We start from the raw sequence: 54,887 nt of genomic DNA on the forward strand, positions 1-54,887 counted from the left end.
GACCACGTGCCGTTGCCGCCGAGGAACTGCTGGGTCAGGCGGTCCAGCTCGCGGAACGGGTCGGTGCGCATCAGCATCGCGAAACACCTCCACTGATCGATGGGTGCCAGTGCGCTTCACCTGAATCCGTTCTAACATGTCATCCATCCGATGACAAACACGGAGGTCGCCAAAGGAGTGACAACCCGGACGCCCCGGGAGGTGGACCGCCATGACAGGATCGCCAGACCGACGCGATCACTACGCCGTGCTGGGAGTGGAGCCCACGGCGTCCGCGCGGCAGGTCACCTCGGCCTATCGCGGCCTGGTCCGGCTGCTGCACCCCGACACCCGCCCCGCCGAGCCCGGATCGGTGGAGCGACTCGGCGCGGTGGTCGCCGCCTACGAGGTCCTGCACGATCCGGAACTGCGGGCCGCCTACGACGCCGAACGCGCAACCGCCCGGCCCCGCCCGGGGATCCACCGCGCCTCGGGCCGCCCCCCGGCCGCGGGCCGCCGGGTGTCCGTGCGCATCGTCCGGGAAACCGGTGCCGCGGGGCCCGCGCGCGCCACGCCGCCGCCCACCGGCGCACCGCACGGGTCCGAACCGCTCGTGCGGGTGGGCCCGGTGCGGATCGGACCGCCGGGTGCGTCGGCGTGGGCCCGGGGTTCGTCGGCGTGGGCCCGGGAGGATCCTCGCGACGTGTGGCAGTGGATGGTGCACCGGCTGTGGGAGGTGGAGCCATGGCTGTGAACGGCAACGACTTCCGCACCGCCGTCTCCCGGTGGGACGGCCGGGTCACCGTCGCCGTCACGGGTGAGATCGACCTGGCCACCGCGGCGGAGTTCGAGAACCGCGTCAAGGAGTGCCTGGCGCGCCGGCCCCGGCGCGTCGACCTCGACTTCGCGCAGGTGAGCTTCTGCGACTGCTCGGGCGCGGACGCCCTGGAACGGCTCCACCGCCAGGCGGAGCGGGAAGGCGTCGTCCTGAAGGTCACGGATGTGCGGGCTCCGATCGTCGCCCGGCTGTTCGACGTTCTCGGCCTCACCGAGCTGGTCGCACCTCGCCCACCCGGTTGACCCCGGTCGGGACGGCACCGGGCCGCGTCCGCGGCCCGGTGCCACGACTCGCGCGCGATCCGCGCGCGGCAGCCGGCCGCGGTTCAGCCTCCCGGGAGCGGCCCGGTGTAGACCAGCTCCGCGGCAGTGTGCTGCGCCTGACGCAGATGAGTACCGGCGCGTTCGATCGCCTCGATCGCACGTCCCAGCTCGAACGCGACCTCAGCCTGCTTCCGCACCGGAGTCGGCGGATCCTCCAGGACCGCGAGATGCGCCGGGTCGATCGCGTTCAGGCCCGCCGCGAGCTCGTGCAGGGTGCGGGGAAGCTGCTCCAACAGGCCCGCCAGCGCACCGATCGTGTGATGGACGTCCGTCGGATACGGATAGGCACCGGTCCGCGCGGTACGCGCGTTGAGGCGGCGGATCTCGTCGGCTGCCGCCACCGCGATCTCACGCGGCGTTCGCTCCGTCAGCATCACGCGACCTCCTCACGCCCGCGCCCTCCCACGGCGCGGTGCTCAGGCGTGGACCGGAACGCCCATCGGTCGGCCTCGGCCGCCGGGCCGGGCCGGCCACGGCTTCTCGGGCTCCGGCACGGCCCCTGGGCTGTCCGCATGGCGTCCCTCCGCCGCGACGGCGGCCCGGCTCGCCGCCGTGCGCAGTCCGGCCACCGTTTGCGGCGCCTCGGTCGAGTGGACCGCGATGCGCGCGAACGGCGAGGGCCGGCGCAGGTCGACGCTGACCACGGCGTCGGTGAACGGGCGCAGGGCCACGAAGTCCCGGCCGCCGGGGTGACGCCACACCCCCAGGCACAGCCAGCCGCGCACCAGTACGCCGCTCTCGCGGGAACCACGGAGAACCCGCCACGGCTCCCGGGTGACCGCGACCCTCTCCACCGCCGTCAGCGGCACCCGCACCGGTCCCGAGCGCGCCGCGAGCCGCTCCCACCAGCGGAGCCGCACCACCAGGTCCGCGCCTTCGATCCCCAGCCTCGCCATCGCCTCACACCCCCTCACCGGCGCCGGCCTGCGACTCCGCCGTCCGTACGGGCGAGGCCGTTTCCATCGCCCTGGCGTCACCCGCACCGGAAGCGGGCGGGCCGAGCTGGTCCGGCTGACGGTGGGACCGCGCTGCGAGCAGCGGCGCGCCGTGCCGCTCCGGCCGGTGACCTGCCGCGTCCATGATCGGCTGGCGGGGCGTGTCGAGCGCGCCCGGCGGCATGGGGATCAGGCGGCGGGCCGCGCAACGCCCCACCCAGTGGCGCCCGCACTCCGGACACGGCGGCGCCCCCGCGGGAGTGTAGGGCGAGTCCACGGCGATGCCGTCGCGGGAGAAGTACTCCCAGTCACGTCCCTCGCCGTCGCGGTAGTGCTGGACGTCGTAGTCGATGCTCCACTGGTGCCAGCAGTGGCCGCAGGTGAACTCCACACGCTCCAGAGCCAGTTCCGTGATCATTGCGACACCTCCTTGACCCACACTTCAGCCCTCGTCAGCTCCCGGCCCGGCGTACAGCGTCCCGTCGGCATCCGGAGACTCCCCCACCAGTCCGTATACCTCCGAACAGCACATCAGGGCAACCCGAGCTCCAAGGTCCCTGGAAACCGAGATGGAGGTTTTCCGCTCGCCCCCGTCGTCCGAGCGCCGCACCGGGCTCCGGCCCGGCGGCCCCACGCGACGGGCCCGCCCCCGCGGTACAGGGGGCGGGCCGTCGTCGCCGATCCGCGTGGTCGGGCGGGGATGCCCGCGGCGAGCGGTGCATGCGGCGTGCATGACGTGGCGTCCAGCGCCAACGGTCCGCTCAGGCCCCTCCCCCGCGGGGGCTCGTGCGTGCCTCCGCGATCGCCACCGCCTGCCCGGTCACCCGCACGCGCGGGTCCGTGCCGGAGGCCTCGACCCGGAGCAGGCTGGGCCGGCCGAGATCCTCGCCCTGGCGGATGGTGAAGGCACCGGAGGGCGGGAGGGCGCCGAGGGTGCGCAGGTAGCCGCCGAAGGCGGCGGCCGCGGCGCCGGTGGCCGGATCCTCGACGACACCGCCGACCGGGAACGGGTCGCGGGCGTGGAAGAGGTCCTCGGCCTCCCGCCAGACCAGCTGGAGCGTGGTCCAGCCCTGGCGGTGCATCACCTCGGCCAGGGCGTCGAAGTCGTAGTCGAGGGCCGCGAGACGCTCACGGGTGGCCACGGCCAGGACCAGGTGCTCGTTGCCGCCGAAGGCGACGTGCGGCGGCAGCGCCGGGTCGAGGTCCTCCGGGGACCAGCGCAGGGCCGTGAGGGAGGCGTGCACCTCCGCTTCGCTCGCCGGCCGGGAGCGGGTGGGGACGCTGGTCAGCGTCGCCGTCACGGAGCCTCCGGGCGCCGCCGAGGTGTCGAGGGCGATCTCGCCCACCGGCGTGTCGAAGTCGAGCGGGCCGGGGCCGATCCGCTCGGCCAGCGCCACCGCGGTGGCGACGGTCGCGTGCCCGCAGAAGGCGACCTCCGCGAGCGGGCTGAAGTAGCGCAGCCGGAACCGGCGCGCCGCCCGGTCCGAGGCGGTGACGAACGCGGTCTCCGAGTAGCCGACTTCGGCGGCGGTCGCGAGCATGGCGGCGTCGTCCAGTGCGGCCGCGTCGAGCACGACGCCGGCCGGGTTGCCGCCGGCGGGGTCGGTGGTGAAGGCGGTGTAGCGAAGGGTCTCGGGGCGTGTCCTCGGGTTCATGCCCCTACCCTGGCACCGCACCCGGTATCCGCACCAACGATGGATTCCGATCCTTGCCATCGTGTTCTGCGATGGCAGAGCGCTATCGTCGGCGGCATGGACACCCGACTCCTGCGCACCTTCGCCACCGTCGCCCGGACCGAGAGCGTCACCGCCGCCGCGGAGCGCCTGCACCTCGTCCAGTCCACGGTGACCGCCCAGGTGCAGACGCTGGAGAAGGAGCTCGGCCTGCGCCTCTTCGACCGGATGCCGCGCGGGGTGGTGCTCACCGGCGCCGGACGCGAGGTGCTGGCGCAGGCCGAGGCGGTGCTGGAGGCCGAGTCCCGGCTGCGGGCGGTCGCCGCCTCGGCCGGTGGCGCGGGCGGCCGGGTGACCGGACGCGTGACGCTCTCGGCCGGCGAGACGCTGGTGTCCGCGCGGCTGCCGGGAGTCATCGCCGCGCTGCGGCGCAGCCACCCCGAGGTCGAGGTGGACCTGCGCACGATGGGGACGGCGGCCGCCGTCGCCGCGCTGCGCACCGGCGAGTTGGACGTGGCCCTGCTGCTGGAGGACGAGGCGGCGTTCCGCGACATCGAGTGCACGCCGCTGGCCCGCGAGCCGCTGGTGCTGGTCTGCGCTCCCGAGCACCCCGCCGCCGCCCGCAGCGCCACCGACTCGCCCACCGACTCGCCCGCCGACTGGGCGGAACTGGCCCGTGAGGACTACTTCCTGCACGAGCAGGGCTGCTCGTACAGCGACCGCTTCGTCGAGCGGCTGCTCACCGCCGCCAAGGGTGCGCCGCCCCGGATCACCCGCTTCGGCAGTCTGGAGGCCGCCCGGTCGTGCGTGGCCGCGGGCCTCGGCCTCAGCCTGCTGGCCCGGGCCAACGTCGCGGACGCGCTCGCGGCGGGCCGCCTGACAGAGGTGCCCGGCCCGCGGTTCCCCGACGTCACCGTCCAACTGGCCCGCCACCGCCGCCGCTGGCTCTCCCCCGCGGCGGCCGCGCTCACCACGGAGCTGCCGCGCCACTTCCCGCACTGAGCGCGGTCGCGCCGACGGACAACGGGCCCAGGCCGCGCGCCCGGTCGATTCGGTGACTCCTGGCTCCCGACCACTGATCACTCCGCGGCGAGACCGGCGGCCCGCGGCCGGGCGAGTGACCGGTCGCGGGCCGGGTAGTCGCTGTCGCGAGGAGCACCGCCGAGACAGGGAGAGCGAGATGCCCGGCAAGGACGCGCTGAGCGGCCTGCTCGGCGAGCTCCCGAACGCCGACGGCCCGCCCGGCACGCCGATGCTTGCCACTCTCAGTGACCGGCGCGACTTCGACGACGGCTGGGTCTTCGAGCGGAAGCTGGACGGCGTCCGGGTGCTGGCCGAGCGCGACCAGCGGCGGGTGCGGCTGCTGTCGCGCGGCGGGAAACCGCTGGACGCCACCTACCCGGAGGTGGTGGACGCCCTCGCCGCGCAGGCGGGCCGCGACTTCGCCGTGGACGGCGAGATGGTCGCCCTGCGCGACGGCCGGACCGATTTCTCCCTCCTCCAGCAGCGCATCGGCCTGACCGAGCCCGCGGCCGTCCGGGCCAGCCCGGTCAAGGTCACCTACTACCTCTTCGACCTGCTGCGCCTGGACGGCCGGGACACCACCCGCCTGCCGCTGCGCACCCGCAAGGCCCTGCTGCGCGACGCCCTGGCGTTCCGCCCGCCGCTGCGCTTCACGCCGCACCGCAACCACGACGGCCACGACCTGCTCGACGCGGCCTGCGCGCGCGGCTGGGAGGGCCTGATCGCCAAACGCGCCGACGCCCGGTACGTGCACCGCCGCTCCACCGACTGGCTCAAGCTCAAGTGCGCCGGCGGCCAGGAGTTCGTGATCGGCGGCTTCACCGAACCGGCCGGCAGCCGGGTCGGCTTCGGCGCGCTGCTGCTCGGCTACCACCGGGACGGCGGCCTGCGGTACGCCGGCAAGGTCGGCACCGGCTGGGACACCGCCACCCTGCGTGCGCTGCGCGGCCGGCTGGACGCGCTCGAACAGCGGACATCGCCGTTCACGGGTGAAGTGCGCGAGCGCAGCGCGCACTGGGTGCGCCCCGAGCTGGTCGCCCAGATCGGCTTCACCGAGTGGACCCGCGACGGCCTGCTCCGCCACCCCCGCTACCTCGGGCTGCGCGACGACAAACCCGCCCGCGAGGTCGTCCGCGAAGAACCCTCCGGGAGGACCCGATGACCTCCACCGAACGCATCACGACCGGCGGCCGGACCGTCGAGATCGGCCGCCCCGAGAAGGTGCTGTTCCCCGACGACGGCGTCACCAAGGGCGACCTGGCCGGCTACTACCGCGCGGTCGCCCGCCGGATGCTGCCCCACCTGCGCGGCCGGCCGCTGATGCTGGAGCGCCACCCGGACGGCATCGACGGGTCCGGATTCATGCAGAAGGACGTGCCCGACCACTTCCCCGACTGGGTGCACCGGGTCGAGCTGCCCAAGCAGGACGGCACCGTCACGTACGCGGTCTGCGACGACACCGCCAGCCTGCTGTACCTCGTCGACCAGGCCTGCACCACCCCGCACCGCTTCCTCTCCCGGGCCGACCGCCCCGACCACCCCGACCGGCTGGTGTTCGACCTCGATCCTCCCCCAGCCTCCGGCCGGGGGGACCCCGATGGCCGCGACTTCACCGTGGTCCGCGAGACCGCCCTGCGGCTGCGCGGACTCCTCGACGAGCTCGAGCTGCCGTCGCTGGTGATGAGCACCGGCTCCCGTGGCCTGCACGTGATCGTGCCGCTGGACCGCCGCGCCGCCTTCGACGACGTCCGCGCCTTCGCCCGGGGCGTCGCCGAGCTGCTCGCCGCCCGCCACCCGGACGAGCTCACCACCGAAGCGCGCAAGCAGGCCCGCCGGGGCCGCCTCTACCTCGACACCCAGCGCAACGCCTACGCCCAGACCGCCGTCGCCCCGTACGCGGTGCGCGCCCTGCCCGGCGCCCCCGTGGCCGCACCCCTGAGCTGGGAGGACGTCGAGGACCCGGACCTGACCGCACAGCCGTGGCACCTGTCGGCCGTCGACCGGCTGCTGAAGGCGGACCCCTGGCGCGGGGCCCCCCGCGGCCGTTCCCTCGCCGCGGCCCGCCGGCGCCTCGCCGAGCTCGCCCAGGACTCCTCGCGGCCCTGACCGGCGCCACGAACGGCTTCGAGCGGACGTTCGTGCCCGCAGATCGTGACGCGCCGCCCCTGGCCCGCACCGCCGACCGTGGGCCGCACCTCCGCCTCGCGGCCTCCGCTCAGCCGGGGTGGTGTGCGCGTCCGCGGGTGTGTTCCGCCCAGTCCACGATCGGGATCGCCGCGCCGGCGGCTTCGCGGCCGCGGCAGCGGGCGTGGTGGCGGCGGGCGATGCCGCCCAGGTCGAGGTGGCGGCCGAAGGCGGGGTGCCCGGCCAGCCGGCGGGCGTACGCCCAGACCCGGGGGTGTTCGGCGATGCGGTGCACGGCGGCGGCGTCGAGGTGCCAGCGGTGCACCGTGTCCAGCTGCACCAGGGTCACCCAGAACTCGACGTCCGCGAGGGTCGGTTCCCCGCCGAGCAGGTAGTCCTCGGTACCCAGTCGGCGTTCGAACGCGGCCAGCCCGTCCAGCAGGCTCCGCAGGGCCGCCTCCCGTGCGGCGGGGGCGGCGTCGGACCGCCCGGCGTGTTGGGCCGGAGCCTCGATGCCCAGCTCGCAGGACTGCCGGACGGCCTCGATCGCCGTGTCGGCGCCGCGCGGGTGGAGGTCGGCCCCGGGGAACCGCCGGACCAGGTCGGTGAGGATCCCGGCGGGATCGGTACTGACGATCCGTCCGCTCCAGTCGTCGCTGAGCACCGGAGCCTGCGCCGGCCCGGGATGCCGGTGCGAGCTGGCCTCGTACAGGGGCCGGAGCGCCGGATAGCCACCGTCGGGCCCGTCCGGCAGCGCCGGCAGCAGGGTCACCGGAAGGACGTCGTCGAGGCCGAGCAGGCTGTGCGTGACGGCGATTCGCAGACAGTGCGGACAGGAGAGCGCGAGGTGGAGCCGGTAGCGGTGCGGCACGGGGTAGTAGCCGCTGCGGGCGTCGCGGCCGATCCGCCCTCGCAGGGTGGGTACGACGGACGGGAACGAGGCGGACATGGGTCTCCCAGACGTCGGGGGTGCGCGGGCGCGCGGACAACGGTCGGGTGCAGTGGAGGGCGGGCTCGGAGGACGGGCCGGCGGTGGGGGCTGCCCGATGCGGGCTCAGCGGAGAACGGCCGCCAGGCCGAGGGCAGCGAGCCGTCCCGCCATGCTGCTGCAGACCCGTTGCAGGTCGATGTGGCGACGGGACGTCAGCACCGGGAGCAGCCGGACAGCGCGAGCCATGCCATCGATGACCGGCTCCGCGCGCCTCACGGCTCTCCTCCGCCCACGTTCGACGATCCCCGTCCCGGAGTCTCGTCCCGCATCCGTGCGACGTCAAGGGTGCCGGCACCGCGTGCGGGCCGGTGTCTCACATGATGGGACGTCACATCCCTCGCCGGTGAAAGCGGTGCGTCTGACGCACCGGCGGCGCGGCCGCGCGGTTCAGACCGCCGGCTGCCAGCCCAGCGCGGGGGCGAGACGGGTGGCGATGTCGGTGAGGATCTGCACGTAGTCCTCGTACGCGAACGTGAACGGCAGCGCGAACGCGACCTCGTCGACCTCCCGGAACGCGGCGTGGGTGTACAGCCGTTCGGCGATCTCGGCGGACGTGCCGATCAGGTCCGGAGCGAACACCGTCCGGGCCGGGCCCTGCGGGGCGGCGGTGCGCTCGGTCCGGCCGCGCACGTACTCCCGGTACTTGGCGCGCTGCTGCGCCGAGGCGCTGTCGGTGGGGATGACGACCAGCCCCTGGGAGACCCGGGCGCGCGGACCCGCGGGGTGGTGGGCGCGGAAGGCGGCGATCTGCGAGCGCTGGATCTCGGCGAAGCCGTCCGACTCCTCCGCCCGCACCACGTTGCTGGTCAGCAGGTTGAGGCCCTGCTCGCCCGCCCACCGGGCCGAGCGCAGGCTCCCGGCGCCGTACCACAGCCGGCTCGCCAGGCCGGGCGCGACGGGCTGGACGCGGTCGGAGTACACCTCGATGCCCTCGACCCCGCTGAAGTCGGTGGCCGGTTCGCCGCGGAGGAAGCCCAGCAGCCGGCGCACCCGCTGGTAACCGAAGTCCTCGGCCTCGGCGGTGTCGGGGTAGAGCGCGGGGGCGACCCGGTCGTAGTGTCCGGGAGGGCCGACGCTGATGCCGGGGTTGAGCCGGCCGCCGGACAGGATGTCGGTGGTCGCCAGGTCCTCGGCCAGCCGCAGCGGGTTCTCCCACCCGAGCGGGATGACGGCGGTGCCCAGGTGGATGCGGTCGGTGCGCTGCGAGGCGGCCGCCAGAACGGCGACGGGCGAGGATATCCCGTGCTGCAGGTGGCGGTGGCGCACCCAGGCGCTGTCGAATCCCAGCCGCTCGCCCAGTTCGATGAGCCGGAGCGTCGACTCGTGCCCCTTTCCGGGGTCCGCCGGGTCGAAGAGGCCGATGGTCAGGAATCCCAGCTTCCGAAGGGGCTGCGAGGGTGACGGCACCGCGTTCTCCGTCCTCCGCGACGGGCTCGGCACCGAGCGACGCGGGTCGATTCTCACCGCCCGGCTACCGATCACCGGGCGTCCGCCCCACCCTCACACACCGCTCGGCGGCCGCTCAAGGGCCGCACGGGAAACGCCATCCGGCGCAACACGCCCGTGACAGGCCCGCAGAACTCGGTTCAGCAGCGGCCCCCGGCCGGCGGGTGTGGAGGCGGGTGGAGAGGCGGGTGTGCAGGCAGATGTGCGGGCCGGTGTGGAGGTGGGTGTGGAGAGCGGCTCCGCCGACCGGCGGCGGGGAGTGCCTGCCGGTCGGCGGAGCCGGGGACGCCCGGGCCGGTCACTCGAACGCGGCGGCGGCCTCCCGCAGGGCCTGGGCGACGGTCTCCGGGTCGTAGGGGGCGGGCTCGCCCGGCAGGTAGGTGACCGAACGGAGGTCACCGGTGTACCGGAAGCCACGGTGGCGTTCGAACAGCGGCCAGGAGACCGGGGACTTGCGGTCGACGCCGACGCTGATGCCCTGGAACGGGGCCATGCCGATCAGCTGGTGCACCGGGCCGAGGCTACCGGTCTCGACGCCGTCGACGAGCACCCGGAACTCCCACTTGAGGTCCGCCACCGCCGTCGCCGCGACGGTGACCGTGCGCGCTCCGGGTGCCAGCTCGCCGCCGTCCGCCTCGTACAGCTCGCCGTACTCGTTGTAGGCGAGGCGCAGCCGCCCGTCCTCGACGTACAGGCTGTAGCCGCCGCCCTGGTCACCGTGCGAGACGAGGACGCCCTGGTCGGCGGCGCGGTGGTCGGCGAGGTCGACGACGATGTCGAAGGAGCGGAAGGAGATCAGCCGGGACGAGCGGTAGCGTTCCAGCTCCGGGGTCCCGGCGAGCAGGGTGAGCGGCTGCCGCAGCCGGGCGTCCTCGGGGTGGCGCAAGGCGAGCGCGCCGGATCCGTCGGCGAGCGGGAAGACGCCGTTGCGCCAGGCGGCGGTCTCCCACGCCTCGGCCAACTCCTTGACGATCTCCGGGTGTTCGGCGGAGACGTCGTCGATCTCGGTCGGGTCGGCGCGCAGGTCGTACAGCGCCCACTCGCCGTCGTCGTAGGGGGTGCCGGGGCGGTGCAGGGTGACGAGCTTCCAGCCGTCGCGGTAGTAGCTGCGGTTGCCGGTCATCTCGCAGTACTGCTCGCGGTGGGTGGAGTCGGCGGCCGGGTCGCGCAGGACGGCGGCGAAGCCGGCGCCGTCGAGGTCCTGGACGGGACGCCCGTCGCGCTCCGGCGGTCGCCGGACTCCGGCCAGGTCGAGCAGGGTGGGGAGGATGTCGGTGACGTACTGGTACTGCTGCCGGACCCCGGTGTCGCCCTCGGCGCGCGGCAGTCCGGCGGGCCAGGAGAGCACGAAGGGGACGCGGACGCCGCCCGCGTAGGTCTGGCCCTTGTAGAACCGGAAGGGGGTGTTGGAGGCCATGCCCCAGCCGCGCGGGTAGTGGACGAGGCTCTGCGGGCCGCCGATGAGGTCGATCTCCCGTGCGACGTCCGGGTTCCAGTCGTCGGGCAGCTGGGGGTGGTGGACGAACCGGCTGAAGTAGCTGCGGGTGCCCTCGGGGCCGCCTTCTCCGGTGCCGCCGTTGTCGGAGGTGAACAGGATGATGGTGTTGTCGAGCTCACCGAGTGCGGCCAGGGTGTCGGTGAGGCGGCCGAGGTTCTGGTCGACGTTGTCGACCATCGCCGCGTAGACCTCCATGTAGCGGGCGTACAACTTCTTCTGCACGTCGGTGAGTTCGTCCCACGGGCCGACGTCGAAGCCGCGCTCGGTGTTGCGTTCGGGCAGCCGGGTGCCGTCCGGGAAGTGACCGGCGGCGAGTTGGCGCGCGAAGCGGGCGGCGCGCAGTTCGTCCCAGCCGCCGTCGTAGCGGCCCTTGTGCCGGGCGAGGTCCTCCGGTTTGGCCTGGAGCGGGCCGTGCACGGCGTTGTGCGCGAGGTAGAGGAGGAACGGCTTCTCGGCGTCGTGGGCGCGCAGCGACTTGACCATGGCGATGGCCTGGTCGGTGATGTCGTCGGTGTAGTAGTAGCCGTCGGGGAACTCGTCGATGTCCAGCGGGCTGTTGTCGCGCACCAGTTGGTGCGGGTGGAAGAGGCTGGTGAGGCCCTCCAGGACGCCGTAGTACTGGTCGAAGCCCTTCTGCAGCGGCCAGTTGGAGCGGTCGTTCGCCGCGTTGGAGGCCGAGTCGCGGGTGAGGTGCCACTTGCCGACGGCGTACGTGGCGTAGCCGGCGTCGTGCAGCAGTTCGGCGAGGGTGGGGATGTCGCGGGCGACCTCCATGCCGTAGCCGGGGAAGCCGGGGTCGGCGTTGGCGACGAAGGAGTAGCCGACCCGGTGCGGGTTGAGTCCGGTGAGCAGAGCGGCGCGGGCCGGGGAGCACAGCGGCATGGTGTGGTAGTTGGCGAGCCGGACGCCGGTCGCGGCGAGGCGGTCGAGGGTCGGGGTGGGGATCTCCGAGCCGAACGGGCCGATGTCGCTGTAGCCCATGTCGTCGATCAGCACGACGACGATGTTGGGCGCGCCCTGGCGCGCCCGGGTGCGGGCGGGCCAGGCGGGGGCGGACTCACCGAAGGTGCGGCCGACGGTGCCGGGGAAGCCGTCGTACGGGTCGCGGCGGGTGCTCATACGGTGCTCCGGGTGGTCAGGTGCGGGACGGCGGCCAGCAGGCCCGCCGTGTAGGGGTGCTCGGGGTCGGTGGCGATCCGGTCGGCGGGTCCGGTCTCGACGATCCGGCCGCGGTGCATGACGGCGATGCGGTGGCTGACCTGCCGGACCACGGCGAGGTCGTGGGCGATGAAGAGGATGGCGAGGCCGAGTTCGCGCTGCAGGCGGGTGAGCAGGTCGAGTACCTGGGCCTGGACGGAGACGTCGAGGGCGGAGACCGGTTCGTCGCAGATCAGGACGGAGGGCCGGGGCGCGAGCGCCCGGGCGATGCCGATGCGCTGGCGTTGGCCGCCGGAGAAGGCGCGCGGGTGGCGGTCCGCGGCGGCCGGGTCCAGGCCGACCTGTTCGAGCAGTTCGGCGACTCGGGCCGCGCGTTCGGCCCGGTCGCCGATGCGGTGGGCGATCAGCGGTTCGGCGAGGATCCGGCCGACGGTCATCCGGGGGTTGAGGGAGGAGTACGGGTCCTGGAAGACCATCTGGATCTCGCGCCGGGCGGCGCGGGAGGCGGCCAACTCCTCGCCCCGGTAGCGGATGTCGCCCGCCGTCGGTGCGTGGGCCCGGACCAGGGCGCGGGCCAGGGTGGACTTCCCGGAGCCGGACTCGCCGACCAGCCCGAGCGTCTCCCCCGGGCGCAGCACGAGGTCCACGCCGTCCAGCGCGGTGACCGGGCGGCGGCGCGGCCCGTACGTCTTGCGCAGACCGCTGACGGTGAGCAGCGGGTCGCCGTCGGGGGTGGAGTGGGCGGCGGCGGAGGAGGGCTCGTCGAGGCGCGGGACGGCGGCCAGCAGCCGTTTCGTGTAGGGGTGCCGGGGTCGGGCGAGGACGTCGTCGGTGGGGCCGTGCTCGACGACGCTGCCCCGGTGCATCACCAGGATCCGGCGGCAGGTCTGCGCGATGACGCCGAGGTCGTGGCTGATCAGGACGAGCGCGGTGCCGCGTTCGCGGTTGACGCGTTCCAGCAGGCGCAGGATCTGCTGTTGGACGGTGGGATCGAGGGCGGTGGTGGGTTCGTCGGCGACCAGGACGTCCGGGTCGCCGGCCAGCGCGAGCGCGATCATGATGCGCTGGCGCTGGCCGCCGGAGAACTGGTGCGGGTGGTCGCGCAGGCGCTTCGCGGCGTCGGGGATGCCGACCAGGTCGAGCAGTTCCACCGCCCGGGCGGTGCGCTTCGCCCGGTTGGCGCCGCCGTGGGCGCGCAGCGCCTCGTCGAGCTGCCGACCGACGGTGAGGACGGGGTTGAGCGAGGACATCGGGTCCTGGAAGATCATCGCGATCCGGCGGCCCCGGACCTCGCGCAGGGCCGGCTCGGGCAGCGTGGCGAGGTCCCGGCCGTCCAGCAGCACCGAACCGTCGGAGATCCGGCCGCCGGCCGGCAGCATCCGCAGCAGCGCGAGCGCGGTGGTGGACTTGCCGGAGCCGGACTCGCCGACGATGCCCAGGGTCTCACCGGCGGCGAGCTCGAAACCGACTCCGGCGACGGCTGTGACGTCCGCGAACTCGACCTTCAGGTCCCGGACTTCGAGTACGGCGTTCATCGGCGGATCCCCTCGTTCAGGGCCTCGGCGATCAGGGTGAGGCCGAGGACCAGGGCGGTGACCGCGATCAGCGGGGCGGCCGCGAAGGCGGGGTGGGTGGCGAGGTAGGCCATCGACTGGCTGAGGATCCCTCCGAGCGAGGGCTCCGGGGGCCGGACGCCGACACCGAGGAAGCTCATCGCGCCCTCGATGAAGACGGCCAGCGAGAGGGCGATGGCGCTCTGCACGATCAGCGGGTCGACGGCGTTGGGCAGCACGTGCCGCAGCAGCACCCGCAGCCGCGAGGCCCCGCCGACCCGGGCGGCGAGGGCGTACTCGCGCTCGCGCTGGACCAGGATCCCGGCGCGCAGCTGGCGGCCGAACCCGGGGATCTCGGCGAGCGCGATCACGATGATCACCGGCCACCGGCCTGGGCCGAGGACCGCGGTGACGGCGAGGGCGAGGATCAGCCCGGGGAAGGCCAGCAGCAGGTCGAACAGCCGCTGCACGACGGTGTCGGCCCATCGGGAGAGCGCGGACACCAGGGCCGACGCGCAGCCCAGCAGGGCGCCGGCCGGTACGGCGGTGAGGCTGATCAGCAGGTCGGTGCGGATCCCGTACAGGACCCGGCTGAACAGGTCGCGCCCGAGGTCGTCGGTACCGAAGGGGTGGTCCGCGCTCGGACCGGCCAGGGCCAGTGAGCTCTGTGCGGTGGGGTCGACGGCGGTGAGCACGGGCGCGAGCAGCCCGGCGAGCACGACCGCGCCGACCAGCGCGGTTCCGGCGGCGCCGCGCACGCTGCGCAGGCCGGCCGGCAGCGGGAGGCGTACGGCGAGGACGGTCATGGCGGCATCACTCCCACCGGATGCGGGGATCGAGCCAGGCGTACGCCAGGTCGGTGAGCAGTTGGACGGCGACGTAGCCGGCGACGAGCAGCAGGAGCAGGTCCTGCACGACCGGGTAGTCGCGGCGCAGCACGCCCTGTTCGGCGAGCTGGCCGAGGCCGGGCCAGGCGAAGATGGCCTCCACCAGGACGGCCCCGCCGAGGAGTTGGCCGATCTGCAGGCCGAGCACGGTGATCGCGGAGGGCAGCGCGTTGGGCAGGGCGTGGAGCCGGACGATCCGGCGGCGGCCGATGCCGAGCGCGGTGGCGGTACGGACGTAGTCCTCGGCGAGGGCGCGTTCCAGGCCGTCCTTGAGGTAGCGGGCCAGCACGGCGGCGCTGGGCAGGGCGAGGCAGAGCGCCGGCAGCAGCAGGTACTGCAGGCCGATGTCGGGCTGGTCGAGGATCGACTCGTGCCCGCCGGGAGGCAGCAGCCTCAGGGTGACGGCGAAGACGAGGACGAGCAGCACGCCGGTGACGAACGGCGGCACCGCCAGCACCGCGGTGGTCAGCGCCCGGACGGCGGCCGCCACCGGGCCGCGCCGCACGGTCGCGCCGAGCACGCCGAGCGGCAGGGCGATGACGATGACCAGCACCAGGGCGCCGAGGGTGAGTTCGACCGTGCTGCCGAGACCGTCGCCGATCAGGTCGGCGACCTGTCCGCCGATGGCGTAGCTCGGTCCGAGGTCCCCGGTGAGCAGGTCGCCGAGCCACGTGAGGTACTGGCCGAGCAGCGGCTGGTCGAGACCGAGCCGGGCGCGGACGGCGGCGACGGTCTCGGGTCCGGCGTCCGGTCCGGCGAGGCTGGTGGCCGGGTCCCCGGGGATGAGGCGCAGGATCAGGAAGATGAGGAAGGAGGCCGCCAGCAGCACCAGCAGCCCGGAGGGCAGGCGTTTGACCAGGAAGGTGCGCATCGTCTCAGGCCGTCAGGTAGGCGTCGTCGAGGTTGAGGTAGTTGAACTTGTTGAGGGTGGCGCCGCGCACCTTGGCGGTGGCGACCTCGATCTCGCCGGCGATCGCGAGGTCGATGACGAACTCCTCGTCCAGCAGGGCGTCGGTGATCTGCTGGTAGAGGGCCTTGGCCTCGGCGCTGTCGCTGTCCGAGCGGTTCCAGGCGCGCTGCACGATGTCGGTGTAGGCCGGCGAGGTGAACTGGGAGCTGTTCTTCGCCTCGTTGAACGGGTAGGCGCTCACCGCCAGGGTGGCCGGGTGGAGCTGGGCGAAGCCGTGGCTGAGCGTCCACAGCGCGGGCATGGTCTGCGAGATCAGCTGCTTCTGCATGGTCGGGGAGTCGGTGGGCTGGAGCACCGTCTCGATGCCCACCTGCTTGAGGTCGTACTGCAGGATCTGGGCGATCGCGGTGCCCTCCGGGGTGGCCGAGTGCGCGAACGGCAGGGTGATGGTGTCCAGACCCGCCTGCTTCAGCAACTCCCGTGCCTTGGCCGGGTCGTGGCCGTAGCGGGTGGCGCCCGCGTCGCTGTACGCGGGCGAGGACTTCGGCCAGGGCGCCGAGGAGGCGAGGCCGTAGCCGCCGAGCGCCTGCCGCACCAGCCGGTCCCGGTCCACGGCCCAGGCGATCGCCTGCCGGACCCGCTTGTCGCCGACGTGCTCGGCGGTGACGTTGACGCCGATGTAGTACGCGCCGGAGCCGGTGTCGTACGGCTTGATCCGGAACTGGGGATTGTCCTTGAGGACGGCGATGTCCTTGCCCTGGACGTTGTACGAGAGGTGGCTCTGCCCGGTCTTCAGCGAGGACAGCAGGGAGTCGGCCTGCGGGATGATCCGGATCTCCACCCCGTCGAGGTAGGGGCGGCCGGGGTTCCAGTACTTCTCGTTGCGGGTGAGGCTGATCGACGCGCCCGGCTTGCGCTCGCCGTACCGGAACGGCCCGGTGCCGATCAGCTGCTTGCCGGCGACGGCGTCCTCGACGGTGGCCGAATCCGCGATGATCATGAATTCGAAGAGGTCGAACAGGTTGCTCACCGGGTGCGCCAGCACCAGGGTCAGCTCGTGGTCGCCGTTCTTGCGGAAGTCGGTGACGGCGGCGGCGGTGGCCCTCAACTGGGCCGAGCGGACCGGGTTCTGGAGGTTCTTGACGGCGAAGACGACGTCGTCGGCGGTGAACTTCCGTCCGCTGTGGAAGAACACGTCCTCGCGGAGCTTGAAGGTGATGCTCCTCCCGTCGTCCGTGAGCTGCCAGGAGGTGGCCAGCTCGGGCTGGGGCTTGAGCTGGTCGTCGTACCGGGTGAGGGTGTTGAAGACCAGCCGCTGCACGAGGGTGTTGGCGCTCTGGGCGAACAGCAGGCTCGGGGTGAAGTCGATGCCGGTCGCCACGGTGAGCGTGCCGCCGCGGCGCGGGCTCGCCGCGGAGGCGGCGTTCGAGCTGCTCTCGGCGGCCGAGCGGCACGCCGCCAGGGTGACGAGGCCGGCCGCGGCGAGGGAGCCGCGCAACAGGGAGCGGCGGGAGAGCGAGTGCATGGCGGAACGTTCCTTCGGGGTGTGGGTTGGTTGTTCTCGCAGCGGAAGAAATTCCGGCCGTGGAGCGTGGAGGGCTCGGCCGGTGTACCGGTCGGCTCAGGCCCCGGGGAGGCCGCGACAGGCGAGCGGGGAGCGGTACAGCTCGCCGAGCACCGCCGCGCCGGCGGCGACCGCGAGCGCGTCGCGGCCACCCCGGGGGGTCACCACCAGCTCCGGATCGCCGCCCAGGAGCGAGCGGCGCGCCACCTCGGCGCGGACCGCCTCCAGGTAGCGGTCGTCCAGCATGGCGAAGGTCTCGGTGAGCACCACCAGGTCCGGGTTGACGACGTCCATCAGCAGGGCCACCGCCCGCCCCACCAGCCGGGCGCGGCGCAGCACCAGCCGGTCGGCGCGGGCGTCGCCGGCCCGCACCGCCGCGATCAGCCGCGCCCGGTCGGGGGCGGTGATGACGCCGGCGGTGACGGCGTCCCGGTAGAGGGCGGTGTCCGAGGCGGCCGCCGCGAAGCAGCCGCGCCGTCCGCAGGTGCAGTCGGCCGTGCCGCCCGGCACCCGCAGGTGCGCCACCTCCCCGGTGGCGGCCTGCGGGCCCAGGTGCACCCGGCCGCCGATGGCGAGCGCCGCGTCCACCACGTGGCCGACGAACAACTGCACCAGGCTGCGCCGGGCCGCCGGACGTCCGAAGAGGATCTCGGCCTGAGCCAGCGCCCGGGCGTGGTTGTCCACCCGCACCGGCAGCCCGCTCGCCCGTTCCAGCAGCCGCCCGAGCGGCACCTCGTACCAGTCGAGAGGTTCGTGGCGGACCGTCACTCCGCGTTCCGGGTCGACCGTTCCCCCGGTGATCGCGCCGAGGCCGACCACCTGCCGCCCGCCGGGCGAGTCGGCGAGGAAGCCGGGGAGCCGGGCGAGCAGGTGTTGCAGCACCTCCCGGCCGGTCAGGCCGTGGTTGTCGAGCACCTCCTGCACCAGCACGTCGCCGCGCAGGTCGAGCAGGGAGAGGGTGGAGTACGGCACGCCGACGTGCACCCCGGCGACCGCGAGCCGCTCGGTGTCGATGTCCACCGGCAGCTGCGGACGGCCGACGCCGCCGGAGCCGGCCAGGTCCGGCCGCTCGCCCAGCAGACCGAGCGCCAGCAGGTCGACCACCTGCCGGGAGACCGCGGCCGGGCTCAGCCCGGACAGCGCCGCCACCCCGCTGCGGGCGATCGGCCCGTGCTCCAGCACGGTCCGCAGCACGGCCGCCGCGTTCACGTCGCGCCGGCCGTCCCCGCTCCGTGCGGCAGGCTTGGGGTAGGCGGTGATCTCAGGCTCCCGACCGGGCGGCCTCGAGCTGCTCGGCCGGCACGATCCCGGCCACGGCCGGCGGCTCGGCGGGTTCGAGCAGGCGGCTCACGGTGCCGTCCACGCCGACCGGCAGGTCGCCGTCCAGGGTGATCCGGCGCACCAGGCGCGGCTGGTCGCCGTAGTCGTTGACGGCGTAGTGCTGGGTGGCCCGGTTGTCCCAGATCGCCACGTCGCCGACCTGCCAGTCCCAGCGGACGGTGTTCTCCAGCCGCTCGACGTACCGCTGGAACAGCGCGATCAGCGCCTTGCCGTCCGCGCCCGGCAGGCCCTGGATCCGCTGGGCGAAGGCGCCGAGCAGCAGGCTGCGCTCGCCGGTCACCGGGTGGACCCGGACCACCGGGTGCTCGGTCTTGAAGGCGGTCGAGACGAAGACTTGCCGGAACAGCTCCGCGATCTCCCGGTTCTCCGCCAGCTCCGGCGTCAGCGCGAGGGTGGCGGCGTAGTCGTAGTCGTTGGTGTGCACGGCGCGCAGGCTCTCGGCGAGGGTCTTCAGCGGCGCCGGCAGGTCCTGGTACGCGGCCGCGGTGTTGGCCCACACCGTGGAGCCGCCGGCCTCGGGCAGCTCCAGGGCGCGCAGGATCGAGGCCTTCGGGTAGGAGGGCACGAAGGTCACGTCGGTGTGCCAGTTGTTGGCGCGCACGCCCTTGGTGGCGTCGAGTTCGAAGATGTAGCGGCCGTCGGCGCTCGGCACGGTCGGGTGGCCCACCGGCTGGCCGAGCAGCCGGGCGAAGGCCTCGTGCTCGGTGTCGTCCAGGTGCTGCTGGCCGCGGAAGAAGAGCACCTTGTGCCGGTACAGGGCGGCCTCGATCGCGGCGACGGTCTCGGCGGGCAGGTCGCCGCCGAGGCGGACGTCGTGGACGATCGCGCCGATCCGGCCGGCGGCCGGGGTGAGACGCAGTTCGGTGACGGAAGTGGTCATGGCTGTCCCTCGGAGGTCGTGCGGGAATGCGGGAACGGGTGAGCGACGCGGGCGAACCCCTCGGCGCGCCGTACGCGCGGTGTGGGAGGAGCGTCGGAAGGAGAGGACCCTCAGAAGGCGAGGAGGCTCAGGAGGCGAGGTCCCTCAGAAGGCGAGGAGGCTCAGGAGGCGAGGTCCCTCAGAAGGCGAGGAGGCTCAGGAGGCGCAGCGACAGGAGGGGCACGCGGTACGGCACATGGCGGTCATCGCCCCTCCTTCGATCTCGGCTGCGAGCAGGTCCTGGACACATGCTGGCGAGCGCCGGGCGCGCTGTCAAACGCCATCTCGCCTGGTGGGAACGGGTGTTGCCGGTGTGTGAAGCCGTGTTGCGGCGGATGGCCGCCGGTGTCGACCGGCGGCCCGAGGCCGTCGTTCCGGACCAGCACCGCGCTCCGCACGCGTCCCCGCCCCCACCGGACACGGGCTAGCGGGAGGACACCCGGACCACACCGGTCACGGTGCCCTGGAACACCACCCCGCCCGGCGCGACGGTGCCGGTCATCTGGAGGGTGTCGTAGAGGAAGCCGCTGCCCAGCCACCTGCGCCGCACCACCTCGCCGGTCGAGGGCGAGATCTCGGCGTAGTGGTACGGGTCGAGCAGGGTGGTCGCCTCCGTGCCCGGGACGACCGGTTCGCGCAGGACGGTGCGGATCAGTCCGTCGGCGGTGGACAGCACCGGAACCGCCGCCGAGCGGACCACGCGGTCCCAGACCAGGTCGCAGCCGGATCCGTCCGGGCGGACGTCGACCCGGGAGAGGCCGCCGCGGTAGTCGGCGGAGGCGGGGACGCTCGGCCCGGCGTCGGCGGGCAGCTTCGGGTAGGGGTACCCGTACGTGCTCGCGACGAAGACGGAGTTCCCGACGCCGATCGGCGCGTTCTCGCTGCCGCTGCCGCCGGCCTCCAGGACCGGGACGGAACAGACCGGTTGCCCGCTGTCCGCGCGGTGGACGAGCAGGTGCTCGGTGGGTGCGGCGTTGTCGACGATCGTCAGGTAGTCGGTGCCGGTCCGCGGGCCGAAGAACACCGGGGTCGAGCCGGTGCCCCAGCTGAGCTGCCCGGGCTTGCGGCCCGGGCCGCGGTCGTACGGCCGGCGCCAGGCGATCCTCGGGGTGCCGTCGGCGTCCGCGGTCAGCAGGTAGAGGGCGTGGGTGGTGGCCACGGCGGTGCCGCCCGGGGCGGTGGAGATGGAGTTCGCGATCCGCTCACCGGCCGGCAGCCCGAGCGATCGGACGGTGCCGGTGCGATCGTCGGCGGTGCCGACCACACCGCCGTCGGTGGCGAACCAGACCCGCCCCTGCCAGTCCGGCGCGATGCCCACCGAGCCGTCGCCGTCCGGGACGGCGCTGGCGAGGGAGAGCGAGCTGTCGGCGTACAGCTGCCAGGTGCCGGCGGTGCTCCGGCGGTGCGCGATCCGCAGCAGGGTGCGGTTGCCGTCGATGGCGACGAGGCGGTCCCGGTTGTCCAGGTAGGCGTAGACGCCGCCGAGCAAGCTGCCCTTGGTGAGCGGGAGTTCGGCGAGTGACTCGCCGCTCGTCGGGTCGAGCAGGTGGACCGTCGGGGTCTGCCCGAAGACGGTCGTGCAGAGCGCGACCGGGTAGCCGTCGGAGCCGACCAGGATGGTGGGACAGGCCGAGGCCAGGGCCGCGCGGCGGGAGGTCAGCGGGCCGGGGGCCGGGCCGGGCAGCGGGGTGGTGTCGGACGAGGCGGTGTCGCCGTGCATGGTGGCGGTGCCGTCCGGCCCGGCGTACGGGTTGTGCGGGGGCGCGGGCGCGTACGGCGTCTCGGCGCCGGCCGGCGTGGCCAGGGCCAGCAGGGCCGCCGCCGCGAGCGCGGCGGCGCGGCTGAGCGGTTTTCGTCGCATGGAAGGTCCCGATCGAGGTGGAGGGGCTGGGGCTACGACTTGCTCTTGGGCAGCCCGGGCGGGTTGATCTCCGAGTCGGCGACCGCCTCGTTCGCCAGTCCCCAGCGCTTGAGCGCCTGGGCGTAGGTGCCGTTCCTGATGATCTCGTCGATCGCCGCGTCGAGTGCCTTGACCAGGCCGTTGTCCTTCTTCGTCGTGGCCGCGATCTTGCCGAGGACGTCGGCCCCGCCGCCGGAGTAGGTGTCGATCACCTCGGTCTCACCGGTCTGCACGGCGTGGAAGGCGAGGACGGGGTTCGGGCCCAGGTAGGCGTCGATCCGGCCGGAGGAGAGGGCGAGGTAGCGGTCGGAGGCGTTCTGGTAGTACTTGATGTCGACCGGCTTGAGCCCGGCCTTGACGTTCTGGTCGTTCCAGGCGACCAGCAGCTTCTCCTGGTTGGTGCCGGACTGCACCGCGATGGTGTGCCCGGCCACGTCCGTGGGGCCGGCGACCTTCCAGCCGCTGCCCTTCTTCGCCTCGAAGCCGAGGACGTCCAGGCGGTAGGTGGCGAAGTCGTACTTCTCCTTGCGCTCCTCGGTGACGGTGATGTTGGTCAGACCGACGTCGTACTTGCCGCTGTCCAGGCCGACGAAGACGTTCTCCCAGGAGACCGGGTTCAGCTCGACCTTGAGGCCGAGGACGTCGCCGATGAGGTACGCGAGGTCCGGCTCGATGCCGATGACGGTCTTGTTGTCGGTGGCGTAGAAGTCGAGCGGCGGGGTGGTGCCCAGGCTGTCGACCACCTGAAGGGTGCCGCGCCGTCTGACGGCCTCCGGCACCAGGGCCGCGATGGCGTCGACCTTCGGGGTGGTGATCCGCTTCTGGTCAGCGGTCAGGTTGACGACGGTGCCGTCGGGCGCGGCGCTCCCCCGTGCCGCGCCGGGGTCGGCGGAGGCGTCGCCGGCGCTGCCGCAGGCGGTCAGGGCGAGCGCCGTGGCGAGGCCGAGTGCGGAGGCGAGGAGGGCGCGGCGGGGCAGGGTCATGGCGTTGGCTCCGGTGCAGAGGGTCAGGGTTCACAGGGCGGCGTGCAGAGGGCGGGGTGCAGAGGGGCGGCGGGCAGAGGGTTGGAGTTCAGACGGTCGGAGTTCAGAGCACTTTGGAGAGGAAGGCGCGGGTGCGCTCGTGCTGCGGGTGGTCCAGGACGTCGGCGGGCGGCCCCTGTTCGACCACCACCCCGCCGTCCATGAAGACCACGGTGTCCGCCACCTCGCGGGCGAACCCGATCTCGTGGGTGACGACGATCATGGTGGTGCCGCTGCGGGCGAGGTCCCTGATCACGTCCAGGACCTCGCCGACCAGTTCGGGGTCGAGGGCGGAGGTGGGCTCGTCGAAGAGCAGCACCTTGGGCTCCAGCGCGAGCGCTCGCGCGATGGCGACGCGCTGCTGCTGGCCGCCGGAGAGCTGGCGCGGATAGGAGTCGGCCTTGTCGGCGAGGCCGACCCTGGCGAGCAGGTCGAGGGCGGCGGCCCGGGCCTTCGCCCTGGGCCGCTTGAGGGCGCTGACCGGGGCCTCGACGAGGTTCTCCAGGACGGTCAGGTGCGGGAAGAGGTTGAAGTTCTGGAAGACGAACCCGATCCCGGTGCGCTGGCGCAGTACCTCGCGCTCGGGCCGCTCGTGCAGCTTGCCGCCGGCGTAGCGGTAGCCGATCAGTTCGCCGTCGATGGAGACGTAGCCCCGGTCGAGCTTCTCCAGGTGGTTGACCGCCCGCAGCAGCGTGGACTTGCCGGAGCCGGACGGGCCCAGGATCACGGTGACCGAGCCGGCCGCGACCTGGAGGTCGACGCCGCGCAGCACTTCCAGTCGGCCGAAGCTCTTGTGCACGCCTCGGACGTCGACCATCGCGGTCGTGGTCATCGATCGGTCCTCGCAGTCGGTCGGGTCGGCCGGATCGGTCGGGTCGGCCGTTCGGCCAGGGCGGTGTCCAGGAAGGCGCGGAGCCGCTGCCACGGGGTCGGCGGCGGGTTGCGCAGGCTGCCGCGGGCGAAGTGCCGCTCCACGTAGTACTGGATGATCGACAGCAGCGTGGTGAGCACCACGTACCAGGCGGTCGCGACCATCAGCAGCGGGACGACCCGGCCGGTCCGGCCGTAGATGACCTGGACCTGGTAGAAGAGTTCGCCGATCGCCATCACGTAGACGATCGAGGTGCCCTTGAAGAGGGAGACGACCTCGTTGGCCGCGTTGGGCAGGATCGCCCGCATGGCCTGCGGCAGGATGATCCGCCGCGCCTGCCGCAGGCGCGGGATCCCGAGTGCCGCCGCGGCCTCCAACTGGCCGGCGTCGACGGCGATCACGCCGGCCCGGATGATCTCCGCCGCGTAGGCGGCCTGGTGCAGGGCGAGTCCGAGGACGGCGGCGCCGGTCGCGCCGAGCAGTCCGTTGGTGTCGAAGGAGAGGAACGTCGGTCCGAACGGGACGCCGATCCCCAACCGCCGGTAGAGGTAGGAGAGGTTGAACCAGAAGACCAGCTGGACGATCAGCGGGATCGAGCGGAACGCCCAGGTGTACGTCCAGGCGATGGTCCGCAGGATCGGGCTGCGCGACAGTCGCAGGGCCGCGACGCCGGCGCCGACGGCGAAGCCCAGGATGGTTCCGTAGCAGGTGAGTCGGACGGTGACGCCGACGGCCCGCAGGATGACGTCAGTGGTGAGGTAGGCCTCGAAGGTCGGCCAGTCCCAGCCGGGGTTGGTGGCCAGGCCGTGCAGGAACTGCGCGACGAGCACCAGGGCGGCGGCGCCGGCCGCCCAGCGCCAGGGGTGGCGGGCCGGGACGACGGGGAGGTCGGCGAGGTTGTCGACCGGCGTGGTGCCGGCCGGTCTCCCGGTTCGGATGGCGGTGGTCACGGGTGCTCCGGAGGGCTGATCTGTGATTCCTTGATCGCGGACGCGGTGACGCCCCACTTCCGCAGGATGCGGTCGTAGGTGCCGTCCTGGATCAGTTGGTTGACGGCGGCCTGGAAGGCGGGGGTCAGCGGCGAGCCCTTCTTGAAGGCGAAGCCCACGTCGAGGCGGTGGAACTCGCCGAGGAAGCGGGTGTTGGAGGCGGGCCGGCTCTCCTGGTAGCGGAGGCCGTTGATGGTCGACATGACGGTGTCCACCCGGCCCTGCTGGAGACTGGTGAGGACGGCGGCGCTGTCGGAGTAGACCTTCACCTCGTACGGCTTCTTCCCGGTGGCGGCGCAGACGTCCTTCTTCGCGTTGAGCGTCGTCTCGAAGGTGGTGCCGGCGCCGGTGCCGATGGTCAGCCCGCAGAGCTGGGTGAGGTCGGTGACGGGCTGGAGGGAGGTGTCGTCCTTGCGGACCGCGAAGCCCTGACCGTCGTCGATGTAGGTGACGAAGTCGATCGTCTTCAAACGGGCCTCGGTGACACCGAAGTTGCCGGTTCCGAGGTCGAACTTGCCGCTGCCGAGGGCGGGCAGGATGGACTCGAAGGACGCCTCCTGCCGCTCGACGCTGATGCCGAGGACCTTGGCGACGGCGTCGGTGACGTCGATGTCGACGCCGGCCGCCCGCTTCGTCGCCGGGTCGGGGTAGTAGGCGGACGGCGGGGTGCCGATGGCGGCGCCGACCTTCAGTACGCCGGCCCTGCGGACGTCCTCGGGCAGCAGGGCGGCGACGGCGTCCACCTTCCGTGCCCCCGCGACCGCGTCCTCGCCCCGGCCCGGTTCCCCGGCCGGGGCGGGGGCGGTGGAGCCGCAGCCGGCCAGCAGGGCGACGGCTGCGGCGGCCAGTAGTGCGCGTCTCACGATCCCTCTTTCCTCAGGTGCTTCTCGAACGGCAGCGGGCCGATGGTCGCCGGATCGGCCGCGAGGTCGAACAGCGGGGTGTAACCGGCCGCCAGGTACAGGAACCTGGCCTCCGGCTGCCGGGGGCCGGTGGTGAGGTGGATCCGCCGGTAGCCGGACGCCGCGGCGGCGCGCTCCAGTTCGGCGAGCACGCGCCGGGCCAGTCCGCGCCTGCGGTGGCGGGAGTCGGTCCACATCCGTTTCAGCTCGGCCGTCCACCGGTCGTACCGCCGGTAGGCGCCGCCCGCGACCGGTTCCCCGTCGCGCAGCAGGAGCAGCAACAGGCCGGCCGGCGGGGCGAACTCCTCGGCGTGGTAGCGGTCCATCTCGGCCCGGCCGCCCTCGCCGTACCGGCTGACGTACTCGAACGTCAGCTCCCGCACCAGCGGTTCCACGAGGGGGTCGTCGAGGCGTACCCGGCGGACCTCCAGCAGGGACTCGTCGGCCCGGGTCATGCCTGCAGGGCGATCAGCTGGTGCCGGTCGTGCTCGGCGCGGGCGGCCTTCTCGGCGTCCCGCTTGGCGACCTCCTCGCGGACGAGCGGGATGACGTACCGGCCGAAGTCGATCGCGTCGTCCAGCAGGTGGTAGCCGCGCGCGGAGAGGATGTCGACGCCGAGGTCGTAGTAGTCCAGCAGCGCCTGTGCGACCGTCTCGGGCGTGCCCACCAGGGCGTTGGAGTTGCCGGCCCCGCCGGTGGCGGCGGCGGTCGGCGTCCACAGCGCCCGGTCGTAGCGCTCGCCCCCGGCCGCGATCTCCAGCAGCCGCTGCGAGCCGGTGTTCTCCGGCCGGTAGCCGCCGTCGGCGAGCGGCTGGTGGCGCCGTCGGACCAGCTGGTCGCCGTTCGCCCTGCGGGCGTTGATGGCGTCCAGGGTCCGGTGGGCCTTCTCCCAGGCCAGTTCCTCGGTCGGCGCGATGATCGGCCGGAACGCCACCTGGATGCGCGGCACGTCGGCACGGCCGGCGGCCCGCGCGGCCGCCTTCACGGCCTCGATCTGCTCGGCGGTGCGCTCCAGCGGCTCGCCCCACAGGCAGTAGATGTCCGCCTCGGCGCCGCCGACCGTGTAGGCGGCGGGCGAGGAGCCGCCGAAGGACACGGCGGGCCGGGGCTGCTGGACCGGGAAGACGTCGGAGACGAAGTCGTGGAAGCGGTAGTGCTCGCCCTCGTGGTCGAACGGCTCGGTGCTGGTCCAGGCCCGCTTGACGATTCGGATGTACTCCGCGGTCCGCGCGTACCGCTGGTCCTTCGTCAGGAAGTCGCCCTCGCGCCGCTGCTCGTGGTCGTTGCCGCCGGTGATGAAGTGCACGGTCAGCCGGCCGTCGCTGATCCGGTCGAGGGTGGCGAAGGTCTTGGCGGCGAACGTCGGGTAGGACACGTTCGGCCGGTGGGCGAGCAGGATCTGCAGCCGGTCCAGCTCGGAGGCGACGTACGCGGCGGCGGGGGCCGGGTCGGGCGATCCGGCGCCGTAGGCGAACAGGACGCGGTCCCAGCCGTTGTCCTCGTGGGCGCGGGCGAGACGCAAGGTGTAGTCGCGGTCGAAGGAGGCGGTGGTGCGGGCGGTGGTCTCCGAGCCGTCGTTGGTGGCGGCGATCCCGAGGAACTCGACGGGCATGGCGATGGGCCTTTCGGTGCGCGGGTAGGCTCCGCCGGCCGGCCGACCCGGGGTCGGACGGCGGCGCGCGGGAGCGGGGGCTTCGCGGGTGCGGGTGACGGCGGCCGGTCAGCTGGAGCGAGCGGCGGCGAGGAGGGGCGGCAGGGGTGCGTCGGAACGTCCGTCCGCGCGGCGCCGGCTCCACGGAGCGGACGCGAGGACGGACGGACGCATCGGCCCGGAATCGGGTACCGAGGGAGGTCTCCGCAGGAGAACGGGGCCGGTCAGCAGGCCCGCTGCCGTTTCAGCCGCGACAGGCCGCGGACCACACCCGACCGAAGTCGATGTGGTCGCGAGTGACCAGGGGCGGTACGGCGTTCATGGCGTAAGTTGAGCAGCGTTCCTGGGGATCCGTCAACCACTGCCCGCGATCCGGGATCACCGGTGCGCAGTTGACAGCGCGGGCCGGACCCCGCGTACGATCGTGGACGGAGCGAGTGAGCAACGGGTCAACGGCCCGGCCGCGTTGAGGGACGCGGAGTGCGTGACGGCAGTTCATCCATCAGCCCTGCCGCACTGGAGTCCCTCCGCCATGGCCACCTCGCAGGACGTCCTGCCCGCCACCGTCACCCCCTCGCCCGGACCGATCCGCGCCGACGCCCCGATCGTCCCCCGCCGCCGCCCCGGCCGCGTCCTGTCCGGCCTGCTCGTCGCCGTGCTGCTCCTGGCGGCACTGAACTCCGTCGTCCACAACCGCGCCTTCCAGTGGGACGTCGTCGCGCGGTACTTCGCCTCCACCGCCGTCCTCGACGGCCTGGCACTGACCCTCTGGCTCACCCTCCTCACCCTCGCCATCGGCTTCGCCCTCGGCACCGTGCTGGCCGTCCTGCGGCTGTCCGACAATCCGGTGCTGCGGGCCGTGAGCTGGGGCTACGTCTGGGTGTTCCGTTCGACGCCGCCGCTCGTGCAGCTGCTGTTCTTCTTCAACCTCGGCGCCCTCTACCCGACCATCAGCCTGCGCATACCCTTCGGCGGGCCCGAGTTGGCGCACGCCAGGACGGTGAACCTGCTCGGTCCGACCCTCACCTCGGTCATCGGCCTCACCCTGCTGGAGGCCGCCTTCGCCGCCGAGGTGGTGCGCGGCGGCGTCCTGTCGGTGGAGCGCGGCCAGCTGGAGGCCGCCCGCTCGCTCGGACTCCGGCGGGCGCGCGTGCTGCGGCGGATCGTCATCCCGCAGGCGATGCGCTCGATCGTCCCGGCCGCGGGCAACATGCTGATCAGCGCGCTCAAGGGCACCAGCATCGTGAGCGTGCTCGCGGTGCACGACCTGCTCTACTCCGTGCAGCTCATCTACAACCAGACCTACGAGATCATCCCGCTGCTGATGGTGGCCACCCTCTGGTACCTCGTGGTCACCAGTGTGCTCGCCGTCGGCCAGTACTACCTGGAGCGGTACTACGCACGCGGCTTCCGGACGGGCGGTGCGCGGTGAGTTCCCTGGTGATCGTCGGAGCCGGCCCTCGCGCGACCGGCCTGCTGGAGCGGATCGTCGCCAACGCCCCCGCGCTCCTGCCGGCGGACCGGCCGCTGCACATCCACCTGGTCGATCCCCATCCACCGGGCCCCGGCCGGATCTGGCGCCACGAGCAGTCCCCGCTGCTGCGGATGAACTCGATGGCCGAGGACGTCACGATGTTCACCGACGAGTCCTCCACCATCGAGGGACCGGTCCGCCCGGGGCCCTCCCTCGCCGAGTGGGCCGCCGCGATGGAGGAGTTCGCTCCGTACCAGGAGCCGGCCGATCCGGCGGTGGCGGCGGAGCTGCGCGCGCTCACGCCCACCGACTTCCCCACCCGCCGCGCCCAGAGCGCCTACCTGGACTGGGTGTTCCGCCGGGCCGTCGCCGACCGGCCCGGGCACCTCACCGTGACCGTCCACCGGGCCACCGCGCTGGAGGTGACCGGTCCGCCCGACGGCCCGCAGGAGGTCCGGCTGACCAACACCACCCTCCGTGCCGACCAGGTCGTCCTCACCCTCGGCCACCTCGGCTCGGCACCCGCCGCCGAGCACGAGGCGCTGGCCGACTTCGCCCACCGGCACGGCCGGTTCCACCTCCCACCGGCCTTCACCGCGGACGCCGACCTCTCCGGCATCGCGCCCGGGGAACAGGTGATCGTCCGCGGCCTCGGCCTGGCCTTCGTCGACCTGCTGGCGCTGCTCACCGAGGGGCGCGGCGGACGCTTCGAGCAGACCCCGACCGGGCTGGTCTACCGGCCGTCCGGGCGGGAGCCGGTGCTCCACGTCGGCTCGCGCCGTGGCGTCCCGTACCACGCGAAGACCGGCTACCGGCTCCAGGGCCCGCCCGCGCCGCTGCCCCGCTACTTCTCCGCGGGCGCCGTGGACGCCCTGCTGGGACGCCCGGAGCCACTCGAACTACGGCGGGACGTCTGGCCGTTGATGGCCAAGGAGATCGGCTTCGGCCACTACCACGAGCTCTTCCACGCCCACCCGGAACGCACCACCATGCCCTGGGCGGCCTTCCTCGACGCCTACGACCGGCACGACTGGTACTCCCCCGCACGCGCCGAGCTGGTCGCCGCCGCCGTCCCCGACCCGGAGGACCGGCTGGACTTCGAGGCGCTGGACCGGCCGCTCGCGGGCCTGGTCTTCGACTCCGCGGAGCAGTTCCAGAAACACCTGCGCGACCACGTCGCCCGCGACGCGGAACGGCGCGTCCTCCCCGCGCACAGCGCCGACCTCGGCGCGTTCCTGGCCCTGCTCTCGCTGTTCGGCCAACTGCCCCGCCTGGTCGCCTCCGGCCGGCTCGCCGCCCGTTCGATCGCCGAGGACCTGGACGGCTGGTGGTCGGGATTCTTCAACTTCCTGGCCTCCGGGCCGCCCGACTTCCGGTTGCACCAGCTGCTCGCGCTGTCCGAGGCGGGAGTGGTGCACTTCCTCGGCGCGGGCGTCCGGGTGACCGCCGACGAGGCGACCGGCACCTTCCTGGCCACGAGCCCGACCGTGCCCGGGCACGTGGTGGCGGCCACCGCGCTGGTCGACAGCCGCCTGCCCGGGCACACGGTCGGCCGCACCGACGACCCGGTGCTGCGGGGCCTCCACCGCTCCGGCGAGATCGCCGAGGACGTGGTGAGCGACGCGACCGGGACCCACCGCTCGGGCCTGGTCGCCGTCTCCCCCTCCGACGGGCGGCTCCTCGACCCGACGCTGGGCGGCGCCCCGCACCCCCGCCGCACCGCCCTCGGCCCGCTCACCAACGCGCGCGCCTACGCGGCGTTCGCCCGTCCCCGCACCAACGCGCCGGCGTTCCGTCAGAACGACGCCGCCGCCCGGGCGATCCTGCGCGGCCTGGCCGGGAGCCCGGTTCCGCCACCGAACGGACGAGCCGCGTGCCACTGACCCCGACGATCGGGGGCGGCAGCGCCGGCCCGTCGCGGTCACGGCAGCTTTTCCGAACTGGTCGCGCCCCGCCGTCGGGGCTCAGCTCCATGCCTTGCGCAGCTGGTCGCGGTGGGCCTCCAGCCAGGTGGCGAAGGTCTGCAGCTCGGGGTCGAGTTCCCGGACGGCGTCCAGGTCGCGGGCGGTGGTGAAGCGCTCCTCGCACTCGGCGTAGTACTGGAACATGTTCCCGGCCTCGTCGGCGCCGGGGAAGCCGAGGGCCCGGTACGCGTCCGGCGTCATCGGCAGGTACTGGACCGGGATGCCGGTGGCCTCGGTGATCGCGGCCGCCATCTCGGCGACCCTCAGGTGTTCGCCCGCGATGCTGACCGTGGCGCCGATCAGGTCGGTGCCGCGTTCGAGGATCGCCAGGGCGCACTTGCCGATGTCCTCGACCGCGATGCCGGAGAGGCGGCTGTTCCCCATCGGGAAGGCGAGCTGCAGGACGCCGTCCTCGCCGCGCTGCGGGGCGAACGCGTCGAGCAGGTTCTCCCAGTAGAAGGTGGTGCGCAGGAACGTCGTCGGTGCGCCGGCATCGGTGAAGTAGTGGTCGGCCTCGGCCTTCGCGTCGAAGTGCGGCACCTTGTAGGAGTCCTGGAGGGTGGGCATGCGGTCGTCGTCCAGCGGGACGCACTCGCGGGTGTCGTCCAGCGTCGACCAGATCGCGTGCTGCACCCCGGCGTGGCCGACCGCGTCGGCGAGCGCCTTGGCCTGCTTCTTCTCCCGTTCGGCGGACATGTGCTCCCAGAAGTTCGTCACCAGGTAGGCGCCGTACGAGCGGTCGAATGCCGGGCCGAGGCTCGATCCGTCGTCGTAGTCGGCCTGGACCACCTCCGCGCCGAGCCGCTCCAGTTCCCGGGCCCGCTCCGAGCCGGAGTTGCGGGTGACCGCGCGGACGGCGAATCCGCTGTTCCCGTCCGCCAGGATCGCGCGGGCCAGGGCGCCGCCCTGCCGCCCGGTGGCGCCGACCACCGTAATGATCTTCTTCTCGTCCATGATGTCTCCCCGCTTGCTCGTGGCAGCGTGGGCACCCCACGCGTGGCGCTGCCGTCCGCCGCGGACCATCACTGTGCGTGATCGCTCCTGTCCGTCCGGGCCCATCCCGTCCGGTGCCCTCACAGCGGCTACCCCTCCGCGTGACTGTTACGCCCGGACCGGAGCCATCGGACCGGCGTAGCGGTCCGAGGGCGTGCCGGTCCTGCCGGCGGTGAGGGTGACGCGCGGCCGTGCGGGCGCAGCGGTCCAGGGCGGTCGCATCACAGGGGGGCTCGCCCCGCTCCGCCGGTTCGTCCGGACGGGCCGGGGTAGCCGCTGCAGGAACGGGACGGACCCCGCGGGGCGGCCGCACGGTACCGACAAGGGTGACAAGGGCGGTGGCCGCGCCGAACCGGGAGGCGTGGGCCGGCGCGGCACGCCTCCGCCGGTACGGGTCGGTCCCCGAGGTTTCGCCCGTACGGCCGCGGACAACCGCCGAGGAACCCAGCAGACCCGGAAGGAGTCACGGCATGACCACGGATCCGGCGCCCTCCGCCGCTACTTCGTCCCAACCCGTCCCGCGGATCTTCCTCCGGCCGCTGGCCACCCCGCTGCCCCTCGGATTCCTCGGCCTGGCCGTGGCCACCTTCGTCCTGTCCGGGCTGCAACTGGGCTGGGTACCGGTGGGCCAGGCGCATCAGGTGGCCCTCGTCATGCTGGCCTTCGCCTTCCCCGCCCAGCTGATCGCGGCTCTGTACGGATTCCTGTGCCGTGACGCCGCGGCCGCGACCGGCATGGGCGTGCTGGCGGGGACATGGCTGACCTTCGGCCTGATCACGCTCGCCGGCCCGCCGGGGGCGACGAGCGAGACCGCCGGGCTCCTGCTGCTCGTGGCGGGCCCGGTGCTGCTCGTCCCAGCGGTGGCCGCCGCGACCTCCAAGGGAGTCGCCGGCATCGTCCTGTTCACCGCCGCGCTGCGGTTCCTGGTCACGGGCGCCTACCAGTACAGCGGCGACAGCGGCTGGAAGACCGCCGCCGGTGTGATCGGCGCGGTCCTCGCGGCGTTCGCCGTGTACGCGGCGCTCGCCCTCGAACTGGAGGGCCAACACCGACGCACCGTCCTGCCCACCCTTCGGCGGGGTGGGAGCACCATGGCCGCCCAGGCCGGCACGGCGGCGCGGGTCGAAGCGCTCGCTCGCGAGCCGGGCGTCCGCGGGGAGCTGTAGCGTCCGCCCGGGAGCCGTAGCTTCGCCGGAAGGCGCCGCTTCGGGCGGACCAGGCTGATGCCGCGGACGGAGGCGATCCGGTCGATCCTGCGGCGGGCCCGGACCGTTTCCCGGAGCACCGGTGGCGGTCGCGCGGGTTCATCCGGACGGAGCACCGGCCGGACCACCGATCGTCCGGGTCGTGACCCCGGCACCCGTCCGTTCGCGATCGCCCGGAGGCCCTTCTCCCCACGACGGGGCGGCCCGGCGACCGGGCCGCAGACGCAACGGCCGGTGCGCAACACGGAGCCGGGGCGACCAGCGGACCGAGTGGCGGGACCGCCCGGGGCTGCCAAGGCTGGTCCGGGGGCCGCGGACCGCGGGTCCGCGACGACCGAAGGGACCTCCATGGGCAGCTTGCCGACCGACCACCTGCATGCCGTCGTGACGGGAGGGGCCGGCTTCGTGGGTTCCCACCTGTGCACGGAACTCATCCGGCTCGGCCATGCCGTCACCTGTGTCGACGACTTCTGCACCGGCTCGCCGGACAACGTGCGCCACCTCGTCGGCCGCCCCGGCTTCGTCCTGCGTGAGGCGGACGTCACCGACCGGCTCGACATCGACCGCCCCGTGGATCTCGTCCTCCACCTCGCCTCCCCGGCCTCGCCCGCCGACTACCTCCGGCTCCCCGTCCACACCCTCGACGCGGGCAGCCTGGGCACCCGCAACGCGCTGGCGCTGGCCCAGCGGCACGGCGCGAGGTTCCTGCTCACCTCGACCTCGGAGGTCTACGGCGATCCGTTGCAGCACCCGCAGAGCGAGTCCTACTGGGGCAACGTCAACCCGGTCGGTCCGCGGAGCGTCTACGACGAGGCGAAGCGGTTCGCCGAGGCGCTGACCACGGCCGAGGCCGCCGCCGAGGGGGTGGACACCGCGATCGTCCGCCTGTTCAACACGTACGGGCCCCGTATGAGGTCCCGCGACGGGCGGGCGGTGCCGACGTTCATCCGCCAGGCCCTGGCCGGCGAGCCCCTGACGGTGACGGGTGACGGCAGTCAGACCCGCTCCCTGACCTATGTCAGCGACACGGTGAACGGCATCCTCGCCATGGCCTCCTCCGACCTGGCCGGTCCGGTGAACCTCGGCAACGACACCGAGTTCACCGTGCTGGAGCTGGCCAGGCTCGTCATCGAGCTCACCGGATCCCCGTCGACGGTGGAGTTCATCGCGCGCCCCACCGACGACCCCGCGGTCAGGCGCCCGGACATCACCCTGGCTCGCGGAAAGCTGCGCTGGGAACCGAGGGTGCCCGCCCGCGAAGGGCTTGCCCGCACCATCGAGTGGTTCCGCGATCACCCCGAGGCCTGAGCAGCCCTTCCCGACCCGACCCACCCCCGACGTGCGGGGCCCGCCGCCGATCCGGAAGGCCGTCACCATGCGCATCCTCGGCATCAACGCACTCTTCCACGACCCCGCCGCCGCCCTCGTCATCGACGGGCGGACGGTGGCCGCGGCGGAGGAGGAGCGTTTCAGCCGCCGCAAACACGGCAAGCGCCCGCTGCCGTTCTCCGCCTGGGAGCTGCCCGAGCAGGCCGCTCGCTGGTGCCTGGACCACGCGGGCATCCGTCCCCGGGACCTCGACCTGGTGGGCTACTCCTTCGACCCGGCACTCGCCCGGCCCGCCGAGCACCTGGGACTCGACGACCCCTGGGACCACCTGCGCCTCACCTACGCCCGCGAGGCCCCGAACTTCCTCGCCGAGGTGCTCCCCGGGCTGGATCCCGCCAAGGTCCGGTTCGTGCCGCACCACGTCGCGCACGCCGCGTCCGCCGCCTTCGCGGCCGACGGGCAGAGCGGCCCCTGCTCGGTCCTGGTGCTCGACGGCCGGGGCGAGGCGACGTCGCACCTCGCCGCCCGCCGGGTCGGTCCGCGGTTGGACCAGCTCGCGGCCCAGGAACTCCCGCACTCCATGGGTCTCGTGTACGAGGAGCTGACCCAGCACCTCGGCTTCCTCCGGTCCTCGGACGAGTACAAGGTGATGGCGATGGCCTCCACCGAGCGCATCGCGGACGCCGAAACGGCGGCCCGGGTCCGGGCACTGGTGTACGCCCGCGTCCACGACGAGGAGGAGCGCCGCACCCTCCTGGAGATCCTCGGGCTGGCCCCCGACTGACCGCCGGCCGGGTCCGACGGCCGATCGGGAGTGCACCGTCCTCTTTCACGGACCGCGGCCATGTCCTCCCCCACCTTCCCCGGACGAGATCAACTGCCCCGACCTCGTGTGGGTCAGGCTGCTGGGCGAGGCAGGCTCCGGTGGGCTCCGTGTGTGGGACCGGCCGGACTGGACAGGCGCAAGGCGAGGAATCCCCAGAGGTGAGGACGGCAACCATGAGTTCCAAGCAACCGGCAACCCACCGGTCCATGGATGAGGGCCAGGCCAGCCGGCACCACGGCCGGCACCACGGCTGGTCGGGCGACATCGACGCTGAACACCAGGAACCGAACGACAGCGCACACCGCTCCTTCCACCCCGACACCTACGCCCCGGAGCCCGGCCCGGGCCGCGAACCCGCCGAAGAAGAGCACCGCGAAGTGCCCGGCGACACCGTGCGCAGCGAAGGCACCCGTGGCGAGGAGCAGGGACCGTCCGCACATCGGCGCGACCACGGACCGCAAGGCCCGTCCCGCCGCCCGTCCGGCGGACACACGCAGGGAGCCCGCACAGGGATCGACCCTCAGGAACCGGAGCAGACCGGGACCGACCACTGACCCGAGTACAGCCGGACCACACCGGCACCCCCGCCACCGCCACCACCGCTCAGGGGGCACGGGCACGCGCTGCTACGGGCGTGGCTCGGTCTCCTCGTCGGTGACCTCGTCGTCGGTGACCTCGTCGTCGGTGACCTCGGCCTTCGAGTCGTCGTGGCCGGAGGCGGACCGAGCGGCGTCGGCGGTCGCGTCATAGCGCTCGCGCACGGCGAGCCCGTCCGACGGGTCGTCGTGGGTGCCGTCCGGATCGGGCTCGGCACCAGCCGCGCGATCGCCGTAGGAGCGGTCCCCCATCGCCTCGTCCCAGGGCTTGGAGGCCCGTCGAGGTACCGCGTCAGACGTCGGTTCCTTCCCTCGGTCCTTCATCGCCGCCTCCCGGAAAGCACTCGTCGCACGGGTCCGTCGGGGGTCGGGAAAGCGCGGCCGCCTCCGACCCTCTCCTGCGGTTGCCCGCCCGACGACCGCGTAACCACGGGACGGGAGCCGGCCGAGCGCGATGCCCACCGCACGACGCCCGGCGGGGCCCCAGCCCAGGGTCGTCCGGGCACCGGCGCGCTGCCCGAAACGGTTCGGCCGCGCCACGGATCGCGGCCGGGACGTGAGCGTCGGGCGGTTGCCGATCCTCCGGAGCAGGTTTGCAAGGTGCTGGACGGGTAAGCGCGGCCAGGACAGGAGGATGGCTCCCTATGCCTCGCTACAACGAGGACGACAACGGGCGACCCGTGCGGAAGCCCCGAAGTCGTGCACCTTCGTCCGACGAAGCCGAGTCGGCCGGTCGGCCCCGACGCACGGGCAGCCCGCGGTTGTCCGTGGCGACGGTCATGCGAGCGGCCCTGGAGCAGTTGGGTGCGTTGCTGGGCCGGGTCCCCGAGTCGGTATCCGGCCTGGCGCGGACGGATGACGGATGGCGGGCCGACGTGGAGGTGGTGGAGGTCGAACGGATTCCCGACACGGCGAGCATTCTCGCCAGCTACCGGGTGACCCTCGACGAGAAGGGGGACCTGCTGGGTTACGAGAGGACGCGCCGCTACACGCGCGATGAACTCGACCGCCGCCGGTGAGGACCGGCCCGGTCGGGCACCGTGCCCGGGGCGTGTCCGGGAAAGGAAGCACAGTGACTGTGGTGCCGCAGAGCGGCGGTGGCAGTGTGAGCGGGGGCAGGGGTTCGGGCACGCTGTACGACGTCGTCGAACTGATCCTCGACCGGGGATTGGTCATCGACGTGTTCGTGCGGGTGTCCTTGGTGGGCATCGAGATACTCAAGATCGACGCCCGCATCGTGGTGGCCAGTGTGGATACCTACCTCCGCTTCGCGGAAGCGTGCAACCGTCTGGACCTGGAGTCCGGGCGCAAGGCCCCCACACAGCTGCCCGAGTTGGTCGGCGAGATGACCGAGGGCGGTGCCCGAGGGAAGAGCAAGGGAGCGCTCACCGGCGCGGTCGAGGCGGTGACGGACACCATCCGCCAGCACAAACGGGACAGCGAGGAAGAGCCCGAGCCGGTCGAGCAACGTGACAGGCCCCGGCCCGCGCGCCGCACACGCAGCCGGGAGGAGTGAGTCATGGCTGTCTACGTCTACGCGATCGCCGCCGCCAGCCATCCGGTGCGCCTCGACGATCTCACCGGTGTCGGCGATCCGCCCGAAGAAGTCGCGACCGTCGAGGAGTCCGGTCTGACCGCCGTCATCAGCGCCGTGCCGGAGGGACTCCGAGCACGCCGTCGCGATGTCATGGCGCACCAGGAGGTGCTCCAACGGCTGATGGCCGACGGCGCCGTGCTGCCGCTCAGGTTCGGCACGGTGGCCGCCCGACCCCAGGAGGTCCAGGAAGCGCTGAAGAAGAACGCCGACTTCTACCGGGAGCGGCTGCACGCCCTGGCGGGCTGCGCGGAGTACCTGCTCAAGGCGTCCCTCGACGAGGACTTCATGCTCCGGCAGATACTGCTCGACTCCCCCGAGATCCGGCGACTGAACGACGAGAGCCGCGACAGCGGGGACACCGACCTCAAGCTGCGGCTGGGCGAACTCGTGGCCCGGGAGCTCCAGGCGCGCGGGGACGCGGCCGCCTCCCAGGTTCGTGAGGCCCTTCGCCCGCTGGCACGCGAGATTCACGAGAACGAACCGCACGGCGACGATTTCTTCAGTGTTTCCCTCCTGGTCGAGGAGGCTCGTCGGGAAGCACTCCTCGATACCGAATCGGGACTGGCAGCGCGGCTGGGCGAGGGCTACCGGTTCAGGTTGCACGGGCCGCTGCCGCCGTACAGCTTCGTCTAGGGGAACCCCATGGGGCTGATCACAGGGATCCTGATGCTGCCGCTGGCTCCGGTGCGCGGAGCGATCTGGGTGGCCGAGCAGGTGGCGAATGAGGCCGAGCGCCAATATTACAATCCCGCTCCTGTCGAGGAGGCGCTCAAGTCGCTCGAACAGGAATTGATCGCCGGGCAGATCAGCGAGGAGGAGTTCGATCGCCGCGAGGAAGAACTACTGAACGAGCTCGACGAAATCCACAGGTTCTGGGCTGAGAAGCAGGGATGAGGGCGTGCGCGAGCGGTGGGGCCGCTCGGATCGCTCGCCGCAGGCCGACGGCGGCCGCCTCGGCGCGGGGAGGCCGGCTCTTGGGACACCCCGATGGCCGGCGAGCTGCCGGCTGCCGGCGTCGTGCTGGTCGGGCACCCCGGCCGCGGCGCCCCCGGACCGCGGCGCCCCCCGGCCCCGCGCCCGGGCCCGCGACCCCGGTCCGCCCGCAGTGGTGACGTGCGTCATGCCGCCGTCCGGCCCACCCCGCCTACACTGGTCCGCCACAAGCGGAGCAGCGGAGCTCCACAACCGCAGCTCGCGGGGCCCGGCCGGGCGGGGCGAGCACGCCCGTCGAGGAGCCACCGCCGTGTCCACCGACCTCTCCCCCGTCATAGCCGCCGGCACCCGCTGGCTGCTGGCCGCCTACCCGCCCGCCCCCGGTGCTCTCAGCCGCGCCTTGGGCGACGCCCAGGCCAGGCAGGCCGTCACGCTGGCCTGCGCACTGCGCTACCCCTCGGATCTCGACACACAACTGCTGCACCTGCTCGGCCCCGGCGGCAGCGACCGGCTGGACTGGCTCACCGGCATCGAGCACGCCGACCACGACGGTGACGACGCCTGGCGGACCTGGGTGGACGAGACCGTCGTCAGCTGGGCGGCCTGCCTGCTGGCCGACCCGGCCGTCGCCCGGCGCGCCCACGACACGGCCACCGCCGCGGGGAGCGACCAGGCCGGGGACGTCGCCCGTCTCGCCCGGCCCGGGGAGCACGAGCTGCGCGCGGCACCCCTCCTGCGGCACCCCGATCTCCTTGAGCCGGTGGCCGCCCTGCACCGGGCGCAGCTCCTGGAGCGCCTGGCGGGCGAGACCGCCACCGTTCGATAGGCGCGGCCCCGAACGCAGGACTGCCGCTGCCGGTCACGGGTACCCGTCCGGCACGCCCCGGTTCCGGTACGCCCGGGGCGCGTCCCGGCCGGAACGAACCCCGGGGCGGTCGAGGCCAGCACTGGACGGACGATGCGCGCGGCGAGGGACGAAGCGATGAGCCTGGTCGACGACCTCGGCCTGCTCACCGCCCTTGCGACCGGCGACCTCGCCGTCTATCTGCGCTACTCCGAAGGACCGCGGGCGGACGACGCCGCCAGCCGGGACTACGAGGCGGACGTCGAGCTGCCCGGCCTCTCCGTGACCTCGCTGCGGCCGGAGCCGTGGTGGCCGCGCCCGGCCGCCGACTGGGTGGCCCGGCGGGTGGTCAAGTACGCAACGCTGGCGGAGAACTGCCCCGAGCGGCGGCCGTGGATCCTGACCGGACAGGTGGTCGGCACGGGTCCGGACCACGAACCGCTGATCGCCGACCCGCTGCCGCTCGCCTGGCTCGGCCCCGAGCTCCTGGCCCAGGCCGAACGCCGGTACCGCGAGCGCTTCGCCACAGGTCGCGATTCCACCGAATGATTCGTTCGACGCGGATCACCCGGCGCGCCCGGCACTCATCCGTCCCGGCCGTCCGGAGCGGCTCACGGGTACGGCGGCTCGGACCGCACGCCGTCGGTCCGCCGTCACCGGTCCGTCAGCACAGGTCCGCCGGCACCGGTCCGGCGCCATCGCCACCGCGCGCTCCGCCCGCGCCCGTCGAGCGCGACCTGCGTCGATCCCCGGCGGACAGACCGTTTGACCGCACCCACGGCGGCAACCCGCAGGAGTATGGCGTACCTCGCAGCACCACCCCAGCCCACCGTTCCGCAACCGCGGCCCTCCGACGGCCTCCGGGACCGGCCGGAACCTTGGCTGTTCGTCCGGCCGGGCGTCGACAACCCGACCGGAGCGGTGCTGTTCGAGCGCGACGGCACGCTGATCCAAGACGTGGCCTGCAACGGCGATCCCGCGATGGTGCACCCGGTGGCCGGGATCCGCGCCGCTCTCGCGGCCCTGCGCGGGGCCCGGCTCGCGCTCGGCGTGATCAGCAACCAGTCCGGGGTGGCCCGCGGCGTCATCGGACGTGCGCAGGTCGAGGCGGTCCAGGCCAGGGCCGAAGCGCTGCTCGGCCCGGTCGACGTCTGGGCGGTCTGCCCGCACGGACCGCACGACGGCTGCGGCTGCCACATGCCCGACGCCGGCCTGGTGTCGGCGGCCTGCCGCGCCCTGGGCCTGCCGCCGGGCCGGGTCACGGTGGTCGCCGGCAGCGACACGGTGATCGAGGCGGCACTCACCGCCGGCGCACACGCGATCCGCGTGCCGACGACGAGGCCGACGGCCACCGCCGCCGGCCCCTGCCCACCCTGCACCCTGACGATCTGCCGGACAGCGGAGTGCCCGGAGGAAGCCGCCGATCTGCTCCTGACGCCGTGATCCGCTCCTGACGCAGTGACGGCTTCCCCTCATCACACCGACGCTGCTCACCGCGGCTACGGCTGGGCGTGTGGAGCAGCGCCGTGGAGACGGCGGGCCGCCGACCGCGTGCGGCAACCGGTCGTCGGTTCGTCCACCCCGGAGACCTGACCGCCCGTCACCGGGTGGCGGGTCGGACTGGAAGCACCGTCGCCCCGTCCTTGCGAGATGTTCAGTCGTCCTGGTCGAACTGGTCGGTCCAGCCGGGGGCGTCGTGGTCCTCCAGTTGCTCGCGCAGCCGGGTGAGGGTGGCGGTGAGCAGCCGGGAGACGTGCATCTGGGAGACGCCGATGCGGTCGGCGATCTCGGACTGGGTCCAGCCGTCCCAGAAGCGGAGTTTGAGGACGGTCTGTTCGCGTTCGGGCAGGTCGGCGAGGAGGGGGCGGACGGCGGTGCGGAAGTCGGCGAGTTCGATGCCCGGGTCGCAGGTGCCGAGGCGGTCGAGGAGGGCGCTGCCGGACTCGTCGGTGTCCTGCTCGCGCAGCGCGTCCAGGGATCTGGGCCGGTAGACGCGGCCGGCGACCAGGCCTTCGGTGGTCTCCTCGATGGTGAGGTGCAGGTCCTCGGCGATCTCGTCGGGGCGGGGGAGGCGGCCGAGTTCCTGTTCGAGCCGGTCGGAGCCGCGGGCAACGGTGAGGTAGAGCTCCTGCATGCTGCGCGGGACGCGGACCGGCCAGGAGGTGTCGCGGAAGAAGCGCTTGATCTCGCCGGCGATGGTGGGGATGGCGTAGGTGACGAACTCGACGCCGCGTCGCGGGTCGTAGCCGTCCACCGCCTTGATCAGGCCGATCGTGCCGACCTGGAGGATGTCGTCCATCTCTTCGGCGCGGTGCCGGAAGCGGGCGGCGATGAAGCGGACGAGCGGCATGTTGAGTTCGATGATCGTGCCGCGCACGTAGCTGTACGCGTGGCTCTCGGGGGCCAGTGCGGCCAGCCGCTCGAACAGCGCGTCGCTGAGTTCGCGGGCTTCGGACTTGCCCATCACCCGCAGCTGTTCCTCGGTGGGCTTCGGCGGCAGGTCGGGCGGGATCCCGGACGGCGCGGCACCGGCCGGATGGGCCGGGCCGCCGGTTCCGACGGTGGAGGACACGGTGACGCTCCTGGTCATGAAGACGAACGCCCGGCATCGCGGGCGTACTCGCGCTCGCGCGTCACGGGGGTTCCTTCCCCAGGACTCGTGCCCGGCTTCTTCAAGCGACGGTCCCGGTGGCACCCGGTACGGGTGCAGGGCGGCCCGGCGTCTCGCCGTGGCCGCGTCATGGGGTTCTTACCCGACACGGGGCATTTGATTCCGGTCTTTTAGGACAGGTTCCGTCACTCGGAGCGATCGCTGGAAGGCCCGGAGACTGCCCGCCGCCGGCGTTTCGGCGGAACGCGCGTGGTGCGCGCCGCTGCGACCGGCAGCTCCCGTGACGCCGCCGTGCCCGCGACGACGGTGGGAGGTGACCGGCCCGCGGCCGTGCATGAAGTTCCGCCTCCCGGGCAGGCTCCGCTCCCGGGCGGACGGATCCGCCCCCGCGACCGAGAGGAGACCGCGCCATGGGCACCGAGGACAAGATGCGCAACGTCGCCGACAAGGCCAAGGGCAAGGTCAAGGAGGCCACCGGGCGGGCGACGGGGGACCGCACGATCGAGGCGAAGGGCCGGGCCGAGCAGGCGAAGAGCGACGCCAAGCAGGCCATGGAGAAGATCAAGGACGCGGGTAAGCACTGACCCGTCCCCCGGGCCCGCCCAGCCGCCCGGCCCACCCCTCGAACCGGGGCCGGCCGGGCGGCCGGGTAGCTCGGTGGCCAGCGCGACGACCAGCGCCGTCACCCTCCGAGCTTCCCGCCTCCCGCCCCCGGCGCACCTCAGGCGGTCGGTGCCGGTCCTGGGGCCGTACCGGCACCCCCTGGCGACGAATCGGGCAAACCGCACGATACTGAAGTCATGTCGCAGAACGCCCGCACGCACCACGAGCCGTCGAGTCTCACGGTCAAGGGCCGCGAGGTACGACTGCGCACCGTCGCCATGGCCGTCATCGCGGTTCTGGCCGTCTGGTTCATCGCGGTCAACACCGCCTCGGTGACCATCACCCTGTGGGTCTCCGATGTCACCATGCCACTCTGGGTCGTCCTGACCGTCACGATCCTCGTCGGCATGCTGATCGGCATCTTCCTGGCCCGCCGCCGGGCCGCCCGCAAGTCAGCCCGGTCGTGATCGCGCGAGTCCCGTCCATCCGTCGGCCGCCCGCCACCACCCGGACGACGTCCGCGCGACGAAGACCCCCGACGGGGTACGCCCGGGAGCGGGCCGACGGGCGGCTACGGTCCGGCCCGTGGAACCCGACACGACACCCGGGCGGTTCGATGGTGGTGGCATGCACGGCCCTCTCGGCGCCCTGGCGCTGTGGGCGCTTCTGACACACCACCCGCCGGTGCCGTCCTGCCGTCCTGGAGTCGCGCCGGCCCACCGACGTCCGGGGCTTCGCCGTCCGGGGCCTGGCACGCGCCAGCCTCCGGGCCGTGGCGGCGATCTGGTGCGACGTCCCGTTGGTGACCGCCGGGTGCCGTTTCCAGGAGCGGCACCCCCGCCATCCGTACACGGCGACCTGCCGACGGATGACGAGCGGGAGCGCTGGCGGGGCCGGGACCGGGATGTCGTCATGGCGACGCTCGGCTTCGACGCCGCACTCGACCTGAACGCCCGGCGGGTCGCCGGCTCGGCAGGCCGTTGGTGCGGGCCGCCCGGCGGGTCGCGCCGGGCGGCCCGACGGCGGCGCGGCCGTCGCCCTCCCCCGCATCGCCGCGCCCGGACCGCAAGGGCGTCGACGCGCGCCGGTTGGCGTCAGCCGGTTTCGGCCGCCGGGAAGACCCGGTCGAGCAGGTCCAGGAAGGCGGCGCGTTCGGCGTCGTCGAGCCGGGCGAGGCCGGGCAAGCCGGCGGCGATCCCGGCGCGGATGTCCCGGACGGCGTCCTCGCCCACCTCGGTGAGCACCACGTTCTTGACCCGGCGGTCGGCGGGGTCGGGCTCGCGACGCACCAGACCACGGGTCTCCAGCCGGTCGACGAGGCCGGTGACGTTGGAGGCGTCGCAGCCGAGCAGTCCGGCGAGGGAGCGCATGGGCATGGGGCGGCGCAGCACGCTCAGCATCTTGCCCTGCATGAGGGTGAGGTCCTGCCGGGCCGCGACGGTGGCGAAGTTGCGGTAGTAGCCGGCGGCCGCGCGCGCGAGGCGGTCCATGAGCTGGGCGGTCTCGGGGGCGGCGGGCTTGCCGGGAGCCGTGGCGGCTTCGGCTTGGCCTTCGGCTTGGGTTTCGGCGACTGTGGCGGGCTGGGCAGGGGTGCGGCTCATGGGACCAGTGTAGGCGGCATTACTTGACACGCTCAATTATTGAGGCCTACCGTCTAAGCATTGCTTGATGACCTAAACCATCGAGCCACTGAAAACTTCTCGACCTGGAGCACCACCATGAAGGCCATCACCTACCGCAGCTACGGCGGACCGGACGTCCTGGAGTACGGCGACGTGCCCGAGCCCAAGCTCGGCCCGGACGCCGTGCTGGTCCGCGTGGCGGCGGCCTCGGTCAACCCGGTCGACTGGAAGATCCAGGGCGGCTACCTCGACGGCATGCTCGACGTCGTCTTCCCGGTCATCCCCGGCTGGGACGTCGCCGGCGTCGTGGAGAAGGTCGGCGTCGGGGTCACCGAGTTCGCCCCGGGCGACGAGGTGATCGGCTACGTCCGCGAGGACATGGTCCGCCGCGGCACCTTCGCCGAGTACGTCGCCGCACCCGTGCGCACCCTGGCCCGCAAGCCCGCCACCCTCGACTTCGCCCAGGCCGCCGGTCTGCCGCTGGCCGGGCTCACCGCCTACCAGGCGCTGACCCGCGCCCTGGAGGTCAAGCCGGGCGAGACGGTCCTGGTCCACGCCGCCGCCGGCGGGGTCGGCTCGCTCGCCGTCCAGATCGCCGTGGCGCTCGGCGCCCGGGTGATCGGTACGGCCGGCGAGCACAACCACGACTACCTGCGCTCGCTCGGCGCCGAACCGGTGGTCTACGGCGATGGCCTGGCCGACCGGGTCCGCGCCCTCGCGCCGGAGGGCGTGGACGCCGTGCTCGACCTGATCGGCGGCGACGCGCTGCAGCTGTCGCCCGCGCTGCTCGCCGACGGCGGACGCCTCGCGTCCGTCGCCGACGGCGCCGTCCTCGCCCTCGGCGGCCGCTACGTCTTCGTCCGTCCCGACACCGCCGACCTCACGGCCCTCACCGAGCTCGCCGAGAGCGGCGGGCTCACCGTCGAGGTCGCCGCGACCTTCCCGCTGGAGCGGACCGCCGACGCCCAGCGCCTGAACGCCACCGGCCACACCCGCGGCAAGATCGTCGTCACCGTGCCCTGACCGACGCACCCGACAAACCCCCTCGCGCCGGCGGCCACCCCCGCCGGCCGAGCCGGCCTCCCCGGAAGGATCCCGCCGTGTCCCTCGTCGTCATCGCCGACTGGCTCGCCGACACCGGCGCCGAGCAGCGCGTCGCCGACCTGCTACCAGCCGTCACCGAAGCCGCCCTCGCCGAACCGGGCGTGCTCTCCTACCGAGTCGTCCGCTCGCTGCGCGACCAGGGGGCCTTCGTCGTCTTCGCCGAGTACGAGGACGAGGACGCCCTGGCCGCCCACCGGGAGAGCAGGCCGTACCAGCGGCTGGTCCTGGACGGCATCACCCCGCTGCTCATCGACCGGCAGGCGGAGGCCTACGCCGCCGTATGACGCGCGCGGGGCCCTGGGCGCCGGCGTCACGTCGGCGCCGTACCCCGGCGGCGTTCGGCCCCGGAGCCCCGCGGGTGCTCGACCGGCGTCGCGGCGCCGGAAGGCGTCCACCCGCAGGACCGGACCCCAGCCCCGGCCCGCCGAAGGCCAGGCGACCAGCCGCTGATCGACGCGACCTCCGGCGCGCTCGTCGAGTCCGGTGGCACAGGCAGCCCTGGCCGAGCCCGGCCTTGCCGACGACGCCGCCGCCGCCGACCCGGGTGGACGCCCTCATCCGGACACCGCTCGCTTGATCCGACTCCTCATCAGGCACCGTGGAACCGGTCTAGGCTGACGCGGTGACTGATGAGCGGGAGCGGATGCAGCCGTCGGGAGTCTGGGCCACGGCGGTGGGGGTGGCCAGGGTGCGGGCGCTGGAGACGGAGCGGGAGAACGCGCTGTTCCGCGACCCACTGGCACGGGCCTTCGCCGCCGCCGGCGGCCTGTGGCCCTCCTCGCCGCCAGCCGACGACGAGGCCGCGCGACGCCGCCGGCTGGCCGTGTCGTTCTCCATCGTCATCAGGACGAAGTTCCTCGACGACCTGTTGCGGGAGGCCTCCGCGTCCGGGGTCCGGCAGGTCGTGCTGCTCGGCGCCGGCATGGACAGCCGGGCCTTCCGGACGGACTGGCCCGAGGGCACCCGGCTGTTCGAGGTCGACACCGCCGCGCCACTGGACTTCAAGGCTTCGGTGCTGCGCCAGGAGCGGGCCGTCGCACGCTGCGAGCGGATCACCGTCGCGGTGGATCTGCGAGAGGACTGGCCGGCCGCGCTGGCCGCCGCAGGGCATGACCCGGCCGTGCCGACCGTGTGGATCGCCGAAGGGCTGCTGATCTATCTGCCCGCGGACGCGGTGGAGTTGCTGCTGGCCCGGATCAGCGCGCAGTCGGCGGCAGGCAGTCGGTTGGGGCTGACGTTGGGCTCGCGCGGCGTGATCGAGCGCTTCGGCGCGGACGCCGTGCCGGGATCGGCGGCGTCCATGTGGGTCTCGGAGATGCCCGACGACCCGGTGGGCTGGCTGGCCGGGCACGGCTGGGACGCCCGCACCCACACCTTGCGCGAGTGCGCTACCGCCTACGGCCGCCCGGTCAGCACGCCGCCGCAGCGCGAGGAACGGCCCGGCGGACTGATCTCGGCGGTCCGCCGGTGGGGCGGCGCGCGGGGCGGTCAGGTGCGGGGCCAGTAGCGGGCGGCGTGGGCGAGGGCGGGGCCGTCCAGGTCGGCGACCAGGCGCTCGAAGAGGCGGACGGCGGCGGGGCCGCTCCAGTCCTCGGTCAGGACCTCGGACGGGAGGCCGGGGTCGCGGAACGGGAGCTTGCGCCAGCGGTCGATCACCGAGAGGTAGGCGACGAAGGCGTCCTGGCCGTCGAGGCGGTCGTCGTGCGCCTCGTACTCCGCGATGAACTCCCGGTAGCGCCGGTCGATCCCGTCGAGGTCCCAGCCGTTGCGGACGGTGGTCACGAGCTGCTGGCCCCCGACGTAGTCGCCGACGAAGACCGCGCACTGGTCGGTGAGGTCCAGCTCGGATATGGCGCGCCGGGCGGCCGGGAGCATCCGTGCGGGCGCGATCCACACCGCCGAGCCGATGTTGCCGAAGCCGAGCGAGCTCAGGTGTGCGGTCAGCCGGTGGCGCACCGCGCGGGCGGACTCCGGCACGGAGAAGTTGACCAGGCACCAGCCGTCGCCGAGGTCGGCGGGCTGCCGGGCGTGCCAGATCACCTCGTCACCGGCCGCGAGCGCCTCCAGGGCGGTGGGCGTCAGGGCGTAGCCGCGCTGGCCGGAACCGGTCCGGGACTCCAGCCAGCCGCGCTTCTTGAGCCGGAAGACCGCCGTGCGGACGCTGGCGGCGTCCAGGCCGGCCTGGGTCAGCAGCTCCACCGCACCCGCGATCGGCATCCAGTCGCCCATGGGCCGGACGACCGCGCCGAGGAAGCTCACCAGCAGGGTCCGGGAACGGCGGGCGGCCGCCGGGGGCCGGGCAGTCTTCGTCTCGCTCATCGTGCCCAGTATCGCCGACGTGGTCGTTCATCAGCTCATCGGCCTGCCCGGCGTCCACCGCAGGTGCACCTGGCCGGCGGCTCCCTCGCGCAGCAGCTCCAGCCGGGGCGGGATCCGGTCGGTGCGGGAGGTGGGCGGTCGGCGCCGGCCCGCCTCCCACTGGACGGGCCACCGGGCGCCCGCGCCGCGGTACTCCTGTTCGGCGGCGGCGTGCAGGGTCCACTGCGGGTTGTAGAGGTGGGTGCGGCCCAGGGCGCAGAGGTCCGCCCGCCCGGCGAGCAGGATGGAGTTGACGTCGTCGTACGAGGAGATGGCACCGACCGCGATCACCTTGACGCCGGCGGGGCCGGCCACCTTGTGGCGGATCCGGTCGGCGAACGGGGTCTGGTACGAGCGGCCGTAGGCCGGCTTCTCGTCCTTGGTGACCTGCCCCGAGGAGACGTCGATCGCGGCGGCGCCGTGCTCGATGAACGCGCGGGCGATCTCCACGGCGTCGTCCTCGGTGTTGCCGTCCGGCACCCAGTCGGTCGCCGAGATGCGGACGGTCACCGGAATCCGGTCCGGGACGGCCCGGCGCACGGCGTCGAAGACCTCCAGCGGGAGCCGCAGCCGGTTCTCCAGCGGGCCGCCGTACTCGTCGGTGCGCCGGTTGGCGACGGGAGAGAGGAAGGAGGACAGCAGGTAGCCGTGGGCGGCGTGCACCTCGATCAGGTCGAAGCCGGCCCGCACCCCGCGTTCGGCGGCCGCGGCGAAGTCGGCGACCACCCGGTCCAGGTCCGCCCGGGTGGCCTCCCGGGGGACGTGGCAGCCGGGACCGTACGGGAGCGCGGACGGGCCGATCACCTCCCAGTTGCCCTGCTCCAGGGGCTGGTCCATCCCCTCCCACATCAGCCTGGTCGACCCCTTGCGCCCGGAGTGGCCCAGTTGCAGGCCGATCCGGCCGGTGGTGTTCCCGTGCACGAAGTCGGTGACCCGGCGCCAGGCCTCGCCCTGCTCGTCGGTCCACAACCCCGGGCAGCCCGGGGTGATCCGGCCCTCGGGCGAGACGCAGACCATCTCGCTCATCACCAGCCCCGCGCCGCCGAGCGCCTTGGAGCCGAGGTGCACCAGGTGGAAGTCGCCGGGCACGCCGTCCACCGAGGAGTACATGTCCATCGGGGAGACGATCACGCGGTTCTTCAGCCGCAGCGGACCGATCCGCACCGGCTGGAACATCGCCGGGACCGCCTCGGCGGACTGCTCCTGGCGGGCGAACTCGCGCTCCATCAGGGCGGCGAAGCCCGGGTCCCGCTCCCGGAGGTTGTCGAAGGTGATCCGCCGGGACCTGGTCAGCAGGTTGAAGGCGAACTGGGCCGGGGCCTGGCCCGCGTACATGCCGATGTTCTCGAACCACTCCAGTGAGGCCTGCGCGGCCCGCTGGGTCGACTCCACGACCGGCTTGCGCTCGTTCTGGTAGGCCTCCAGCGCCGGGGCCACCGCGGGGTGTTCGTGCAGGCAGGCCGCCAGCGCGAGCGCGTCCTCCATGGCCAGCTTGGTGCCCGAGCCGATCGAGAAGTGGGCGGTGTGGGCGGCGTCGCCGAGCAGGACGAGGTTCCCGTCGTACCACCGCTCGTTGCGGACCGTCGTGAAGTTGAGCCACTTCGAGTTGTTGGTGAGGACCTGGTGGCCCTTCAGCTCCTCGGCGAAGACCTCCCGGATCCGTGCGACGGCGTACTCGTCCGAGACGCCCGGCGGGAACTCCCGGTTCTCCGTCCGGTCGAAGCCGGCCCGCCGCCAGACGTCCTCGTGCATCTCGACGATGAAGGTCGAGCCGGTGTCGGAGTAGGGGTAGCCGTGGATCTGCATGGTGCCCCACTCCGTCTGCCGGACGAAGAACTGGAACGCCTCGAAGACCAGGTCGGTGCCGAGCCAGACGTACTTGTTGCAGCGCCGGTCCAGGGACGGCGCGAAGACGTCGGCGTACTTGGTCCGGATCGCGGAGTTCAGCCCGTCGGCGGCGACCACCAGGTCGTGGGAGGCCCGCAGCTCGTCCACGTCGGGCACCGGCGTCCGGTAGTGGACGGTGACGCCGAGCTCGGCGGCCCTTCGCTGCAGGATCGCGAGCAGGTCGTGGCGGCTCATCGCCGCGAAGCCCTGGCCGCCCACGGTGAACCGGTGGCCGTCGAACTCGATGTCGATGTCCGTCCAGCGGGCGAAGCGGCTCTCCATCGCGGCGTGCACGACCTCGTCGGCGTTGTCGATCCCGCTGAGCGTCTCGTCGGAGAAGACGACGCCGAAGCCGAAGGTGTCGTCCGGCGCGTTGCGCTCCCAGACGGTGACCTCGTGCGCCGGGTCCAGCTGCTTCATCAGCGCCGCGAAGTACAGGCCGCCCGGGCCGCCGCCGGCGATCGCGATCCTCATGCCCGGCCCTCCACGGCCTTCTCCTGAACGATCTGACGGAGCTTGAAGTGCTGGAGCTTGCCGCTCGGGTTGCGCGGCAGCGCGTCGGTGAAGCGCACCTCGCGCGGGTACTTGTAGGGGGCGATCAGCCGCTTGACGTGGTCCTGGATCTCCTTGGCCTTCGCCGGACCGCCGGTCACCCCGTCCCTCAGCACGACGAAGGCGCAGACGACCGAGCCCCGCTCGGGATCGGGCGCGGCGACGACCGCCGTCTCGGCCACGTCCGGGTGGGTGACGATCGCGGCCTCGACCTCGGGGCCGGCGATGTTGTAGCCGGAGGACACGATCATGTCGTCGCTGCGCGCCTGGTACCAGAAGTAGCCGTCCTCGTCGCGGACGAAGGTGTCGCCGGTGACGTTCCACCCGTTCACCACGTAGTCCGCCTGCCGCTCGTCGTCCAGGTAGCGGCAGCCGACCGGGCCGATCACGCCGAGCCGTCCCGCGACGCCGGGGGCGGCCTCCGTGCCGTCCGGGCCCAGGACGGTGGCGCGGTAGCCGGGGACGGGCCGGCCGGTCGCACCCGGGCGGATGTCCGGGCCGGCGGCCGAGATGAAGATGTGCAGCAGCTCGGTGGCGCCGATCCCGTCGATCACCTCGATGCCGAGCTCCGCGCGCAGTTGCTCCCACAGGCGCTGGGGGATGTGCTCGCCCGCGCTGACCGCGCAGCGCAGGCCCGCGAGCCGCTGCACCTCGCCGGACTTGACGATCTGCTGGTACGCGGTGGGCGCGGTGGCCAGCACCGTCACGCCGTGCTCGGCGACCAGCCCGGCGAGCTGCACCGGGGTGGCGGCCTCGGTGAGGAAGGCGCAGGCGCCCGCCCGGAGGGTGAAGACGACCAGCATGCCCAGGCCGAAGGTGAAGGCGAACGGCGCGGTGCACGCGACCAGGTCGTCCGGGCGCAGCCGCAGTGTGGCCTTCCCGAACGTGTTGTCGATCGACAGCAGGTCGCGGTGGAAGTGCACGGTGATCTTCGGGACCCCGGTGGTGCCCGATGTCGGCCCGAACAGGGCGACGTCGTCCGCGGCGGTGTCGGCGGCGCGGAACCGCCCCGACTTCCGCCCGGCTCGGCCGCTGAGGTCCTCGGGCGCGGTGCCGCCGTGGGCCACCACGGCCAGCCCGGGCGCCGTCGTGTCCCGTACCGTGAGCACCTCGTCGAGGTACCGGTGGTCGACCAGCGCCACGGCCGGCCGGGTCTTGGCCACGATCGGCCCCAGCTCGCGCGCCCGCAGGGCGGCCATGGTGCAGACGACGATGCCGCCGGCCTTCAGCACGCCCAGCCACGCGGCGACGGCCCAGGGGTTGTTGGGCGAGCGCAGCAGCACCCGGTTGCCGGGCACCAGGCCGAAGTCCTCGACGAGCACCTGGGCGACCTGGTCGGACCTCCGCAGGAGCTCGCCGTAGGTCCACACCTCACCGTCCGGCGTGCGCAGCGCCGGCCGGTCCGGGCCGAAGGCCGCCGTCGGACGGTCGATCAGCTCGACGGCGGCGTTGAGGCGTTCGGGGTACGCGAGCAGCTCGGTGGTGAATTCGAGGACCGGCCACTGACCGGCCGGGGGCAGGTGGTCGCGGGCGAAGGTGTCGGTGTGGCCCGACCGTGGCCGGGTCACGGCCGGCCTGCCTGCCCGGCCCCGGAAGCACCGGCCCCGGAAGCGCCGGCCCCGGAAGCGCCAGCCCCGGAGGCGCCAGCCCCGGAAGCACCGGCCCCCGAGGCGCCGGTCGGGGAGGTCCGCAGCATCCCTTCCTGGACGACGGTGGCCAGGTGGGCGCCGTCGGGGGTGAAGAAGCGGCCGGAGGCCAGCCCCCGGCCGGCCTCGGCGGCCTCGGCCTGCTGCGCGTAGAGCAGCCAGCCGTCCGCCACACCCGGGCGCGGGGCGCGGTGGAACCACATCGCGTGGTCGAGGCTGGCGGTGACCAGCCCCTCCTGCGCCCAGTGCAGGCCCAGCACCCGCAGCACCGGCTCCAGGATCGTGTAGTCGCAGACGTAGGCGAGGGCCGCCGCGTCCCGCTGCGCGTCGGTGAGCCCGTCCACCGACCGTAGGGCGTCGAACGGCCTGACCCAGACCGCCTGGTGGGGCGTCGGGGCGCCCTCGACGGTCAGGTAGACCGGGCCCGGCACGTGCCGCATGTCGAAGCTGCGCCCGGTGGACCAGTAGTCCTTCGAGGCCGGCGTCATCGTCCCGCCGTTCCGGTCCGCGAGGTACTCGGCGGAGCTGGGGAGCTCCTCGGGGCCGGGCAGGTCCGTGACACCGCGCTGGTAGCCCGGACCGGGCTCGCCGGCCGCGAAGTTGGCCAGGCAGACGTAGAGCGGCTTGCCGTTCTGGTAGCCGCGCACCTGCCGGGTCGCGTACCCCCGGCCGTCCCGCAGGAGCTCCACCTCGTAGCGCACCTCCTTGCCGATCTCGGCGGGGCGCATGAAGTAGGAGTGCATGGAGTGCAGCGTCTTGCCGTCGTCGACGGACCGCATGGCGGCCGCCGCGGCCTGGGCGACGAGGTCGCCGCCGTAGGCCTTCGGCCACGGGCAGGGTTGGGTGACCGCCGTGAACGCGAGGTCGAAGTGCTCCGCCGTCGCGGGCGTCAGGGTGACCGACGCGGTGAAGGCCTCGGAGGTGGTGTCGGTCATCAGGGGCGCTCCAGCCAGTCGGGGAGGTCGGCGTCCGGGACTTCGGGGAGGTTGACCACGATGTTCTCCGGGGTGCGGGTGGTCATCCAGGTCAGCGGGTTGTCGCGGTCGAGGTTGCACTCGACGTGGGGCATGAACGGCGGGACGAAGACCCAGTCGCCCTCCGCCATGTCGACGTAGTCCTCGAACCTGGCGCCGAAGTAGATCCGGCCCCGGCCGGAGAGCACGTAGCCGCCGGTCTCGGCCTCGCCGTGGTGGTGCGGCACCGAGCGGTAGCCGGCCTCGTTGCGGACCTTTCCGAACCAGAGCCTGGTGGCCGGGGTGTGCTGGATGCTGATCCCCGAGATCCGGGTGGCGCCGGCGGACTGGCCGGTGTCCCCGGGCTCCGTACCGGCCCGGGTCACCACCGGCACCACCAGGCCGCTCGCCGTGGCGTACATCGAGTTGTCGCCGTCGAGGACGTAGTCGCCGGGCGTTGGGTCCATCGAAGCTCCTTGTCGAGAGGTCGAGGGTGTGCGTGGGTGCGGCGTCAGTCCGTGAACCGCACGGTGTTGCGCAGCGTGCCGACGCCGGGGATCTCCGTCTCCACGACGTCGCCGTCCGCGAGGAAGCGCGGGGGCCGCCGCGCCGCCCCGATGCCGCCGGGTGTGCCGGTCAGCACCAGGTCGCCCGGGCGCAGCACGGTGAAGGTCGAGACGTACGCGAGCAGGTCGGCCGGGTCGAACACCAGCGTCCGGGTGTTGCCGCGCTGGACCAGCTCGCCGTTGACCCGGCAGAGCACGTCCACGCCCGCGGCCGGGTCGAGCTCGTCCGGCGTCACGAGCACCGGGCCGACGGGGGTGGAGGCGTCCCACGCCTTGCCCTGGAACCACTCCACCGTGCGGTACTGCCAGTCGCGCACCGAGATGTCGTTCGCCACGGTGTAGCCGGCGATCCCGGCGAGAGCCGTCCGCCGGTCGACGCGGCGCAGCGTCGTGCCCACCACGACGGCGAGCTCGGCCTCCCAGTCGACCTCCAGGCCCTTCGGCAGGACGAGGTCGGCCTCGGGGCCGGTGAGGGTGTCGGCGTACTTGGTGAACAGGGTGGGGTGGGTGGGCAGTTCGCGTCCGGTCTCCCGGATGTGGTCGGCGTAGTTCAGCCCGCAGCAGATGACCTTGCGGGGCGCGGGCAGCGGTAGCACCGGAACGGCGCCGGCCAGCACCTCGCCGGCCACGTGGCCGGCCGCCGGCGCCCCGGTGGCCAGGAGCGCCGACAGGTCGGTGGCCGGCAGCGCCCGCCAGGTCTCCCCGTCGCGCACCGCGGCGCTGGTGCCGGCCTCGTGGGCCACTGTCGCGAGGTGCATGAGCCTTGCTCCTCCTCCGTACCGACCGGGACCGCCTTCGGGTATTTCATTATTTCTGCGACCGTCACAGAGCTGTCAATAGATGCTACGGTGACGGCGCCCAGGTTCCCGTCACCGCAGGAGCACGCCATGGCGTCCGATCTGACACCGGTTCCGGTCAACCCCCCGTCCCTGCCCAAGCCCAGCGGCTACTCGCACGGGACGCTCAGCGGCAACACCCTGCACCTCGGCGGCCAGACGGCCCTGGACCGGGACATGAAGATCGTTCCGGGCGGCATCGTCGAGCAGTTCCGGCAGGCGTTCGGCAACCTCCTCACGACCCTGGCGGCGGCGGGCGGCATCCCGCAGGACCTGGTGAGCGTGACGCTGTACCTCACCGACATCGCCGACTACCAGGCGCACGGCAGGGAGATCGGGCAGGTCTGGCGCGAGCTGGCCGGCCCGGTCTACCCCGCGATGGCCGGCATCGGCACGACGGGGCTGTGGCAGCCCGAAGCCATGATCGAGATCCTCGGCGTCGCGGTCATCCCGGACGAACGCCTGATCCGGCCCGCGACGGACTGAGCCGTCCGCGACCGACCGACCGAGCCGTTGGAGGCCGCCGTGCCGTCGTCTCCCCCTCCCGCCGTTCCTCCCTCGCCTCCCCCTCCTCCCCTTCCTCCCGTTCCGCCCTTCGCGGACCTGCTGCTGCGCGCGGGCCGCATCCACACCCTCGTCCCCGGCCAGGAGCCGCAGCGCGCACTCGCCGTACGCGGCGACCGGGTGTTCGCGGTGTCGGCGGCACCGGACGGGCTCGACCACCTCGCCGGTCCCGCCACCACCCTGCTCGACCTGCCCGGCTCCACCGTCCTCCCGGCCTTCGACGACACCCACACCCACCTGATCGCGGCCGCCGACAGCGCCCACGACGTCGCCGTGGACGGCGCCCGCTCCATCGCGGAGTTCCTCGACCTGATCCGCGCCCGGGCCGGCCGGACCCCGCCGGGCGAGTGGATCCGCACGGCCGGGCACTGGCAGGAGCTCAACCTCGCCGAACGCCGCTTCCCCACCGCCGCCGAGCTCGACACGGCGACCGACCGCCACCCGGTGCTCGTGCTGCGCGGGGTGCACAACCAGGTCCTCAACGGCCACGCGCTGCGCCGGTGCGGCATCGGCGCCGACACCCCGGACCCGGCGGGCGGCAGCATCAGCCGCGACGCGGCCGGGCGGCCCACCGGCCACCTGCGCGGCGGCCTGGCCCTGATCCGCCCCCACCTGCCGGCGCCCGACCCGGCGGCCAGGCTGAGCGGCCTGCGCCTGGCCTCGCACGCCTACGCGGCCACCGGCATCGGCACCGTGCGCGACACCAACTCCTCCCCGGCCGACCTGGCCGCGCTCCAGCGGCTCCGCGAGCGCGGCGAACTCGGCTGCCGGGTCAGGGTGTTGCTGTCCACCATCGGCTTCAGCTCGGTGCGGCAGGTCTCGGACCTCCTCGACGGCATGGAACCCTGGCGCGACGTCGCCGACCCCTGGCTGCGCGTCTGGGGCGTGAAGTTCTGGATGGACGGCGGGATCGAGGCCGGCGCCCTGGAGGCCCCGTACTGCCCGGCGCACTGCCCGACCCCCGGCTACACCGGTCAACTCGCCTGGGATCCGGGCGAACTGGAATCCGCCGTGTCGCTGGTGGTCCGGCGCGGCTGGCGGGTCGGCATCCACGCCTACGGCGACCGCGGCGTCCGCACCCTCCTCGACCTCTACGAGCGCGTCCACCGCGACATCCCCGGCCTGCCCCACGGCACGCTGGTCATGGAACACGGCGGCCTCGCGGACCGGGCCCAACGCCGGCGTGCGGTACGGCTCGGCGTCCCGGTCACCATCCAGCAACCCCTGCTCCACGACGCGGCCGCCATCCAGACCGAGTACTGGGGCAGGGACCGGGTGGCCGGCCTCTTCCCCGCCCGCGCCTGGCTCGACGCGGGCGCCGAGATCT

At 73.3% G+C, this 54,887-nt stretch carries 55 protein-coding genes and 2 pseudogenes (1 of these 57 running past the window's edge); 25 read left to right on the forward strand and 32 right to left on the reverse strand.

Annotation, left to right across the window (positions count from 1 at the left end; translation table 11 throughout):
- A pseudogene (locus tag ACFVHB_RS14580) lies at positions 1-77 on the reverse strand (Hsp20/alpha crystallin family protein); the annotation flags it as partial.
- A gap of 134 nt (positions 78-211) precedes the next feature.
- On the opposite strand from ACFVHB_RS14580, the gene ACFVHB_RS14585 reads away from it, so the two are divergent.
- Entirely contained in the window at positions 212-733 is a 522-nt protein-coding gene (locus ACFVHB_RS14585; RefSeq protein ID WP_380320522.1) for a J domain-containing protein, read from the forward strand.
- Entirely contained in the window at positions 724-1,059 is a 336-nt protein-coding gene (locus ACFVHB_RS14590) for an STAS domain-containing protein (RefSeq protein ID WP_380320525.1), read from the forward strand. The genes ACFVHB_RS14585 and ACFVHB_RS14590 overlap by 10 nt, the downstream gene beginning before the upstream one ends.
- Positions 1,060-1,142: 83 nt before the next feature.
- On the opposite strand, the gene ACFVHB_RS14595 is transcribed toward ACFVHB_RS14590, so the two are convergent.
- The 4 genes from ACFVHB_RS14595 to ACFVHB_RS14610 form a co-directional block, all read right to left on the reverse strand.
- On the reverse strand, positions 1,143-1,517 hold the full coding sequence (locus ACFVHB_RS14595) for a hypothetical protein (RefSeq protein ID WP_380320528.1): 375 nt from the start codon (positions 1,515-1,517) through the stop codon (positions 1,143-1,145).
- Between the two features lie 39 nt (positions 1,518-1,556).
- The gene (locus tag ACFVHB_RS14600; RefSeq protein WP_380320531.1) at positions 1,557-2,036 is read right to left on the reverse strand and encodes a hypothetical protein; all 480 of its coding nucleotides are present in this window, start codon (positions 2,034-2,036) and stop codon (positions 1,557-1,559) included.
- Between the two features lie 4 nt (positions 2,037-2,040).
- Positions 2,041-2,493 carry a hypothetical protein gene (locus tag ACFVHB_RS14605; protein ID WP_380320534.1) on the reverse strand — a complete coding sequence of 151 codons (453 nt, stop codon included), beginning with the start codon at positions 2,491-2,493 and terminating at the stop codon, positions 2,041-2,043.
- 343 nt (positions 2,494-2,836) lie between these two features.
- Positions 2,837-3,730 (reverse strand): PhzF family phenazine biosynthesis isomerase, encoded by an 894-nt coding sequence (locus ACFVHB_RS14610; protein WP_380320537.1) that lies wholly within the window; start codon positions 3,728-3,730, stop codon positions 2,837-2,839.
- A 96-nt stretch (positions 3,731-3,826) separates the two neighbouring features.
- Between ACFVHB_RS14610 and ACFVHB_RS14615 the strand changes: the two genes are divergently transcribed.
- The 3 genes from ACFVHB_RS14615 (at position 3,827) to ligD (ACFVHB_RS14625) (ending at position 6,877) form a co-directional block, all read left to right on the forward strand.
- Entirely contained in the window at positions 3,827-4,750 is a 924-nt protein-coding gene (locus tag ACFVHB_RS14615; RefSeq protein ID WP_380320540.1) for a LysR family transcriptional regulator, read from the forward strand.
- 178 nt (positions 4,751-4,928) lie between these two features.
- The gene (gene ligD / locus ACFVHB_RS14620; RefSeq protein WP_380320543.1) at positions 4,929-5,933 is read left to right on the forward strand and encodes a non-homologous end-joining DNA ligase; all 1,005 of its coding nucleotides are present in this window, start codon (positions 4,929-4,931) and stop codon (positions 5,931-5,933) included.
- Complete coding sequence (gene ligD / locus ACFVHB_RS14625; RefSeq protein ID WP_380320546.1) at positions 5,930-6,877, forward strand: non-homologous end-joining DNA ligase; 948 nt, start codon at positions 5,930-5,932, stop codon at positions 6,875-6,877. The genes ligD (ACFVHB_RS14620) and ligD (ACFVHB_RS14625) overlap by 4 nt, the downstream gene beginning before the upstream one ends.
- 109 nt (positions 6,878-6,986) lie before the next feature.
- On the opposite strand, the gene ACFVHB_RS14630 is transcribed toward ligD (ACFVHB_RS14625), so the two are convergent.
- From ACFVHB_RS14630 to ACFVHB_RS14710, 17 genes are all read right to left on the reverse strand, one after another.
- Positions 6,987-7,844 (reverse strand): glutathione S-transferase C-terminal domain-containing protein, encoded by an 858-nt coding sequence (locus ACFVHB_RS14630; RefSeq protein ID WP_380320549.1) that lies wholly within the window; start codon positions 7,842-7,844, stop codon positions 6,987-6,989.
- A 105-nt stretch (positions 7,845-7,949) separates the two neighbouring features.
- On the reverse strand, positions 7,950-8,072 hold the full coding sequence (locus ACFVHB_RS14635) for a putative leader peptide (RefSeq protein WP_380320552.1): 123 nt from the start codon (positions 8,070-8,072) through the stop codon (positions 7,950-7,952).
- Between the two features lie 201 nt (positions 8,073-8,273).
- Positions 8,274-9,293: an LLM class flavin-dependent oxidoreductase gene (locus ACFVHB_RS14640; protein ID WP_380320555.1), complete on the reverse strand. Its 1,020-nt coding sequence runs from the start codon at positions 9,291-9,293 to the stop codon at positions 8,274-8,276.
- A gap of 337 nt (positions 9,294-9,630) precedes the next feature.
- The gene (locus tag ACFVHB_RS14645) at positions 9,631-11,949 is read right to left on the reverse strand and encodes an arylsulfatase (protein WP_380320558.1); all 2,319 of its coding nucleotides are present in this window, start codon (positions 11,947-11,949) and stop codon (positions 9,631-9,633) included.
- A complete protein-coding gene (locus ACFVHB_RS14650) occupies positions 11,946-13,523 on the reverse strand; it encodes an ABC transporter ATP-binding protein (RefSeq protein WP_380320561.1) in 1,578 nt (525 codons plus the stop codon). The genes ACFVHB_RS14645 and ACFVHB_RS14650 overlap by 4 nt, the downstream gene beginning before the upstream one ends.
- A complete protein-coding gene (locus tag ACFVHB_RS14655) occupies positions 13,520-14,347 on the reverse strand; it encodes an ABC transporter permease (RefSeq protein WP_380320564.1) in 828 nt (275 codons plus the stop codon). The genes ACFVHB_RS14650 and ACFVHB_RS14655 overlap by 4 nt, the downstream gene beginning before the upstream one ends.
- Before the next feature lie 7 nt (positions 14,348-14,354).
- A complete protein-coding gene (locus ACFVHB_RS14660) occupies positions 14,355-15,299 on the reverse strand; it encodes an ABC transporter permease (protein WP_380320567.1) in 945 nt (314 codons plus the stop codon).
- Between the two features lie 4 nt (positions 15,300-15,303).
- Entirely contained in the window at positions 15,304-16,863 is a 1,560-nt protein-coding gene (locus ACFVHB_RS14665; RefSeq protein WP_380320570.1) for an ABC transporter substrate-binding protein, read from the reverse strand.
- Between the two features lie 96 nt (positions 16,864-16,959).
- The gene (locus ACFVHB_RS14670; RefSeq protein WP_380320573.1) at positions 16,960-18,111 is read right to left on the reverse strand and encodes an ROK family protein; all 1,152 of its coding nucleotides are present in this window, start codon (positions 18,109-18,111) and stop codon (positions 16,960-16,962) included.
- Positions 18,112-18,163: 52 nt separating this feature from the next.
- A complete protein-coding gene (locus tag ACFVHB_RS14675) occupies positions 18,164-19,123 on the reverse strand; it encodes a TauD/TfdA dioxygenase family protein (protein ID WP_380320576.1) in 960 nt (319 codons plus the stop codon).
- Between the two features lie 463 nt (positions 19,124-19,586).
- Positions 19,587-21,023, reverse strand: a complete 1,437-nt coding sequence (locus ACFVHB_RS14680; protein WP_380320579.1) for a hypothetical protein — start codon at positions 21,021-21,023, stop codon at positions 19,587-19,589.
- 32 nt (positions 21,024-21,055) lie between these two features.
- Positions 21,056-22,045: an ABC transporter substrate-binding protein gene (locus ACFVHB_RS14685; protein ID WP_380320582.1), complete on the reverse strand. Its 990-nt coding sequence runs from the start codon at positions 22,043-22,045 to the stop codon at positions 21,056-21,058.
- A gap of 103 nt (positions 22,046-22,148) precedes the next feature.
- Positions 22,149-22,916: an amino acid ABC transporter ATP-binding protein gene (locus ACFVHB_RS14690; protein ID WP_380320585.1), complete on the reverse strand. Its 768-nt coding sequence runs from the start codon at positions 22,914-22,916 to the stop codon at positions 22,149-22,151.
- Positions 22,913-23,893: an amino acid ABC transporter permease gene (locus ACFVHB_RS14695; protein WP_380320809.1), complete on the reverse strand. Its 981-nt coding sequence runs from the start codon at positions 23,891-23,893 to the stop codon at positions 22,913-22,915. The genes ACFVHB_RS14690 and ACFVHB_RS14695 overlap by 4 nt, the downstream gene beginning before the upstream one ends.
- An 8-nt stretch (positions 23,894-23,901) precedes the next feature.
- On the reverse strand, positions 23,902-24,810 hold the full coding sequence (locus ACFVHB_RS14700) for an ABC transporter substrate-binding protein (protein WP_380320812.1): 909 nt from the start codon (positions 24,808-24,810) through the stop codon (positions 23,902-23,904).
- Positions 24,804-25,301 carry a GNAT family N-acetyltransferase gene (locus ACFVHB_RS14705; RefSeq protein ID WP_380320588.1) on the reverse strand — a complete coding sequence of 166 codons (498 nt, stop codon included), beginning with the start codon at positions 25,299-25,301 and terminating at the stop codon, positions 24,804-24,806. The genes ACFVHB_RS14700 and ACFVHB_RS14705 overlap by 7 nt, the downstream gene beginning before the upstream one ends.
- Positions 25,298-26,458, reverse strand: a complete 1,161-nt coding sequence (locus ACFVHB_RS14710) for an LLM class flavin-dependent oxidoreductase (RefSeq protein WP_380320591.1) — start codon at positions 26,456-26,458, stop codon at positions 25,298-25,300. Before ACFVHB_RS14710 ends, ACFVHB_RS14705 begins: the two co-directional genes overlap by 4 nt.
- Before the next feature lie 571 nt (positions 26,459-27,029).
- On the opposite strand from ACFVHB_RS14710, the gene ACFVHB_RS14715 reads away from it, so the two are divergent.
- Entirely contained in the window at positions 27,030-27,929 is a 900-nt protein-coding gene (locus ACFVHB_RS14715) for an amino acid ABC transporter permease (RefSeq protein WP_380320595.1), read from the forward strand.
- An 8-nt stretch (positions 27,930-27,937) separates the two neighbouring features.
- Positions 27,938-29,854, forward strand: a complete 1,917-nt coding sequence (locus ACFVHB_RS14720; protein ID WP_380320598.1) for an FAD/NAD(P)-binding protein — start codon at positions 27,938-27,940, stop codon at positions 29,852-29,854.
- Between the two features lie 81 nt (positions 29,855-29,935).
- On the opposite strand, the gene ACFVHB_RS14725 is transcribed toward ACFVHB_RS14720, so the two are convergent.
- Positions 29,936-30,889 (reverse strand): NmrA/HSCARG family protein, encoded by a 954-nt coding sequence (locus ACFVHB_RS14725; protein ID WP_380320601.1) that lies wholly within the window; start codon positions 30,887-30,889, stop codon positions 29,936-29,938.
- A gap of 509 nt (positions 30,890-31,398) precedes the next feature.
- Here ACFVHB_RS14725 and ACFVHB_RS14730 point away from each other — a divergent pair.
- From ACFVHB_RS14730 to ACFVHB_RS14745, 4 genes and pseudogenes are all read left to right on the forward strand, one after another.
- Complete coding sequence (locus tag ACFVHB_RS14730) at positions 31,399-32,094, forward strand: GPR1/FUN34/YaaH family transporter (RefSeq protein WP_380320604.1); 696 nt, start codon at positions 31,399-31,401, stop codon at positions 32,092-32,094.
- Positions 32,095-32,481: 387 nt separating this feature from the next.
- A complete protein-coding gene (locus tag ACFVHB_RS14735) occupies positions 32,482-33,441 on the forward strand; it encodes an NAD-dependent epimerase/dehydratase family protein (RefSeq protein ID WP_380320607.1) in 960 nt (319 codons plus the stop codon).
- Positions 33,442-33,508: 67 nt separating this feature from the next.
- Positions 33,509-34,135 (forward strand): annotated as a pseudogene (locus ACFVHB_RS14740) (carbamoyltransferase N-terminal domain-containing protein); the annotation flags it as partial.
- Between the two features lie 311 nt (positions 34,136-34,446).
- Positions 34,447-34,842: a hypothetical protein gene (locus ACFVHB_RS14745; RefSeq protein WP_380320610.1), complete on the forward strand. Its 396-nt coding sequence runs from the start codon at positions 34,447-34,449 to the stop codon at positions 34,840-34,842.
- A 72-nt stretch (positions 34,843-34,914) separates the two neighbouring features.
- Here the strand turns inward: ACFVHB_RS14745 and ACFVHB_RS14750 are convergent, their stop codons facing one another.
- A complete protein-coding gene (locus tag ACFVHB_RS14750) occupies positions 34,915-35,208 on the reverse strand; it encodes a hypothetical protein (RefSeq protein WP_380320613.1) in 294 nt (97 codons plus the stop codon).
- A 320-nt stretch (positions 35,209-35,528) separates the two neighbouring features.
- On the opposite strand from ACFVHB_RS14750, the gene ACFVHB_RS14755 reads away from it, so the two are divergent.
- The 7 genes from ACFVHB_RS14755 to ACFVHB_RS14785 all read left to right on the forward strand — a co-directional run bounded on the left by ACFVHB_RS14755 (position 35,529) and on the right by ACFVHB_RS14785 (position 39,701).
- Positions 35,529-35,903, forward strand: a complete 375-nt coding sequence (locus tag ACFVHB_RS14755) for a gas vesicle protein (protein WP_380320616.1) — start codon at positions 35,529-35,531, stop codon at positions 35,901-35,903.
- Between the two features lie 53 nt (positions 35,904-35,956).
- The gene (locus tag ACFVHB_RS14760) at positions 35,957-36,400 is read left to right on the forward strand and encodes a gas vesicle structural protein GvpA (RefSeq protein ID WP_380320619.1); all 444 of its coding nucleotides are present in this window, start codon (positions 35,957-35,959) and stop codon (positions 36,398-36,400) included.
- Positions 36,401-36,403: 3 nt separating this feature from the next.
- The gene (locus ACFVHB_RS14765) at positions 36,404-37,114 is read left to right on the forward strand and encodes a GvpL/GvpF family gas vesicle protein (protein WP_380320621.1); all 711 of its coding nucleotides are present in this window, start codon (positions 36,404-36,406) and stop codon (positions 37,112-37,114) included.
- A gap of 9 nt (positions 37,115-37,123) precedes the next feature.
- Positions 37,124-37,375 (forward strand): gas vesicle protein GvpG, encoded by a 252-nt coding sequence (locus tag ACFVHB_RS14770; protein ID WP_380320623.1) that lies wholly within the window; start codon positions 37,124-37,126, stop codon positions 37,373-37,375.
- A gap of 349 nt (positions 37,376-37,724) precedes the next feature.
- The gene (locus ACFVHB_RS14775) at positions 37,725-38,240 is read left to right on the forward strand and encodes a hypothetical protein (protein ID WP_380320626.1); all 516 of its coding nucleotides are present in this window, start codon (positions 37,725-37,727) and stop codon (positions 38,238-38,240) included.
- A gap of 156 nt (positions 38,241-38,396) precedes the next feature.
- Positions 38,397-38,807, forward strand: a complete 411-nt coding sequence (locus ACFVHB_RS14780) for a DUF6098 family protein (protein WP_380320629.1) — start codon at positions 38,397-38,399, stop codon at positions 38,805-38,807.
- Positions 38,808-39,056: 249 nt separating this feature from the next.
- On the forward strand, positions 39,057-39,701 hold the full coding sequence (locus ACFVHB_RS14785) for an HAD-IIIA family hydrolase (protein WP_380320632.1): 645 nt from the start codon (positions 39,057-39,059) through the stop codon (positions 39,699-39,701).
- A 211-nt stretch (positions 39,702-39,912) separates the two neighbouring features.
- On the opposite strand, the gene ACFVHB_RS14790 is transcribed toward ACFVHB_RS14785, so the two are convergent.
- Positions 39,913-40,830: a SigB/SigF/SigG family RNA polymerase sigma factor gene (locus ACFVHB_RS14790; RefSeq protein ID WP_380320635.1), complete on the reverse strand. Its 918-nt coding sequence runs from the start codon at positions 40,828-40,830 to the stop codon at positions 39,913-39,915.
- Positions 40,831-41,279: 449 nt separating this feature from the next.
- On the opposite strand from ACFVHB_RS14790, the gene ACFVHB_RS14795 reads away from it, so the two are divergent.
- Entirely contained in the window at positions 41,280-41,453 is a 174-nt protein-coding gene (locus tag ACFVHB_RS14795; protein WP_380320638.1) for a CsbD family protein, read from the forward strand.
- 216 nt (positions 41,454-41,669) lie between these two features.
- Entirely contained in the window at positions 41,670-41,939 is a 270-nt protein-coding gene (locus ACFVHB_RS14800; protein WP_380320641.1) for a lipopolysaccharide assembly protein LapA domain-containing protein, read from the forward strand.
- A gap of 627 nt (positions 41,940-42,566) precedes the next feature.
- Here the strand turns inward: ACFVHB_RS14800 and ACFVHB_RS14805 are convergent.
- Positions 42,567-43,073, reverse strand: coding sequence for a MarR family winged helix-turn-helix transcriptional regulator (locus ACFVHB_RS14805; RefSeq protein WP_380320644.1), 507 nt, complete (start codon positions 43,071-43,073; stop codon positions 42,567-42,569).
- 117 nt (positions 43,074-43,190) lie between these two features.
- On the opposite strand from ACFVHB_RS14805, the gene ACFVHB_RS14810 reads away from it, so the two are divergent.
- The 3 genes from ACFVHB_RS14810 (at position 43,191) to ACFVHB_RS14820 (ending at position 45,705) form a co-directional block, all read left to right on the forward strand.
- Complete coding sequence (locus ACFVHB_RS14810) at positions 43,191-44,117, forward strand: NADP-dependent oxidoreductase (protein WP_380320647.1); 927 nt, start codon at positions 43,191-43,193, stop codon at positions 44,115-44,117.
- A 77-nt stretch (positions 44,118-44,194) separates the two neighbouring features.
- Entirely contained in the window at positions 44,195-44,482 is a 288-nt protein-coding gene (locus ACFVHB_RS14815) for a putative quinol monooxygenase (protein WP_380320652.1), read from the forward strand.
- 359 nt (positions 44,483-44,841) lie between these two features.
- Complete coding sequence (locus ACFVHB_RS14820) at positions 44,842-45,705, forward strand: class I SAM-dependent methyltransferase (protein ID WP_380320814.1); 864 nt, start codon at positions 44,842-44,844, stop codon at positions 45,703-45,705.
- On the opposite strand, the gene ACFVHB_RS14825 is transcribed toward ACFVHB_RS14820, so the two are convergent.
- From ACFVHB_RS14825 to ACFVHB_RS14850, 6 genes are read right to left on the reverse strand one after another with little or no spacing between them, the layout of a single operon-like run.
- Complete coding sequence (locus ACFVHB_RS14825) at positions 45,687-46,517, reverse strand: PaaX family transcriptional regulator C-terminal domain-containing protein (protein WP_380320655.1); 831 nt, start codon at positions 46,515-46,517, stop codon at positions 45,687-45,689. The genes ACFVHB_RS14820 and ACFVHB_RS14825 overlap by 19 nt on opposite strands.
- A gap of 30 nt (positions 46,518-46,547) precedes the next feature.
- Positions 46,548-48,917, reverse strand: coding sequence for a bifunctional salicylyl-CoA 5-hydroxylase/oxidoreductase (locus ACFVHB_RS14830; protein WP_380320658.1), 2,370 nt, complete (start codon positions 48,915-48,917; stop codon positions 46,548-46,550).
- Positions 48,914-50,563 (reverse strand): AMP-binding protein, encoded by a 1,650-nt coding sequence (locus tag ACFVHB_RS14835; RefSeq protein ID WP_380320661.1) that lies wholly within the window; start codon positions 50,561-50,563, stop codon positions 48,914-48,916. Before ACFVHB_RS14835 ends, ACFVHB_RS14830 begins: the two co-directional genes overlap by 4 nt.
- On the reverse strand, positions 50,560-51,576 hold the full coding sequence (locus ACFVHB_RS14840) for an acyl-CoA thioesterase (RefSeq protein ID WP_380320664.1): 1,017 nt from the start codon (positions 51,574-51,576) through the stop codon (positions 50,560-50,562). The genes ACFVHB_RS14835 and ACFVHB_RS14840 overlap by 4 nt, the downstream gene beginning before the upstream one ends.
- Complete coding sequence (locus tag ACFVHB_RS14845) at positions 51,576-52,061, reverse strand: cupin domain-containing protein (RefSeq protein ID WP_380320667.1); 486 nt, start codon at positions 52,059-52,061, stop codon at positions 51,576-51,578. Before ACFVHB_RS14845 ends, ACFVHB_RS14840 begins: the two co-directional genes overlap by 1 nt.
- 44 nt (positions 52,062-52,105) lie before the next feature.
- The gene (locus ACFVHB_RS14850) at positions 52,106-52,918 is read right to left on the reverse strand and encodes a fumarylacetoacetate hydrolase family protein (RefSeq protein ID WP_380320670.1); all 813 of its coding nucleotides are present in this window, start codon (positions 52,916-52,918) and stop codon (positions 52,106-52,108) included.
- A gap of 129 nt (positions 52,919-53,047) precedes the next feature.
- On the opposite strand from ACFVHB_RS14850, the gene ACFVHB_RS14855 reads away from it, so the two are divergent.
- Together ACFVHB_RS14855 and ACFVHB_RS14860 are read left to right on the forward strand one after the other, a co-directional pair.
- Positions 53,048-53,482, forward strand: coding sequence for a RidA family protein (locus ACFVHB_RS14855; protein WP_380320673.1), 435 nt, complete (start codon positions 53,048-53,050; stop codon positions 53,480-53,482).
- A gap of 39 nt (positions 53,483-53,521) precedes the next feature.
- Positions 53,522-54,887 carry the 5' portion of an amidohydrolase gene (locus tag ACFVHB_RS14860; RefSeq protein ID WP_380320676.1) on the forward strand. 311 nt of this gene lie beyond the right edge of the window, so the window shows 1,366 of its 1,677 coding nt (coding positions 1-1,366); the start codon lies at positions 53,522-53,524; the stop codon falls past the right edge of the window.

The sequence above is a fragment of the Kitasatospora sp. NPDC127111 genome, assembly GCF_042677465.1.
GTDB lineage: Bacteria > Actinomycetota > Actinomycetes > Streptomycetales > Streptomycetaceae > Kitasatospora.

Bases quoted from the DNA above. Each gene is read 5' to 3' on its own strand.
- ACFVHB_RS14585 (WP_380320522.1), top strand. From the start codon at position 212: ATGACAGGATCGCCAGACCGACGCGATCACTACGCCGTGCTGGGAGTG.
- ACFVHB_RS14590 (WP_380320525.1), top strand. From the start codon at position 724: ATGGCTGTGAACGGCAACGACTTCCGCACCGCCGTCTCCCGGTGGGAC.
- ACFVHB_RS14600 (WP_380320531.1), bottom strand. From the start codon at position 2,036: ATGGCGAGGCTGGGGATCGAAGGCGCGGACCTGGTGGTGCGGCTCCGC.
- ACFVHB_RS14605 (WP_380320534.1), bottom strand. From the start codon at position 2,493: ATGATCACGGAACTGGCTCTGGAGCGTGTGGAGTTCACCTGCGGCCAC.
- ACFVHB_RS14610 (WP_380320537.1), bottom strand. From the start codon at position 3,730: ATGAACCCGAGGACACGCCCCGAGACCCTTCGCTACACCGCCTTCACC.
- ACFVHB_RS14615 (WP_380320540.1), top strand. From the start codon at position 3,827: ATGGACACCCGACTCCTGCGCACCTTCGCCACCGTCGCCCGGACCGAG.
- ligD (WP_380320543.1), top strand. From the start codon at position 4,929: ATGCCCGGCAAGGACGCGCTGAGCGGCCTGCTCGGCGAGCTCCCGAAC.
- ligD (WP_380320546.1), top strand. From the start codon at position 5,930: ATGACCTCCACCGAACGCATCACGACCGGCGGCCGGACCGTCGAGATC.
- ACFVHB_RS14630 (WP_380320549.1), bottom strand. From the start codon at position 7,844: ATGTCCGCCTCGTTCCCGTCCGTCGTACCCACCCTGCGAGGGCGGATC.
- ACFVHB_RS14635 (WP_380320552.1), bottom strand. From the start codon at position 8,072: ATGGCTCGCGCTGTCCGGCTGCTCCCGGTGCTGACGTCCCGTCGCCAC.
- ACFVHB_RS14645 (WP_380320558.1), bottom strand. From the start codon at position 11,949: ATGAGCACCCGCCGCGACCCGTACGACGGCTTCCCCGGCACCGTCGGC.
- ACFVHB_RS14650 (WP_380320561.1), bottom strand. From the start codon at position 13,523: ATGAACGCCGTACTCGAAGTCCGGGACCTGAAGGTCGAGTTCGCGGAC.
- ACFVHB_RS14655 (WP_380320564.1), bottom strand. From the start codon at position 14,347: ATGACCGTCCTCGCCGTACGCCTCCCGCTGCCGGCCGGCCTGCGCAGC.
- ACFVHB_RS14660 (WP_380320567.1), bottom strand. From the start codon at position 15,299: ATGCGCACCTTCCTGGTCAAACGCCTGCCCTCCGGGCTGCTGGTGCTG.
- ACFVHB_RS14665 (WP_380320570.1), bottom strand. From the start codon at position 16,863: ATGCACTCGCTCTCCCGCCGCTCCCTGTTGCGCGGCTCCCTCGCCGCG.
- ACFVHB_RS14675 (WP_380320576.1), bottom strand. From the start codon at position 19,123: ATGACCACTTCCGTCACCGAACTGCGTCTCACCCCGGCCGCCGGCCGG.
- ACFVHB_RS14680 (WP_380320579.1), bottom strand. From the start codon at position 21,023: ATGCGACGAAAACCGCTCAGCCGCGCCGCCGCGCTCGCGGCGGCGGCC.
- ACFVHB_RS14685 (WP_380320582.1), bottom strand. From the start codon at position 22,045: ATGACCCTGCCCCGCCGCGCCCTCCTCGCCTCCGCACTCGGCCTCGCC.
- ACFVHB_RS14690 (WP_380320585.1), bottom strand. From the start codon at position 22,916: ATGACCACGACCGCGATGGTCGACGTCCGAGGCGTGCACAAGAGCTTC.
- ACFVHB_RS14705 (WP_380320588.1), bottom strand. From the start codon at position 25,301: ATGACCCGGGCCGACGAGTCCCTGCTGGAGGTCCGCCGGGTACGCCTC.
- ACFVHB_RS14710 (WP_380320591.1), bottom strand. From the start codon at position 26,458: ATGCCCGTCGAGTTCCTCGGGATCGCCGCCACCAACGACGGCTCGGAG.
- ACFVHB_RS14715 (WP_380320595.1), top strand. From the start codon at position 27,030: ATGGCCACCTCGCAGGACGTCCTGCCCGCCACCGTCACCCCCTCGCCC.
- ACFVHB_RS14725 (WP_380320601.1), bottom strand. From the start codon at position 30,889: ATGGACGAGAAGAAGATCATTACGGTGGTCGGCGCCACCGGGCGGCAG.
- ACFVHB_RS14730 (WP_380320604.1), top strand. From the start codon at position 31,399: ATGACCACGGATCCGGCGCCCTCCGCCGCTACTTCGTCCCAACCCGTC.
- ACFVHB_RS14735 (WP_380320607.1), top strand. From the start codon at position 32,482: ATGGGCAGCTTGCCGACCGACCACCTGCATGCCGTCGTGACGGGAGGG.
- ACFVHB_RS14750 (WP_380320613.1), bottom strand. From the start codon at position 35,208: ATGAAGGACCGAGGGAAGGAACCGACGTCTGACGCGGTACCTCGACGG.
- ACFVHB_RS14755 (WP_380320616.1), top strand. From the start codon at position 35,529: ATGCCTCGCTACAACGAGGACGACAACGGGCGACCCGTGCGGAAGCCC.
- ACFVHB_RS14765 (WP_380320621.1), top strand. From the start codon at position 36,404: ATGGCTGTCTACGTCTACGCGATCGCCGCCGCCAGCCATCCGGTGCGC.
- ACFVHB_RS14770 (WP_380320623.1), top strand. From the start codon at position 37,124: ATGGGGCTGATCACAGGGATCCTGATGCTGCCGCTGGCTCCGGTGCGC.
- ACFVHB_RS14780 (WP_380320629.1), top strand. From the start codon at position 38,397: ATGAGCCTGGTCGACGACCTCGGCCTGCTCACCGCCCTTGCGACCGGC.
- ACFVHB_RS14785 (WP_380320632.1), top strand. From the start codon at position 39,057: ATGGCGTACCTCGCAGCACCACCCCAGCCCACCGTTCCGCAACCGCGG.
- ACFVHB_RS14795 (WP_380320638.1), top strand. From the start codon at position 41,280: ATGGGCACCGAGGACAAGATGCGCAACGTCGCCGACAAGGCCAAGGGC.
- ACFVHB_RS14800 (WP_380320641.1), top strand. From the start codon at position 41,670: ATGTCGCAGAACGCCCGCACGCACCACGAGCCGTCGAGTCTCACGGTC.
- ACFVHB_RS14805 (WP_380320644.1), bottom strand. From the start codon at position 43,073: ATGAGCCGCACCCCTGCCCAGCCCGCCACAGTCGCCGAAACCCAAGCC.
- ACFVHB_RS14810 (WP_380320647.1), top strand. From the start codon at position 43,191: ATGAAGGCCATCACCTACCGCAGCTACGGCGGACCGGACGTCCTGGAG.
- ACFVHB_RS14820 (WP_380320814.1), top strand. From the start codon at position 44,842: ATGCAGCCGTCGGGAGTCTGGGCCACGGCGGTGGGGGTGGCCAGGGTG.
- ACFVHB_RS14825 (WP_380320655.1), bottom strand. From the start codon at position 46,517: ATGAGCGAGACGAAGACTGCCCGGCCCCCGGCGGCCGCCCGCCGTTCC.
- ACFVHB_RS14830 (WP_380320658.1), bottom strand. From the start codon at position 48,917: ATGAGGATCGCGATCGCCGGCGGCGGCCCGGGCGGCCTGTACTTCGCG.
- ACFVHB_RS14840 (WP_380320664.1), bottom strand. From the start codon at position 51,576: ATGACCGACACCACCTCCGAGGCCTTCACCGCGTCGGTCACCCTGACG.
- ACFVHB_RS14845 (WP_380320667.1), bottom strand. From the start codon at position 52,061: ATGGACCCAACGCCCGGCGACTACGTCCTCGACGGCGACAACTCGATG.
- ACFVHB_RS14850 (WP_380320670.1), bottom strand. From the start codon at position 52,918: ATGCACCTCGCGACAGTGGCCCACGAGGCCGGCACCAGCGCCGCGGTG.
- ACFVHB_RS14855 (WP_380320673.1), top strand. From the start codon at position 53,048: ATGGCGTCCGATCTGACACCGGTTCCGGTCAACCCCCCGTCCCTGCCC.